The organism is Tissierella creatinophila DSM 6911 (genome assembly GCF_001940565.1).
Taxonomy (GTDB): domain Bacteria; phylum Bacillota; class Clostridia; order Tissierellales; family Tissierellaceae; genus Tissierella_A; species Tissierella_A creatinophila.
Genome location: NZ_LTDM01000064.1, coordinates 1 through 57671, shown reverse-complemented (window position 1 = coordinate 57671; position 57671 = coordinate 1). Strand labels below are relative to the sequence as shown.

59 protein-coding genes and 1 pseudogene (1 of these 60 running past the window's edge) are annotated in these 57671 nt (G+C 28.4%); 4 read left to right on the top strand and 56 right to left on the bottom strand.

Annotation, left to right across the window (positions count from 1 at the left end; all coding sequences use genetic code 11):
• The 3 genes from recG to TICRE_RS11510 all read right to left on the bottom strand — a co-directional run.
• A protein-coding gene (recG, locus tag TICRE_RS11520) for an ATP-dependent DNA helicase RecG (protein ID WP_233120207.1) crosses the window boundary here: on the bottom strand, positions 1-1998 show its 5' portion. It extends 42 nt beyond the left edge of the window; only the first 1998 of its 2040 coding nucleotides appear in the window; its start codon is at positions 1996-1998; its stop codon lies off the left edge, out of view.
• Between the two features lie 63 nt (positions 1999-2061).
• A complete protein-coding gene (locus TICRE_RS11515; protein ID WP_075728215.1) occupies positions 2062-3717 on the bottom strand; it encodes a DAK2 domain-containing protein in 1656 nt (551 codons plus the stop codon).
• A gap of 18 nt (positions 3718-3735) precedes the next feature.
• The gene (locus tag TICRE_RS11510; protein ID WP_075728213.1) at positions 3736-4092 is read right to left on the bottom strand and encodes an Asp23/Gls24 family envelope stress response protein; all 357 of its coding nucleotides are present in this window, start codon (positions 4090-4092) and stop codon (positions 3736-3738) included.
• A gap of 299 nt (positions 4093-4391) precedes the next feature.
• Between TICRE_RS11510 and rpmB the strand changes: the two genes are divergently transcribed.
• Positions 4392-4583 carry a 50S ribosomal protein L28 gene (gene rpmB, locus TICRE_RS11505; RefSeq protein ID WP_075728211.1) on the top strand — a complete coding sequence of 64 codons (192 nt, stop codon included), beginning with the start codon at positions 4392-4394 and terminating at the stop codon, positions 4581-4583.
• A 37-nt stretch (positions 4584-4620) separates the two neighbouring features.
• Here the strand turns inward: rpmB and TICRE_RS13320 are convergent, their stop codons facing one another.
• From TICRE_RS13320 to TICRE_RS11425, 17 genes are all read right to left on the bottom strand, one after another.
• Entirely contained in the window at positions 4621-4788 is a 168-nt protein-coding gene (locus tag TICRE_RS13320; RefSeq protein WP_158016539.1) for a hypothetical protein, read from the bottom strand.
• 64 nt (positions 4789-4852) lie between these two features.
• The gene (locus TICRE_RS11500) at positions 4853-5488 is read right to left on the bottom strand and encodes a thiamine diphosphokinase (RefSeq protein ID WP_075728209.1); all 636 of its coding nucleotides are present in this window, start codon (positions 5486-5488) and stop codon (positions 4853-4855) included.
• Between the two features lie 60 nt (positions 5489-5548).
• Positions 5549-6205: a ribulose-phosphate 3-epimerase gene (rpe, locus tag TICRE_RS11495; RefSeq protein ID WP_075728207.1), complete on the bottom strand. Its 657-nt coding sequence runs from the start codon at positions 6203-6205 to the stop codon at positions 5549-5551.
• 1 nt (position 6206) lies between these two features.
• Positions 6207-7082, bottom strand: a complete 876-nt coding sequence (rsgA, locus tag TICRE_RS11490) for a ribosome small subunit-dependent GTPase A (RefSeq protein ID WP_075728205.1) — start codon at positions 7080-7082, stop codon at positions 6207-6209.
• A gap of 9 nt (positions 7083-7091) precedes the next feature.
• Entirely contained in the window at positions 7092-9125 is a 2034-nt protein-coding gene (gene pknB / locus TICRE_RS11485; RefSeq protein ID WP_233120205.1) for a Stk1 family PASTA domain-containing Ser/Thr kinase, read from the bottom strand.
• The gene (locus tag TICRE_RS11480; protein ID WP_075728203.1) at positions 9115-9843 is read right to left on the bottom strand and encodes a Stp1/IreP family PP2C-type Ser/Thr phosphatase; all 729 of its coding nucleotides are present in this window, start codon (positions 9841-9843) and stop codon (positions 9115-9117) included. The genes pknB and TICRE_RS11480 overlap by 11 nt, the downstream gene beginning before the upstream one ends.
• A gap of 27 nt (positions 9844-9870) precedes the next feature.
• The gene (rlmN, locus tag TICRE_RS11475) at positions 9871-10911 is read right to left on the bottom strand and encodes a 23S rRNA (adenine(2503)-C(2))-methyltransferase RlmN (protein WP_269844004.1); all 1041 of its coding nucleotides are present in this window, start codon (positions 10909-10911) and stop codon (positions 9871-9873) included.
• A gap of 47 nt (positions 10912-10958) precedes the next feature.
• Positions 10959-12302, bottom strand: coding sequence for a 16S rRNA (cytosine(967)-C(5))-methyltransferase RsmB (rsmB, locus tag TICRE_RS11470; protein ID WP_075728201.1), 1344 nt, complete (start codon positions 12300-12302; stop codon positions 10959-10961).
• 49 nt (positions 12303-12351) lie between these two features.
• On the bottom strand, positions 12352-13047 hold the full coding sequence (locus TICRE_RS11465; RefSeq protein ID WP_075728199.1) for a zinc metallopeptidase: 696 nt from the start codon (positions 13045-13047) through the stop codon (positions 12352-12354).
• A 19-nt stretch (positions 13048-13066) separates the two neighbouring features.
• Positions 13067-14005, bottom strand: a complete 939-nt coding sequence (fmt, locus tag TICRE_RS11460; protein ID WP_075728197.1) for a methionyl-tRNA formyltransferase — start codon at positions 14003-14005, stop codon at positions 13067-13069.
• Complete coding sequence (gene def / locus TICRE_RS11455; protein WP_075728195.1) at positions 13998-14474, bottom strand: peptide deformylase; 477 nt, start codon at positions 14472-14474, stop codon at positions 13998-14000. The genes fmt and def overlap by 8 nt, the downstream gene beginning before the upstream one ends.
• A 20-nt stretch (positions 14475-14494) precedes the next feature.
• The gene (gene priA / locus TICRE_RS11450) at positions 14495-16960 is read right to left on the bottom strand and encodes a primosomal protein N' (RefSeq protein ID WP_075728193.1); all 2466 of its coding nucleotides are present in this window, start codon (positions 16958-16960) and stop codon (positions 14495-14497) included.
• A 39-nt stretch (positions 16961-16999) separates the two neighbouring features.
• Positions 17000-18205, bottom strand: a complete 1206-nt coding sequence (gene coaBC, locus TICRE_RS11445) for a bifunctional phosphopantothenoylcysteine decarboxylase/phosphopantothenate--cysteine ligase CoaBC (protein WP_075728191.1) — start codon at positions 18203-18205, stop codon at positions 17000-17002.
• 8 nt (positions 18206-18213) lie between these two features.
• Positions 18214-18423 (bottom strand): DNA-directed RNA polymerase subunit omega, encoded by a 210-nt coding sequence (gene rpoZ / locus TICRE_RS11440; protein WP_075728189.1) that lies wholly within the window; start codon positions 18421-18423, stop codon positions 18214-18216.
• Positions 18424-19038 carry a guanylate kinase gene (gene gmk / locus TICRE_RS11435; protein ID WP_075728187.1) on the bottom strand — a complete coding sequence of 205 codons (615 nt, stop codon included), beginning with the start codon at positions 19036-19038 and terminating at the stop codon, positions 18424-18426.
• A gap of 30 nt (positions 19039-19068) precedes the next feature.
• On the bottom strand, positions 19069-19320 hold the full coding sequence (locus TICRE_RS11430; protein ID WP_075728185.1) for a DUF370 domain-containing protein: 252 nt from the start codon (positions 19318-19320) through the stop codon (positions 19069-19071).
• A 14-nt stretch (positions 19321-19334) separates the two neighbouring features.
• Positions 19335-20210, bottom strand: a complete 876-nt coding sequence (locus TICRE_RS11425; RefSeq protein ID WP_233120206.1) for a YicC/YloC family endoribonuclease — start codon at positions 20208-20210, stop codon at positions 19335-19337.
• Positions 20211-20422: 212 nt separating this feature from the next.
• On the opposite strand from TICRE_RS11425, the gene TICRE_RS11420 reads away from it, so the two are divergent.
• Entirely contained in the window at positions 20423-22201 is a 1779-nt protein-coding gene (locus TICRE_RS11420; RefSeq protein WP_075728181.1) for an Rqc2 family fibronectin-binding protein, read from the top strand.
• A gap of 10 nt (positions 22202-22211) precedes the next feature.
• Here TICRE_RS11420 and pyrR read toward each other — a convergent pair whose 3' ends face one another.
• The 17 genes from pyrR to TICRE_RS11335 all read right to left on the bottom strand — a co-directional run bounded on the left by pyrR (position 22212) and on the right by TICRE_RS11335 (position 36770).
• The gene (gene pyrR, locus TICRE_RS11415; RefSeq protein WP_075728179.1) at positions 22212-22739 is read right to left on the bottom strand and encodes a bifunctional pyr operon transcriptional regulator/uracil phosphoribosyltransferase PyrR; all 528 of its coding nucleotides are present in this window, start codon (positions 22737-22739) and stop codon (positions 22212-22214) included.
• A gap of 12 nt (positions 22740-22751) precedes the next feature.
• A complete protein-coding gene (locus tag TICRE_RS11410; protein WP_075728177.1) occupies positions 22752-23654 on the bottom strand; it encodes an RluA family pseudouridine synthase in 903 nt (300 codons plus the stop codon).
• Between the two features lie 8 nt (positions 23655-23662).
• The gene (lspA, locus tag TICRE_RS11405; RefSeq protein WP_075728175.1) at positions 23663-24118 is read right to left on the bottom strand and encodes a signal peptidase II; all 456 of its coding nucleotides are present in this window, start codon (positions 24116-24118) and stop codon (positions 23663-23665) included.
• A 100-nt stretch (positions 24119-24218) separates the two neighbouring features.
• The gene (locus tag TICRE_RS11400; protein ID WP_075728173.1) at positions 24219-24848 is read right to left on the bottom strand and encodes a TraR/DksA C4-type zinc finger protein; all 630 of its coding nucleotides are present in this window, start codon (positions 24846-24848) and stop codon (positions 24219-24221) included.
• A gap of 84 nt (positions 24849-24932) precedes the next feature.
• The gene (locus tag TICRE_RS11395; RefSeq protein ID WP_075728171.1) at positions 24933-25505 is read right to left on the bottom strand and encodes a DivIVA domain-containing protein; all 573 of its coding nucleotides are present in this window, start codon (positions 25503-25505) and stop codon (positions 24933-24935) included.
• Between the two features lie 15 nt (positions 25506-25520).
• Positions 25521-26306: a YlmH family RNA-binding protein gene (locus TICRE_RS11390; RefSeq protein WP_084191953.1), complete on the bottom strand. Its 786-nt coding sequence runs from the start codon at positions 26304-26306 to the stop codon at positions 25521-25523.
• Positions 26307-26308: 2 nt separating this feature from the next.
• Positions 26309-26578 (bottom strand): YggT family protein, encoded by a 270-nt coding sequence (locus TICRE_RS11385; protein ID WP_075728169.1) that lies wholly within the window; start codon positions 26576-26578, stop codon positions 26309-26311.
• 13 nt (positions 26579-26591) lie between these two features.
• Positions 26592-27020 carry a cell division protein SepF gene (locus TICRE_RS11380; protein ID WP_075728167.1) on the bottom strand — a complete coding sequence of 143 codons (429 nt, stop codon included), beginning with the start codon at positions 27018-27020 and terminating at the stop codon, positions 26592-26594.
• Between the two features lie 11 nt (positions 27021-27031).
• Positions 27032-27724, bottom strand: a complete 693-nt coding sequence (locus TICRE_RS11375; RefSeq protein ID WP_143583175.1) for a YggS family pyridoxal phosphate-dependent enzyme — start codon at positions 27722-27724, stop codon at positions 27032-27034.
• A gap of 15 nt (positions 27725-27739) precedes the next feature.
• A complete protein-coding gene (locus tag TICRE_RS11370) occupies positions 27740-29032 on the bottom strand; it encodes an HlyD family efflux transporter periplasmic adaptor subunit (RefSeq protein WP_075728165.1) in 1293 nt (430 codons plus the stop codon).
• Between the two features lie 12 nt (positions 29033-29044).
• The gene (locus TICRE_RS11365; RefSeq protein WP_084191952.1) at positions 29045-29422 is read right to left on the bottom strand and encodes a hypothetical protein; all 378 of its coding nucleotides are present in this window, start codon (positions 29420-29422) and stop codon (positions 29045-29047) included.
• Positions 29423-29604: 182 nt separating this feature from the next.
• The gene (spoIVA, locus tag TICRE_RS11360) at positions 29605-31083 is read right to left on the bottom strand and encodes a stage IV sporulation protein A (RefSeq protein WP_075728163.1); all 1479 of its coding nucleotides are present in this window, start codon (positions 31081-31083) and stop codon (positions 29605-29607) included.
• A gap of 123 nt (positions 31084-31206) precedes the next feature.
• Entirely contained in the window at positions 31207-32214 is a 1008-nt protein-coding gene (locus TICRE_RS11355; protein ID WP_075728161.1) for an NAD(P)H-dependent glycerol-3-phosphate dehydrogenase, read from the bottom strand.
• A gap of 6 nt (positions 32215-32220) precedes the next feature.
• Positions 32221-32814, bottom strand: a complete 594-nt coding sequence (gene plsY, locus TICRE_RS11350) for a glycerol-3-phosphate 1-O-acyltransferase PlsY (RefSeq protein ID WP_075728159.1) — start codon at positions 32812-32814, stop codon at positions 32221-32223.
• A gap of 2 nt (positions 32815-32816) precedes the next feature.
• The gene (der, locus tag TICRE_RS11345) at positions 32817-34133 is read right to left on the bottom strand and encodes a ribosome biogenesis GTPase Der (protein WP_075728157.1); all 1317 of its coding nucleotides are present in this window, start codon (positions 34131-34133) and stop codon (positions 32817-32819) included.
• Complete coding sequence (locus tag TICRE_RS11340; RefSeq protein WP_075728155.1) at positions 34130-35464, bottom strand: DUF512 domain-containing protein; 1335 nt, start codon at positions 35462-35464, stop codon at positions 34130-34132. The genes der and TICRE_RS11340 overlap by 4 nt, the downstream gene beginning before the upstream one ends.
• A 76-nt stretch (positions 35465-35540) precedes the next feature.
• The gene (locus tag TICRE_RS11335; protein WP_075728153.1) at positions 35541-36770 is read right to left on the bottom strand and encodes a serine hydroxymethyltransferase; all 1230 of its coding nucleotides are present in this window, start codon (positions 36768-36770) and stop codon (positions 35541-35543) included.
• Positions 36771-36920: 150 nt separating this feature from the next.
• Here TICRE_RS11335 and TICRE_RS11330 point away from each other — a divergent pair, with 150 nt between their 5' ends.
• Positions 36921-37709, top strand: coding sequence for a threonine/serine exporter family protein (locus TICRE_RS11330; RefSeq protein ID WP_075728151.1), 789 nt, complete (start codon positions 36921-36923; stop codon positions 37707-37709).
• Positions 37710-38147: a threonine/serine exporter family protein gene (locus TICRE_RS11325; protein ID WP_084191951.1), complete on the top strand. Its 438-nt coding sequence runs from the start codon at positions 37710-37712 to the stop codon at positions 38145-38147. It abuts the gene before it with no gap.
• Here the strand turns inward: TICRE_RS11325 and TICRE_RS11320 are convergent.
• From TICRE_RS11320 to TICRE_RS11230, 19 genes and pseudogenes are all read right to left on the bottom strand, one after another.
• A pseudogene (locus tag TICRE_RS11320) lies at positions 38144-38476 on the bottom strand (SoxR reducing system RseC family protein); the annotation flags it as partial. The gene TICRE_RS11325 and the pseudogene TICRE_RS11320 overlap by 4 nt on opposite strands.
• A gap of 223 nt (positions 38477-38699) precedes the next feature.
• Positions 38700-40487, bottom strand: a complete 1788-nt coding sequence (gene aspS, locus TICRE_RS11315; protein WP_075728147.1) for an aspartate--tRNA ligase — start codon at positions 40485-40487, stop codon at positions 38700-38702.
• Between the two features lie 79 nt (positions 40488-40566).
• Positions 40567-41739, bottom strand: coding sequence for an NAD(P)-dependent malic enzyme (locus TICRE_RS11310; protein WP_075728145.1), 1173 nt, complete (start codon positions 41737-41739; stop codon positions 40567-40569).
• A 3-nt stretch (positions 41740-41742) separates the two neighbouring features.
• Positions 41743-43269: a coproporphyrinogen dehydrogenase HemZ gene (hemZ, locus tag TICRE_RS11305; RefSeq protein ID WP_158016537.1), complete on the bottom strand. Its 1527-nt coding sequence runs from the start codon at positions 43267-43269 to the stop codon at positions 41743-41745.
• 7 nt (positions 43270-43276) lie between these two features.
• A complete protein-coding gene (locus TICRE_RS11300) occupies positions 43277-43897 on the bottom strand; it encodes an MBL fold metallo-hydrolase (protein ID WP_084191948.1) in 621 nt (206 codons plus the stop codon).
• Between the two features lie 11 nt (positions 43898-43908).
• On the bottom strand, positions 43909-44358 hold the full coding sequence (gene dtd, locus TICRE_RS11295) for a D-aminoacyl-tRNA deacylase (protein ID WP_075728141.1): 450 nt from the start codon (positions 44356-44358) through the stop codon (positions 43909-43911).
• A 13-nt stretch (positions 44359-44371) separates the two neighbouring features.
• Positions 44372-46519: a RelA/SpoT family protein gene (locus tag TICRE_RS11290; protein ID WP_408645673.1), complete on the bottom strand. Its 2148-nt coding sequence runs from the start codon at positions 46517-46519 to the stop codon at positions 44372-44374.
• A 125-nt stretch (positions 46520-46644) separates the two neighbouring features.
• On the bottom strand, positions 46645-48405 hold the full coding sequence (gene recJ, locus TICRE_RS11285) for a single-stranded-DNA-specific exonuclease RecJ (protein WP_075728137.1): 1761 nt from the start codon (positions 48403-48405) through the stop codon (positions 46645-46647).
• Between the two features lie 92 nt (positions 48406-48497).
• Positions 48498-49364, bottom strand: coding sequence for a protein translocase subunit SecF (gene secF, locus TICRE_RS11280; RefSeq protein WP_075728135.1), 867 nt, complete (start codon positions 49362-49364; stop codon positions 48498-48500).
• Between the two features lie 16 nt (positions 49365-49380).
• A complete protein-coding gene (gene secD / locus TICRE_RS11275; RefSeq protein ID WP_075728133.1) occupies positions 49381-50664 on the bottom strand; it encodes a protein translocase subunit SecD in 1284 nt (427 codons plus the stop codon).
• Positions 50665-50829: 165 nt separating this feature from the next.
• Positions 50830-51201 carry a TIGR04086 family membrane protein gene (locus TICRE_RS11270; RefSeq protein ID WP_075728131.1) on the bottom strand — a complete coding sequence of 124 codons (372 nt, stop codon included), beginning with the start codon at positions 51199-51201 and terminating at the stop codon, positions 50830-50832.
• Between the two features lie 111 nt (positions 51202-51312).
• Positions 51313-51600, bottom strand: a complete 288-nt coding sequence (gene yajC, locus TICRE_RS11265) for a preprotein translocase subunit YajC (protein ID WP_075728129.1) — start codon at positions 51598-51600, stop codon at positions 51313-51315.
• Positions 51601-51658: 58 nt separating this feature from the next.
• Complete coding sequence (gene tgt, locus TICRE_RS11260) at positions 51659-52774, bottom strand: tRNA guanosine(34) transglycosylase Tgt (RefSeq protein WP_075728127.1); 1116 nt, start codon at positions 52772-52774, stop codon at positions 51659-51661.
• 19 nt (positions 52775-52793) lie between these two features.
• Positions 52794-53819, bottom strand: coding sequence for a tRNA preQ1(34) S-adenosylmethionine ribosyltransferase-isomerase QueA (gene queA, locus TICRE_RS11255; protein ID WP_075728125.1), 1026 nt, complete (start codon positions 53817-53819; stop codon positions 52794-52796).
• Positions 53820-53844: 25 nt separating this feature from the next.
• On the bottom strand, positions 53845-54855 hold the full coding sequence (gene ruvB, locus TICRE_RS11250; protein WP_075728123.1) for a Holliday junction branch migration DNA helicase RuvB: 1011 nt from the start codon (positions 54853-54855) through the stop codon (positions 53845-53847).
• A 14-nt stretch (positions 54856-54869) separates the two neighbouring features.
• Positions 54870-55457: a Holliday junction branch migration protein RuvA gene (gene ruvA, locus TICRE_RS11245; protein ID WP_075728121.1), complete on the bottom strand. Its 588-nt coding sequence runs from the start codon at positions 55455-55457 to the stop codon at positions 54870-54872.
• 16 nt (positions 55458-55473) lie between these two features.
• Complete coding sequence (gene ruvC / locus TICRE_RS11240; protein ID WP_075728119.1) at positions 55474-55968, bottom strand: crossover junction endodeoxyribonuclease RuvC; 495 nt, start codon at positions 55966-55968, stop codon at positions 55474-55476.
• Between the two features lie 76 nt (positions 55969-56044).
• Complete coding sequence (locus TICRE_RS11235) at positions 56045-56632, bottom strand: BofC C-terminal domain-containing protein (protein WP_075728117.1); 588 nt, start codon at positions 56630-56632, stop codon at positions 56045-56047.
• A 60-nt stretch (positions 56633-56692) separates the two neighbouring features.
• Complete coding sequence (locus TICRE_RS11230; protein ID WP_075728115.1) at positions 56693-57427, bottom strand: hypothetical protein; 735 nt, start codon at positions 57425-57427, stop codon at positions 56693-56695.
• Positions 57428-57671: the final 244 nt, after the last annotated feature.

Here is a 57671-nt window from a genome sequence, read left to right as displayed (position 1 = left end):
TTTTATCTCTATTTTTAACTTTTGATGCTCTAGTCTTTCTAAGTTTGGATCTATTCTCATTATTTCTAAAGCTTCCTTTTGAACTATCTTTAATATTCTTATATCAGTAAATAAGTTAGCAATTTTTAGTTCCGGTAATCCATGTTGTCTAGTTCCAAAAAATTCACCAGGACCTCTAATTTCTAAATCCTTTTCTGATATTTTAAATCCATCAGTAGAATCTTGTAATATTCTCATTCTTTCTCTAGCGATTTTATTTTTACTATAGTTTATAAGTATACAATAAGACTGATACTCTCCCCTACCTACTCTTCCTCTTAATTGATGAAGCTGCGCTAGTCCAAATCTTTCTGAATTGTATATAGTCATTATATTTGCATTTGGAACATTTACCCCAACCTCTATTACAGTTGTAGAGATCAAAATATCTAAATTTTTATTTTTAAACATTTGCATAATCTCATCTTTTTCTTTGGAATTCATTTTTCCATGTAAAAGACCAACTTTAAATTCTTTGAAAGTATTATCTTTTAATTCAGTATATATCTCTTGGGCAGAATTTAAATTTAAACTCTCAGATTCCTCTATTAGAGGACAGACTATATAAGCTTGTCTCCCTTCTAATATTTGTTTTTTTATAAATCCGTTCATTCTCTCAATCATATTTGGCCCTATTGCAAAGGTTTCAATCTCTTTCCTTCCAGGAGGAAGTTCATCTATTATGGAAATATCTAAATCCCCATATAAAATTAGTGCCAAAGTTCTGGGAATTGGAGTTGCCGTCATAACTATAATATCTGGATTGTTTCCCTTCTTATTTAATATAGCCCTTTGTTTTACCCCAAATCTATGTTGTTCATCAGTAATTGCAAGTCCAAGTCTATCAAATTCAATTCCCTCTTGAATAATAGCATGAGTCCCTATTAGAATATCTATTTCTCCATTTTTAAGTTTTTCTAATACTTTAGCCTTATTTTTAGGAGTTAAAGAACCAATGAGAAGTTCGCATTTTATCCCCCATTCATCAAATATAGGTTCTAATGATTTAAAATGCTGAGTTGCAAGTATTTCTGTAGGGGCTAGCATTGCACTTTGATATCCAGATTTAACACATTTAAACATAGCGATAGCAGCTATGATAGTTTTACCAGAACCTACATCACCTTGTATAAGTCTATTCATTTGTTTGTCACTGTCCATATCTTTTTCTATTTCTTCTATTACTCTAGTTTGGGCATTTGTTAGCTTAAATGAAAGGGAGTTTATCATTTTTTTAGTATCTTTAAACTTACAAAAAGATATACCTTTATTATCAGTTGTGCTAGAACTTTTTATCATAAATAAACCTAATTGTAAAATTAGTAATTCTTCAAATTTCAATCTGTTTTGAGCTTGTTTTAATTTTTCACTATTAATAGGATAATGAATGTTTTTTATAGAATCTTTTATACTCATTAAGTTATATTTATGCATCATGTATAGTGGTAAATTCTCTTGTAATAAATCTACATTTTCTTTTACTGCTATTGTCATAATTTTAAGTATATCATTATTTGTAAGTCCCTTAGTTAAAGAGTATAACGGTATTATTCGTCCTAGATTGCTGTTTAATTCTTTTTTTTCAAAGATAGGATTTGTAACTTGTAACTCCATTCCTATTTTATTTATTTTACCATGTATTTTAAATATATCACCTATATTAAATTTATTTTTCAAGTATTCTTGATTAAAAAATGTTAAATATCCTTGCCCACTATTGTCTTTAAATGGTACCTTTAGAATAGACATATTTTTTCTGGGTTTTAAAATTTGTCCCGATCCTAATATTTCAACTTCTAAACTAGCTTTTTCTCCTATTGGAGATTCTTTAAGAAGTGAGAATCTTGATCTATCTTCATATTCTTTTGGGAAAAACTTTAACAAATCTTCAACAGTATATATTCCTAATTTATTTAGTTTATCTGCTCTTTTAGGACCTACACCTTTAAGAAATTGTATATCTATCTTTCACACCTCCTTTTAAATAGAATAAAAACACCCTACTTTAAAAGTAGGGTAATTTTATTCTAAAGAAAAAATATAATAATAAAGAGGCTGACCACCATATATTACCTCTATATCTATGCCCTCTAGTTCTGTTTCCAAAGATGATGCTAATTCATTTGCTTCTTCTTCTTTTATATCTTCTCCATAAAAAACTGTAACTAAAGATATATCATCATTTATAATTTCTTTAATTAAATTTATAGATACTTCGTTGATGTCTTTGCCTGAAACTAAAACATCTCCTTTTGAGAGCCCTATTATATCATCTTTATTAATTCTTTTATTATCTAAATCAGTATCTCTTACAGCATAAGTTATCTGACCGGTAACTACGTTTTTAATGCTCGATATCATGTTTTCTATATTATCCTCTACATTGTCTTCTTCATTAAAAGCCAAAAGAGCAGAAATCCCCTCTGGAATAGTTTTTGTAGGAAGAACAACAATATTTCTATTACTAAGTTCTTTAGTCTGTTCGGCTGCAAGTATTATATTACCGTTATTTGGAAGTATAAATACATTTTTACCTTTTGTATTTTCTATTGCATTAAATATATCTTCCGTACTCGGATTCATAGTTTGTCCTCCTGGTACAATATAATCTACATTTAACTCATTAAAAACCTTATCTATTCCTTCACCAATAGAAATAGCGACAAAAGAGTATTCTTTTTGTTTTTGTTTTTCAGATAAATCTTTTATATCCTTTTGTGATTCCAATTCTTTTTTTAATAAAATCTCCTCATGTTGATATCTCATATTATCAATTTTTATATCGCTTAAACTACCCAGTGAAGTACCTTTTTGAATAACTAATCCTGGGTCATTAGTATGGATGTGTATTTTTATAAGGTTTTCTCCACCTACAACCATCAGTGAATCACCTAATTTAGATAAATCTTCCCTTAAGCCATTTATATCATTATATTTTGTATTTATCATAAGTTCAGTACAGTATCCATATTTAATATCATCAGTATCAATGGGTTCTCTATGAGAAATTTCTACTTTTGGAGCCTTAGATTTTTCTATAAATTCTTCTTCAAAACTTTCTATACCAGCTAATGCATTATATGCTCCTATAAGAACATACATAAAACCTTTACCACCAGCATCAACTACGCCTGCTTGTTTTAACACTTGAAGCATCTCTGGAGTTTTTTCTAAAGTAATATTACCGTGATCTATTACTCTTTTTAAAAATACTAATACATCTTCATCTTCTCTCCAAATAGACATAGCAAATTCGCCACACTCTCTAGCTACAGTAAGGATTGTTCCTTCAGTGGGTTTCATTACAGCTTTATATGCAGTATCTGAAGCTTCTTTTAAACCTTTAGCTAATAATTTTACATTTACTTCTTTATGATTTTTTAAACCATTTGCAAATCCTCTAAAAAGCTGTGATAGTATAACCCCAGAGTTCCCCCTAGCACCCATCAAAGAGCCCTGGCTTGCTCCCAAAGCTATTTTAGATGCATCATTGCCTTCTACTAAGAGTCCCTGTTTTACGGCTGATTTAATGGTTAAACTCATATTAGTTCCAGTGTCTCCATCTGGAACAGGAAAAACGTTTAAGGAGTTTACCTCCTCCTTGTTTTTTTCGAGAAGACCTGCAGCACCTTTAAGTGCCTTTTTCATCAGGGCTCCATCTATAATCTTTATTTTCAAGTATAGTACCTCCTTAAACTACTTTTGAACCCTAATTCCTTGTACATAAATATTTATGGAATCTATCTTTTGTCCAGTTAGTTTTTCTACATTAAATTTTACTCTTTCAATTATGTTTTTTGCTACAACTGAGATTTTAACACCATATTGTAATATTACATGTAAATCAATAACAAGTCTATTATCTTTTGAATATACTTTTATTCCCTTTGTTAAAGAATCCCACTTCAGTAGTTCAAATAACCCATCTGTAGCATTCTTAGAAGCCATACCTACTATACCATAGCTTTCCATTGCAGATACACCTGCAAGTGTTGCTATTACGCTTTCATCAATGCTTATTGTTCCTATATCTGTATTAGTTTTGGCTGGCATAAACAATCTCCTCCTTGTTTTTACATATACCATATTTAATATTCTACCCTAAAAATAAAAAAAATTCAACTAAATACTATTTCTCTTTTATCTTATGCCTATAATAGTTTTAATAAAACTATTATAGGCATAAGATAAAAATTTAACGTTTTTTATAACCCTTACACTAATTAAGTTAGATTATTATCACATTTTAGTTGCATTTATATAGTTTTATGTGTTAGAATATTATAGTATTTATAGCTAATAAGAATAAAACTATATGATTTTGTTTAAAGCTAGTCAAGGAGGTGTTTCAAATGGCAAGAAGCTGTGATGTATGTGGAAAAGGTAAAACATTTGGTCATAATGTTACCTTCTCAAATAAAAAGAATCTTAGAAGTTGGTCCCCTAATCTTAGAAAAGTAAGAGCCATTATAAATGGATCTGTTAAAAAAATCAATGTATGTACTAGATGTTTAAGATCAGGATATGTTGAAAGGGCACTATAGATATATTTATGAAATAAGGCTACCACTAGTGGTAGCCTTATTTCATAAATATTAGTGTTCCCATTAAAAGTAACCCTATACCTATTAATAAAAGTAAAAATCTTACAGGCATTACATTTATGACTATTAAAAAACCTATTACCCCTAGGGAAATGCCTATAATCTTTTCCATTTTAGTTTTATGGCAATATCTAAATCCCTTCATAATAACACTCCCTATTCCTTTATAATATAATATACAAAGAATAGTAATAGGTTACTAATAAAAACTAATCTTTAGATTCTATTACAAGGGCTTCACCTCTATGAATTTTTATATCACCACATTCTTCTACTATTTTATTACTTATTCCTCTAGTACTTGAAAACTCTATATAATCTTTTTTTAGAGGATATAGAAATCCCTCTAAGCTTATTATTATTCCTTCTTTACTAATAGGTATAATTGAAATAAAAAAACCTTCTTTTTTCTTTAAAGAGATACTATCACTAGTATAAAAAATCCTATTATTTGCATCTATTATTTTACCTCTCGCTCCTAAATCATATATTCTTTTAAGTAAATATATATTTGCAAGTGTATGGTCAAATCTTGTACCAGTAACTCCCATAAGTCTTATATCTTTATAGCCTTCTTGTAGTAAATAGTTGATACAAAGTTCTGTATCAGTTTCATCTTTCATTTTAGGAAACTTTCGTATTTCTACATTCTCATTCTTTAAAATTTTTAATTCTTTTTCTCCTATAGAATCCAAATCTCCTAATACGATATTTGGGAGTTTATCTATCTTTAAAAGATGATTTACTCCTCCATCTGCACATACTATATAATCATTTTCTTCTACGACCTTACTTAACAATTTATAATCTTTTATTTCTCCACTAGATATTATTAATCCCTTCATCTCTAAGCCTTTCTTTGGTTGAAAAATTTCTTAAATATATGTTAAAACAATAATATCAAATTAATTTGATATTATTGTTTTAAATTGACTAGTTCTTAGTTCTAAATTAGAATCTTTAAATATATCAGAACCAACGACTATTAAATCAGCTCCTAAATCTACTATTTCCTTTACATTATCTAACTTAACTCCACCATCTACTTCTAAAATTATATTTAAAGACTTTTCATCTATTAGTTCCCTAGTTAATTTTATTTTATTTTTAATGGCAGGAATAAAAGATTGTCCACCAAATCCTGGATTTACACTCATTATAAGTATTAGGTCTAAATCATCTATTACATACTCTAAGCTATTTAAATTAGTTGATGGATTTAAAGATACACCTGCCTTTACTCCAAAGGATTTTATAAGTTGTATAACTCTATGAAGATGAATAGTTGCTTCTCCATGAACAGTTATAATATCTGCTCCAGCATCTACAAAATCTTTTATATATCTTTCAGGTTTATCTATCATTAAATGAACATCCAGAGGAAGTGTGGTAATCTTTTTGATGCTTTTTATAATAGGCGTCCCAAAAGATATATTAGGAACATAGTTTCCATCCATAACATCCAGATGAAGATAATCTGCCCCCCCTTTTTCAAGTTTTTCTATTTCACTCTTTAATTCTGCAAAGTTTGCAGATAATAAAGAAGGCGATAATTTAGCCATATCAATACCTCCTAATATTCTTTACTTCTTCTAATAGTAAAAGATAATTATCATATCTTTTTTTATTTATAATATTTTTTTCTACAGCATCTTTTACAGAGCATCCTGGTTCTTTATTATGCAAACAACTTAGGAATTTGCAATCCTTACCATATTCATGTATTTCCTTAAAATAATCACGAACCTCAGATTCATTTTCTATAAAGTCTAAATTTAAAGAACTAAATCCTGGAGAATCTAATACAAAAGAATTGTGGTCTAATTCTAAAAGTTCAATATGTCTAGTAGTGTGCTTTCCCCTTTTATTTTTAGAACTTATATCCCCAGTGTCTAATTTAAATCCTTTATGAATTTTGTTTAATATAGATGACTTACCTACTCCTGAAGGACCAGCAAATACACTTATATTATCTTTTAAATGGTTTTTTAAACTTTCAATTCCTATATCTAATTTTGTACTAGCTATTATAACTTCGTATCCTGCACTTTCATATATTACTTTTAACTTTTCAGCTTCTTTACTATCTAAGTCTGATTTATTAAAAACTACAACTGTATGCAGACCTTCATATTCTGCCATCAACAAAAACTTATCTAATAACCAAGTATTTATATCAGGGTTTTTCACGCTCATAACTACTATAGCCTGCGTTATATTTGCTACCGGAGGCCTTAACAATTCAGTATTTCTGGGTTTTATATCTATAATATAACCCATATTATCTTCTGAACTAATCTTTATATTTACAAAATCTCCTATAAGTGGCGTAAGATTTTCAACTCTAAATACTCCTCTAGCTCTACTTTTTATAACACCTTTAGAGGTTTTAACAGAATATATTCCTCCTACACCTTTAACTATTCTTCCTTCTAACATATTTCACTCCTATTCTTTTTTTATCTTTGTCTCTTGTAATATATTATCAAAATATATTTCGAATTTAGAACCTTTTTTACCCTTAGAAACTACTTCTATTTCATTTCCATTTGCAACATGCTCTTTATAATATACTTGTTCTGTCTTACCCTCTTGTATCTTAATTATGTTTACTTCTACTTGCTCACCCTCTTCTTTAGTAGGCAGTTTTATAATAAATCTGATTTTCCCCTCCGTAAGTTCAGGTTCTGGAATAGGTTCAGGTTGTGGCTCTGGTTCTGGCTTTGGCTCTGGTTTTGGTTCTGGAGTGGGTTCTGGAATAAATTGTTTACCTTTGCTTACATACAGGTCAATTGAGGTATTTAGTTTAAGTTCTCTTCCCTCATCATAGGATTGAAAATATACTACTCCTTCTGGATAATCATTGTTATATTCTTCTTTTATATTTCCTATAGTAAGACCTAACGATAAAATCTTATTTTTAGCTTCTGTAATGTTTCTACCCACTACCCGCGGCATAATAACAGATTTTATTTCTTCACCTTTACTTATTACAAGAATTACTTTATCTCCTTTTGCTAAATAAGTATAAGCTTCTGGTCTTTGTTCCATTATAGTCTCTGTTGGAAATGTATCAGAAAACTCATACTTAGTTTCACCTAATTCAAACCCAAGTTCTTCTATTTTATCCATTGCCTCATCTAAAGTTTGATTTACAAAGCTAGGAACTCTTATAAGTTTTCCACCTTCACTTATAACAACTTCTATCGTATATCCACTTTTAACTTTAGAGTTTTTTTCTTGATTTTGTTTAACTACTTTTCCTTCCTCAAATTCATCACTTTGAATTCTATCTTTTATAACAAGTTTCAAATCTAAATCTTTAGCTTTTTTTTCGGCTTCCTCTATTGGCATACCTACAAAGTTTGGAACTATTACCTCTGAAGATTTAAAAAAGTCTTTAAATTTTAGAAACCCAAAAAACATAATACCTACTACTAAAAAAGCTAATAATATAGCTAAAATCGTAGTCTTTGTTCCAGATTTGTTTTCATCATCCTCTTCTAACTTATCATCTTTTTCTTTTACAAAATGATTATTTTCAACGATGTCTTCATCTTTTATTATAGGTATTACCATTGTAGGAGAATCTTCTATTACCTTGTTTTCATTTATAATCGGCACTTTAAGGATATCTATATTTTTTAAGTCATTTATTAAATATGACATTTTTTGATATCTATCACTTTGATTTTTTGACACGCATTTTAAAATGATAGATTCTAGTTCTTTTGAAATACTAGGATCAATTTCTCTTGGATGTATAATCTCCTCTTGTATATGTTTTAAGGCAACTGCTACAGGTGTCTCTGCATTAAACGGGAGTTTTCCAGTTATCATTTCATACATTACGATTCCTAAAGAATATATATCTGACTTCTCATCTGTATATCCTCCCCTTGCCTGTTCAGGAGAAATATAATGAACTGATCCTAGTGTATCCGAACCAATTGTTACAGTAGAAGATGTAACAGCTCTTGCAATACCAAAATCTGTTACTTTTACCCTATTGTTATCATTTATCATAATATTATGGGGTTTTATATCTCTATGTATAATAAAGTTTGAATGCGCATGCTCAATTGCTTCTGCTATTTGCAAACTATAAAATATAGTATCAGAAATATTTAGTTTGTTGTTTTCCGTTATCACTTCTTTTAAAGTTTTACCTTTTATATATTCCATTACAATATATGGAGTTTTACCATTTGAGTCTTCCATGTATCCTACATCATATACGTTCACAATATTAGGATGTGAAAGGCTAGCTGCCGCTTGAGATTCCCTCTTAAATTTTTCTGCAAATGTCTCATCATTTATATATTGCTGTTTTAAAACTTTTATAGCCACAAACCTATTTAAAACCTTACATTTAGCTTTATAGACCTCGGCCATTCCACCTTCTCCAATTTTTTCTACTATTTCATATCTATTGTTTAAAACTTTACCTATCATATATTCACCTCGTTTCTTAAAATTCAATTATTATTAGACTAATATTATCAAGTCCTCCATTTTTTTTTGCTCTCTCAATAAGTTTTTCACCTGCATCTATTATAGAAATATTATCTTTAATTATTTCAAAAATCTGATCTTCATAGACCATATTAAATAGTCCATCAGTGCACAAAAGTAATTTATCCTCCTTTTTGTAATTGCTCTCTATTATATCTATCTCAATATCAAAACTCGTACCAACAGCTCTAGTTATCATATTCTTTTGAGGATGGTTTTTAGCTTCCTCTTTTGTTATTTCATTCTTTTTTATAAGTTCATTTACTAAAGAATGATCTTCTGTTAACTGAATAATACTATCATTTCCAATTTTATATATTCTACTATCTCCTACATGTCCAATAAAAATATGATTTTTAAATATATAACAAAGACTAATAGTAGTACCCATACCATTGTATTCTGGTAATTCTAAAGACTTTTTATATATAACGCTGTTTGCCTTTTCAATAGCATTATATATTGTATTCCTTATGTTTTTTTTATTCGTAAGTTTTTCTTTATTGTTTAAAAAGATTTCCTTTATAATATTTATTGCATCTGAACTTGCAATCTCACCACCATTGTGACCACCCATTCCATCAGCCATAATAAATAGTGGAAAGTCATACTCATTAGATGAAAAAAACGAATCTTGGTTTTTTGCCCTTACAAGCCCAATATCTGTTAGTGCAATTATATTCATATATTCACCCCTATCCAAATATTTAATTTATTGACTTCTTTCAATATAATCCCTTCTCAACTGTCCACAAGATGCTGAAATATCTGTTCCTTTTTCTTTTCTAACTGTAGCTTTAATATGTCTTTTTTCTAATTTATTTTTAAACTTTTCTACACTGCTAAGCTCTGGTCTTTCTCTATTGTATTCTTTGATAGGATTTAATGGAATCAAGTTTACATGACTATTTATATCTTTTAAAAGTTTTCCTAATTCATTTATATCTTCACACCTATCATTTACTCCTTCTATAAGCGTATATTCAAATGTTACTCTTCTATTAGTAATTTCTTCATAATATTTACTTGCTTTTAATAATTTCTCAATATTATATGTTTTAGCTATAGGCATCATCTTTTCTCTTTCAGAGTCAAATGGAGAATGAAGAGATATAGAAAGTGTAATAGGTAAGTTCTCATTAGCCAAGTCATATATTTTAGGAACTATACCACAAGTTGATAATGTGATATTTCTATAGCTAGTATTATGACCTTTGGGTTCATGTATAATATTTAAAAACTTTAATGTATTTTCATAATTATCTAATGGCTCTCCACTACCCATAAGTACTATATTATCTATATTTTCATCCAAATCTTTTTCAATTAAATATATTTGGTTTAACATCTCACTTGTTGTTAAATTTCTAATTCTTCCTTCTTTAGTAGAAGCACAAAACTCACATCCCATTCTACATCCTACTTGAGTTGAGATACATATAGAATTCCCATGTGGGTAAACCATTAATACACTTTCTATTATATTGCCATCTTCTAAAAGAAAAAGATATTTCCTTGTATCATCTATATTGGAACTGAATTTTTTTAAGATATTTATCTTTCTTACTTTTCCTTTTTCTATAAGCATCTTTCTAAGTTTTTGTGGTAATATGTTTATTTCTTCTATATCTAATTCTTTATTCCTATTAAATGAAGAAAAAAGTTGCTCTCCTCTATATGCTTTTTCACCTAAACTTAACATAATATCTTTTGTTTCTTCTAAGGTTAAACTATTTAATTCTATTTCTTTCAAGCCATTACCTCTTCTCATGTTATTATATATAAAAATTAGTTATTTATCTATCTTTCTTTAATCATTTTTGCAATAAAAAATCCATCTGTTTTATGAATATGCGGAAACAACTTGATGTATCCATCATTTAATGTTGAAAATTCTTCCTTGTTTTTAATCCTATCTTGTATATCTACAAGTTTAAAATTAGGGTTTTCTTTTAAAAATATTTTAATCAAATCTATATTCTCTTTATCTAGTATTGTACAAGTACTATATACTAAAAATCCTCCAATTTTAATGTAATCTTTTACATTTTGTATTATTTTATATTGCAAATTACTTAGCGATTCTATATCTTCTTCTTTTCTATTAAGTTTAATTTCAGGCTTTCTTCTAATAAGTCCAAGACCTGAACAAGGAGCATCTAAAAGACAATAATCAAATTTACCTAAAAGACTTTCATCTCTTTTTAATGCATCATATACTTCTGTCTTTATAATGTCAATTCCTAGCCTATTTACATTTTCCTCTATAAGTTTTATCTTGTGAGGATAAATATCTCTGCTTAAAATGAACCCTTTATTATTCATCACTTGAGCTATATGAGTAGATTTTCCTCCCGGAGCACTACATACATCTAATACTCTTGAATTTTCCTTGGGATTCATTATTTGAGCAACTAGCATACTACTTTCATCTTGAATGGTAAATAGTCCTTTTTTAAATTCATCTGTTTCTGTAATTGCAAATGGATTTTTTACTATTAAACAATCCTCTGCATATTTACCATCTACAGTTTCAATTCCCTTTTGTTTTAAGCTGTTTATTAGAGCATTTTTATTTGTCTTTAATGTATTTATTCTGATATTCAATAAGGGTCTATTATTATTTGCTTCACATAGTTTTTGAGTAAAATCAATACCAAATTCATCTATCCAGATTTTCACTAAATCTTCTGGATGAGAATATTTTATTGAAATATATTTCATTTTATCATTTACATCTATAGATGTATACTTTTCTTTTTCCCTAGATATAGAGCGAAGTATACCGTTTGTAAATCCAATAGTTCCTTTATGACCATATTTCTTTGCAAGTTTTACTGATTCATTTACTGCCGCACTCTCTGGTATTTTATCCATAAAAACAATCTGATAAATTCCTATTCGTATTATTTCAAGAATATATGGATGAATCTTTTTCATCTTTACTTTAGATGCTTTAGATATAATATAATCTATATATATTAAGTTTTCTAATACTCCATATATAATTTCTCTAATTAAATTTTCATCTTTTCTTTCTTTAACATCTACTAGATATTTATTTAAACTTAAATTTGAATAGGCTTTATTTTTATTTATATCTAATAGTATCTTCATTGAAAGTTCTCTAGCATTTATGTTCATATAACACCCCTTTTTATTTTCGATAAAAAAATAAGGGGGATTTCCCCCTTTATCTTCTTCTATTTGTCATTGATACAAGTCTTAAAAGTTGAGCTACTGCTACTAGGGTTGCTGCTACATAAGTAAGCGCTGCAGCACTTAACATGCTCTTTGCAGGAGGTAATGTTTCTCTAGGTGATATACCATCTTCTAGCTCCAATAAAGCTCTCTTACTGGCATTAAACTCTACTGGCAATGTAACAAGTTGAAACACCACAACACCTAAAAAGAGCATTATTCCAATTTCAATAAAAAATGAACTTACAACAAAACCTAATAATATAAATATCCAAACAAATCTTGAAGTAAAATTTACTATTGGAGCTATATTATTTCTAAGGACTAGAGGAAAGTAACCTTCTGCGTGCTGAATAGCATGACCTACCTCATGTGCAGCTACACTCATAGATGCTACACTATTACCATTATATATTGAATTGGACAGTCTTAAAACTTTTGTTCTTGGATCATAATGATCTGATAAAGTTCCAGGAGTATGTTCAATTTTCACATCAGATAAATTATTTCTATCTAATATCATTCTAGCTACTTCAAAGCCTGTAAGATTGGTACCACTACTCATCTTTGAATACTTTTGATATGAATTTTTTACTTTTGCTTGTGCATAAAGGGCTAATAACATAGCTGGTAGGACAAGAACCATCCATGATCCACTATAATATCCTCCATAAAAACCTCCATACATATCTATCACCTCTCTAAACTTATTCTAATATTGTTCCTACTTCTATAGTATTCCCTTTTAAATAGTCTTTTACTTGCATTCTTTTCTTATTTGGAAATTGTAGTTCTTTCACGATAAGTGTAGAGTCATCACAATTTATAAATAGACCTTCATCCGAAACCTTAACTATCATCCCAGATTTCTCTTTATTAATTCGATCCGTTAATTCCGCTTTATATATCTTTAAATTTTCACCTTTATAACTGGTAAAAGCTACAGGCCAAGGAACTACACCTCTAATTAAATTTACTATATGTCTTCCTGAACTATTCCAATCTATTTTTCCTGTCATTTTATATATCATAGGTGCATAAGAAGATAAGCTATCATCTTGAGGAGTTATTTGAGCTTTACCTGTTTTTATGTCTTTAAGTGTTCTTGTTAAAAGTTCTCCACCTAGAGATGAAAGTTTATCATGAATCGAAATATAATCATCCTTTGTATCTATTGGAATACTAGCTTTACTTATCATATCCCCCGTATCAAGACCTTTTTCCATTTCCATAATAGTTATTCCTGTTTCTTTTTCACCGTCTATTATAGCCCAATTTATAGGAGCTGCTCCCCTATATTTAGGAAGTAAAGAAGCATGAACATTTATACATTTATATTTTGGAATATCTAAGATTTCCTTTTTTAATATTTGTCCAAAAGCAACTACAACTATAAAATCTGGAGCTATATCTTTTAATAAGTTTACTATCTCTGGAGTATTTATATCTTCTGGTTGATATACTTGGAGTCCCAAATCTAATGCTTTTTGTTTCACAGGTGTATATTGTATTTTTTTACCTCTACCTCTTTTTTTATCTCTTTGAGTGATTACAAGCTTAATATCATAATCATCTTTATAAAGCGCTTCCAAAGACTTCACTGCAAAATCTGGAGTACCCATAAAAACTATTTTTGTTTTACTCATCTATATCCTCTTCCTCTTGTAGATCTATATATTCTATAACCTTATCAGTAAATAAAATACCATTTAGATGATCTACTTCATGACAGATAGCCCGTGCTAAAAGTTCTGTAGCCTCTAATAATCTTTCTTCTCCATTTTCATCTAAATATTTCACTTTTACTTTTTCAGGTCTTTCTACAGTTCCAGATAAATTTGGTATTGATAAACATCCTTCAACATCTACTATAGTTCCATCAATTTCTAATATTTCCGGATTTAACATCTTTATAACGCCTTCACCTATATCTATAACTACAGCTCTTCTTAAAATTCCTACTTGAGGAGCTGCGAGACCAATACCATTTGCATCGACCATTGTTTCTACCATATCATCTAAAAGTGTTTGTATTCTATCTGTAACTTTATCTATTTTTTTAGATTTTTTTCTTAAAACTGGATCTCCATCTAATTTTATAATTCTTAACGCCATTATTTTTCCTCCTATATTATTTATAAAATATTAACTGGATTTATATCTATACTTATCTTTATATCTTTTATATTTAAATTATATTCATTATATATACATACCCTTTTTACCAGTTTCTTAAAATTACCTATTGATTCATCAGAAAGCTTTAAAATAATTTGATATCTATAATTATCTTTAATCTTTTCAATTGGAGCAGGGTTTGGACCTATAATATGATTTTTATAATCATTTTCATATATATAATATATTTCTCTTCCAATTATATTATATATCTCTTTTGATAATTTACCAACATTAAATTTATTTTTTCCATATATTAGTATATTCATAAGATTTATAAATGGAGGATATAAAAATTCTTTTCTTAGGATAATTTCAGAATTAAAAAAACCAATATAATCTTGATCTTTAGCATGCACTATACTATAGTGATCTGGATTATAGGTTTGAAGTATTACTTTACCATGTTCTTTTCCTCTACCTGATCTCCCTGATACTTGGGTAATTAGCTGAAAAGATTTTTCCGGAGCTCTATAATCTGGAAGATTTAGAGTGGTATCTGCAGCAATTATACCTACTAAAGATACATTTTCAAAATCAAGTCCTTTAGATATCATCTGGGTACCTATTAGTATATCTGTCTCTTCTTTTTTCATTGATTGTAATATATTTTCATAGCTTCCTTTTTTGGTAGTAGAATCACTATCCATTCTACTTATTTTCGCATTTGGAAAAGCTTCCTTCACCATTTCTTCTATTTGTTCTGTTCCAACTCCAAAATATTTAATATATTTGCTATTACATTCTGGACATATATGTGGAACTTCTTCTGTTTCCCCACAATAATGACATCTAAGCTTATGAATATGCTTATAATATGTCATGGAAATTTCACATGATTTACATTTAACTACATACCCACAATTTCTACAAGATATGAAGGAAGAAAACCCTCTCTTATTTAAAAATAAAATTATTTGCTTACCTTTATTTAGTGTATTTGACATCTCTTCATAAAGAGTTTGACTAAAAATAGACTTGTTGCCATCTTTTAGTTCTTCTCTCATATCAATTAATACAACCTCTGGAAGATTTAATTGATTAGCTCTTTTATTTAATTCCAGTAACTCAACTTCCCCCTTTAAAGCTTTATTATAAGTTTCTAAAGAGGGTGTAGCAGTACCAAGTATTAAAAATGCATCTTCCATTTCTATTCTTTTTCTAGCTACTTCCACTGTTTGATATTTAGGGTTTTGTGATGATTTATAAGTTGACTCATGTTCTTCATCAATAATTATTAAACCTAAGTCTTTGAAAGGGGCAAATACGGCGGACCTTGCTCCTACTACTATCTTTACTTTTCCTTCTTTAATCTTTCTCCATTCATCAAATCTTTCCCCTTGAGAAAGTTTACTGTGAAGAACAGCTACATTGCTTCCAAATCTCCCTACAAATCTATCTATAGTTTGAGGAGTTAAAGAGATTTCAGGAACCAATATAATTGTATCCTTATCTTTATATAGCATTTGTTCAACTATTTGAAGATAAACTTCAGTTTTTCCACTTCCAGTAATGCCGTGTACTAAAAATTCTCTATGAACACTATTGCTATTTACATTTTTCATTATTCTTTGAAATACTTGATTTTGTTCCAAATTTAATTTATGTTTTTTATATTTAGCAATTTCTCTTTTTACTGCTTCTCTATTAATTACCTTTTCTAATATATAAATAACATTCTTTGCTTCCAACGCTTTTATCGTACTAAGACTTGTATCAAGACTCATCATTATATCTTCCAAAGTCATTTCACCATTTCCATATAAGAGCCTCACTATTTCTAGTTGTTTAAACGCTCTCTCTCCTACTATACTTTCTATTTCACTTAAACTAAAACCTTCACAAAGTGCAGCACATTTTTGTTTTTTCTTTGTAATAGAAGTTTTTATATCGATAGTTGTTTCTATTATATTTAAATTTTCTAAATTTTTTATATGTTTGTTTATATTTAAAATATTTAAATCTTTCTTTAAGTTATCTAATAAAACTATTCCATATTTCTTTAAATATTGTATTATCTTTTCTTCTTCTATAATATTGGACTTATAATCTTTAGATATAATTTCTATAAAAGAATTAACCTGTTTATAGTCTCCAGGAGGAAGTATAGGTTGAAAAGCCTCTAAGTAAGTGGAAATATATTCCTCCTTTATCCAAATACCTAATTCTATTAAGTTTTTACTTATTATTGGTTTATCATCTAAAACATCTATTATCTTTTTGAATTTATAATTTTCTTTAATTTCATCTACTATTTCTATTATAAGTCCCTTTATTAATTTATTACCATGTCCAAAAGGAACTACTACTCTCATACCTACCTGAGTAATCTCTAGTAATTCTTCTCCTAAAATATAGGTAAATAGTTTATCGAGTTTAGATGCACTATTATCAATAATAATTCGTGCGTATTTATGCTTCATAAAAAATCTCCTTTACTTCAAAAAATAAAAGCTAGATATCTAGCTTTTATTTTTTGAAATCTTTACAGCCTTGTCTAAAATAATATTAGCAATTTCTTCTTTTCCCATAATAGGATAATCTTCTATTCTATCATTATCAATTATACTTATTATATTTGTATCAGTTTTAAAACCTGCACCTTTTTTAGTAATATCATTTGCTACTATAAAATCAAAGTTTTTCTTTTCAAGCTTACTTTTAGCATTTTTTATTAAATCATTAGTTTCTGCAGCAAAGCCTATAACTATTTGATTTTTCTTATTATTTCCATAATGCTCGGCAATATCAGGATTTCTAATAAATTCTAGTTTAAAAGTATCCTTATCTAGTTGTTTTTTCTTTATTTTTTCTTCACTATATTTTTTAGGTTTCAAGTCTGCTGGAGCTGCTGATTTAATGAGTATATCACAACTTTCAAAAAGTTTTCCCACCTCTTTAAACATTTCATCTGTAGTATTTACTGAAATAAAATCTACTCCTTTAGGAGGTTTTAAAGATGTAGGTCCTGATATTAGATGGACTTTGGCGCCCCTTTTAAGTGCCTCTTTCGCAATACTATAACCCATTTTTCCGCTAGAATGATTGGTTATATACCTCACAGGATCTATAGCTTCTATAGTTGGTCCTGCTGTTATAATTATATCTTTTCCTTCTAAATCTTTTTCTGTTAAAAAACTATCTATATATTCAACTATATCTTCAGGTTCTGCCATCTTACCCGCACCATAATCTCCACATGCAAGACGTCCCGTGCCAGGCTTTATAAATTCATATCCGAGTTGTTCTAGCTTTTTCATATTAGACTCTACTATTGGATTATTATACATACAAGTGTTCATAGCAGGGGCAAAGATTATTTTTTTATTTGAAGCCATAACTACTGTAGTAAGGAGATTATCTGCAATACCATTTGCTATTTTCCCTATTGTATTGGCAGTAGCGGGAGCTATAAGTATAATATCACCCTTTTGTGCAAGAGATATATGTTCTACATCAAATTTATCTATTTCATTAAACATACTAGTATGCACTGGATTTACACTCATAGTTTGAAATGTCAAAGGATTTACAAATTCTTGACTGGCCTTTGTCATTATAACTTCCACATTTGCTCCTCTTTTTTTCAGTTTACTAACTAAATCAACTGATTTATATACAGCTATACCTCCAGTAACTCCTAATATTATATTTTTATTTTTAAGCATTTTTACACCTACTTTATACTGTTTACTGGTGGATTTTTATAAGTTATTTTCCCTGCTAATATTTCTTCTATAGCTATACTTACAGGCTTTTTTGAATCAGTATCTATTAAAGGTTTCTCTCCTTCTATAATTTGACGAGCCCTTTTTGATGCTAACATTACTAAAGTATATCTACTATCTCCCTCTTTTAAAATTCCTTCAAATGATGGATTTAACATTTATTTTCCCCCTTGTGAAATTATCTTTTCCTTAATATCGGAATGTCTTTTTACTCTTAATTTTTCAGCGCATATAATGTTTTCAATATCTAAAACAGCATTTTCAACTTTATCGTTTACAACAAAATAATCATATTCCCCTACAAAGTTCAATTCCTCAAAGGCATTTTCAAATCTTCTTTGTATATCTTCAGGTGTTTCAGTACCTCTTTTAGTAATCCGGTCTTTTAATTCAGCCATAGTTGGTGGTAATAAAAATACAAATACAACATTCTTATAGTTTTTTTTCACCTGCATAGCACCTTGTACATCTATTTCTAAAAGAACTATTTCGCCTTTTTCAATTTCTTTTAATACAAAATCTCTCGGTGTCCCATAATAATTGTTATGGACAAATGCATGCTCTAAAAATTCGTTTTTTTCTACATTTTCACAAAATTCTTCTTCATCCATAAAAAAATAGTTTATTCCATCTTCTTCTCCAACTCTTCTTTTACGTGTAGTAGCTGAAATAGAAAATACAATATCTGAATTTCTTTCAAGAAGTGCTTTGCTTACAGTTCCTTTACCGCATCCAGAAGGACCGGATATAACTAATAAAAATCCTTGAGACATATTAATTTACCTTCTTTCTTAAGTTTTATTCTAACTTTTATCTTTATTGTTTAAACGATTTGATATAGTTTCAGGTAATATTGCAGCGAGTATTACATGATGGCTATCTAATACTATTACAGCCCTAGTTCTTCTTCCATAAGTCGCGTCTATAAGATTGCCTTTGTCTCTATTTTCTTGTATTAATCTTTTTATAGGAGCTGATTCAGGACTTACTATAGCAATCACTCTACTCTCTGCAACCATATTTCCAAAACCTATATTTATAAGTCTCGTAGTCATACTTTTCTCCTTAATTATTCTATATTTTGTACTTGTTCTCTAATTATTTCAACTTCAGACTTTAATTCTACTACATATCCTGTTATAAGTACATCACTTGATTTACTTCCAATAGTATTTATTTCTCTATTAAATTCTTGAATTAAAAAATCTAATTTCCTACCTATAGATTCATCTTCTTCTAAAATTAGTTTTAATTGTTTTATATGGCTTTTTAACCTTACTATTTCTTCATCAATACTCGCCTTGTCTGCAAAAAAAGCTACTTCATTATTTAATCTATCTTTATCTAATATAATATTATTATCTATCAATTCACTTATTCTATCATTAAGTTTTTTCTTATATTCTATTACAACTTCTGGAGATTTTTCTTCTATATTTTTTACATATTTATTTATAGTATCTAGCTTTCCTAATATATCGTTTTTTAATTCTGTTCCTTCTTTCGCTCTCATATAAGAAATATTCTCTAAAGCTATGTTTAAAGAATTATTTAATACTTTCCATATAGAATCTTCATCTATTTCTCTCTTCTTAGTTTTAACAATATCAGGTATATTTAATATATTGTTTAAGCTTATATTATCATTTAGATTTAAGTTTTTTATTAATTCTTCTAAAGCACAATAGTAAGATTTTGCAAGTTCATTATCTATTTTTATATCTATTTGACTCTCACTTAAATATTCTAAATTTATATATACATCTACTTTACCTCTAAAAAGTTTTTCTTTTATTCTTTTCTTAATTGCCTCTTCTAAATAAGAAATTTGTCTAGGTGCTTTAACACTTATATCTATATATCTATGATTTACAGATTTAATTTCTATTTTAAACTTATATAGTTCATTTTCATACTCACCTTTACCATATCCTGTCATTGACATTACCAAATCTATCACCCCTTCTCTAAAGTCTTTAATGAAATATTATATATTGTAAGATTTGTTTTATCTAGTCTTTATTACAAAATCTTAATATATATTAGTTATTTAGTCAAGTTATTATGTCTTTTATAATTTATTACTTTTCTTTATAAAATATCTGTTAAATGATATACTTAAGATTAATACTAGATTAAAATTGGGGGAATAAGAGTATGGCATTTGATGGTATAGTAACAAATACAATTATATCAGAGTTAAAAGCAGCCCTAATCGGAGGCAGAGTAGATAAAGTATATCAACCTGAAAAAGATGAAATATTAATATATATTAGAAATAAAGGAGAAAATTTTAGATTATTAATTTCTTCAGCCAGCAATAATCCTAGAATCTATCTTACAAATAGTTCAAAACAAAATCCACCAGAACCTCCAATGTTTTGTATGCTTTTAAGAAAACATTTAATTGGCGGAACTATATTAAATATTGAGCAATTTAATTTAGATAGAATAGTCTTAATAGATATTTCTTCTTTAGATGAACTAGGAGATCCAACTGAAAAGACTTTGATAGTAGAGATAATGGGAAAACATAGTAATATAATATTTCTAGAAAAAGAAACTCAAAGAATAATAGATTCTATTAAAAGAGTATCATTTGACATCAGTAGAGTAAGACAAATTCTTCCAGGTAATAATTATGTTTATCCTCCAAATCAAGATAAACATAATCCTTTAAATACTTCTAAAGAAGAATTTTTAAGTTTAATCAAGGCCACAGAACAAACTACACATATATATAAGTTCTTTTACTTTAATTACATGGGACTTAGTCCACTTATAAGTAAGGAAATCTGTTTTAATTCAAATATTGATATCAAAAGAGGAATCGGTACTTTATCTTCCCACGATATTGAAAAATTATATGAAAGTTTTTATAATATAATAAATCAAGTAAAGTTAAAAGATTTTAACCCTTTATATATAAAAGGAGCCCAAGGTGAAATAGCTGCATTTTACTCATTAGATATACATTTGTTTGGTGAAGAAAATAAAGTCTATTTACCTACAATCTCAGAAATATTAGATAAGGTATATGATTCTAAAGATACTTTTGATAGGGTATCACAAAAATCTCAATCCATAAAAAAGTCTATTCAAATTAAACTTGATAGGACTATAAATAAACTTTCAAAACAAAGTAACGAATTATTAGAAAGTAAGGATAGGGAAAAATATAAGGTATATGCAGATTTAATTTCAGCCAATATCCATAATATAAAACCTGGAGTTGAAAGTATAGATTTACCAAATTTTTATGATGAAAATATGGAATTATTAAATATACCTCTAGATAAAACAATATCATTACCCGCAAATGCACAAAGATATTATAAAAAATATTCTAAATTAAAAACGGCTGAATCACTTTTAAAAGTACAAATAAAAGAAACTAAAGATGAAATAGACTATTTAGAAAATGTATTAATTAGTATTGATCATTCCACAAACGTAGAAGAAATAGATGAGATACGAGATGAACTTATAAAAGAATCTTATATTAGAGATACTAGCAAAGATAAATTAAGAAGAAAACGAAAAAAACAAAAGGAATTCAAGCCTTATCATTATATATCTCAGGATGGTTTTGATATGTATGTAGGAAAAAACAATTTACAAAATGAATACGTAACCCTCAAACTAGCTCGCAAAGATGATTTATGGTTTCATGTTCAAGGAATGCCTGGAAGTCATGTAATTATAAAAAAGGAAAACAAAGAAATACCAACTTCTACATTAGAAGAAGCTGCAACCCTTGCCGCTTATTATAGTAAAGCTAAAAATAGCTCAAATGTGTCCATTGACTATACAGAAAAAAAACATGTAAAAAAACCTGCTAATTCTAAAACTGGAATGGTTATATATGATAATTTTAAAACCATAAATATAAACCCCTCAAAAGAAAAAATTGATAAAATAAAACCTGTAGATTGATCTACAGGTTTTATTTTATCATAACTTCATCAAAACCATCTATCTCTTTAAAATTAACATCTACTATTTCATCTTTAGATGTTGGTAAGTTTTTACCTACAAAATCTGGTCTTATAGGTATTTCTCTATGTCCTCTATCTATAAGTACCGCTAATTGTATTTTTTTAGGCCTAGCATTTTCACTGACAGCATCTAAAGCTGCCCTAACAGTCCTGCCTGTATAAATTACATCATCTATAAGGACTACTATTTTTTCATCTACTTCTCCTTCAAACGACTCATTTATAGAAGGCTCTACATTTATTTTAGAGAGATCATCTCTATACAATGTTATATCAAGTTCATATACAGGTATATTTCTTCCTTCTATTTCTTCTATCTTTTTACCTAATCTTTTAGCAAATGGAACGCCTCTAGTCTTAACCCCTACTAGTACTACATCTCTAATACCTTTGTTTTTTTCGATTATTTCATTTGCAATACGTGTTATTACTCTATTAATAGCTTTTTCATCCATTATACTTGCTTTTGTTTTCATCTTATCACCTATTTATTTTAGTTTTTTAATTACACCCTTAAATCTTTTTGGAATTTCAGTATTAAACTCCAGATATTGACCATTTCTAGGATGAATAAATCCAACGCATATAGAATGAAGAAGTTGTCCTTTTAAATTAAATTCATCTTTATGAGAATATATAGTATCTCCTACTATCGGATGTTTTATATAAGAAAAATGGACTCTAATTTGATGAGTTCTACCTGTTTCTAGTTTAGCTTTTACTAATGTATATTTCTCAAATCTCTCCAATACTTCATAGTGAGTAATAGCAGCTTTGCCATTTTTATGAACTACTGACATTTTTTTTCTATCTTTTGTATTTCTTCCAATAGGCTCATTTATTACTCCAGTATCTTCTTTTATAACACCTTTAACTAAAGCAATATATTCTCTTTTTACATCTCTATTCTTTAAACTTTCAGATAAAACTTCATGAGAAAAGTTATTTTTAGCTATAATTAGAAGCCCCGAAGTATTTTTATCTAATCTATGAATGATTCCTGGCCTTATTTCGCCACCTATACTAGAGAGCTCTTTGAAATTATATAATAATGCATTTACAAGAGTATTACTATAGTTGCCAGTTGCCGGATGAACTATCATACCTTGTGGTTTATCTATTATTGCTAAATCTTCATCTTGATATATAATATTTAACGGTATATTCTGTGGTAAGATTTCGTGTTTTGCATCACTAGGTATTTCTATTACAATATTATCTCGAATTTTTAACAAATATTTAGGTTTTTTTATACTTCCATTAACTAAGATATTTCCTTCTTTAATCAATCTTTGAATTTCAGTTCTAGATATATCATTTAATATTGTAGATAAGTAATAATCAAGTCTTTCTAATCTTTCTTCTTCTATATTTATTTCGATTTTTTTCATTTTTACCCCTATGCTTCTATTTTATCAAATAAAATTATTATAACCACTAAAATTGTACTTATAACTATAAATGTATCTGCTATATTAAATACTGGAAAATTATAATAACCTTTTAATCTAAAGCTTATAAAATCTACTACATATCCTAGTCTTATTCTATCTATTAAGTTTCCAGCTGCCCCAGCTATTAATATAGAAAAAGAAATTCTAGTAAATATACTTAAATTATTATAATTTTTTATCATATAAAATGATAAAAATATAATAATAGCCAATGTTATTATTATAAAAAACAGTCTCTTATGCTCTAAAATACCAAAAGCCGCTCCCCTATTTTCCACATAATTTAATTGTAAGAAATTCTCTAATACTACATATGGCCTACGGTTTTTTAGATATCTTATAGCTCCATACTTACTTATTTGATCTGCAAAAACTATAAATGCTATTAAGAAAAACTCCATTTAATTCCTCCTACATTTTAAATATATATATTTCATTTTATATCATTAATTCAAAAACATCAATATAATAGAGTAAACTTCTCTGATTAATCAGAGAAGTTTACTCTAAAGTATCCTCATAATCCTCTTGGGATATCTTTTCTATCTCTTCTATCATTTCATCCTCATTATATTTTTTTTCATCAACAATTCCAATATTATCTCCAGTGGAAAAAGATGGATCTTTTGGAACAACGTTATCTTGAAGTACATCTTGATAGATATCTTCTCTATCATATCCTATGTCTTCATTATCGCTTTGAGGACTTAAGTCAAAACTATTGTAATTTAAAGATTCATAAATCTTTTCATCATCAATACCTTCATTTTTCTCATTTTCATTTGCACATTTTAAGCAAGTTTTAGCATAGGGAATAAGCTCTAATCTTTCTTCTTTTATACTCTTATTGCAATTATCACAAATTCCATAATTACCATTTTTTATATCTTCTAAAGAATTATCTATTTTTTCTATTGTGCTTTTAATTTGTTCTATATATCCTTTTTCTTGTTCTAGCATATAAACTTCTGTCCCTATATCTCCTGGATGATTATCGTATGAAGACAATTCACTATCTAGTAAATCCATAGTTTCATCTATTTCTTTTTCTCTATTTCTTAAAGATTTTAATTGTTCTTCTTTTTCTTCTAAAAGTTTCTTTTTAAAATATTGCAGTTTTTTATTATCCATGTTTTACTCTCCTTAAATGTAATATTATTATATTAATATACCCAATTATAATAATATACTCATAAAACAATTAAAAAAGGGACTTTAAGCCCCCAAATTATCTAACTTTTTATTTTCATGTAAATATTGTAATTCTTCTTCACTAACTTCTTCATCAATATTTTTATCTATATCTTCTTTTGTAGATTTATTTACAATAGATTTTTCTTCAATTTCTCTATGAAAGTTATTTAAAGTTATAAGTTGAGCCTCGATAAAAGATTGATATCTAGTTTTAAAAGAAAACATTTCTTTTCGTAGATATTCATATTCTGCTTTTACATCTCTTACTTTTTCTTTTGCAAGTTCAATTATCTTGTCTCCATTTATTTCTGCTTCATCTGTTATATTTTGAGATTTTGCTCTAGCTGCACTTATAACTTCTTCAGCTGTAGTTTGAGCAACTATTAAAGTATTTTTCAAAGTCTCTTCTAAAGTATTATAATGACGTATTTGATCAGAAAATAAGTTTACCTTATCTTTTAATTCTATATTCTCTTTATAAACCTTTTCATAATCTTCAATCACTTCATCTAAAAATAAATCTACAGCTTTTGCATCATAACCTCTAAGAGTTTTTTTGAATTCTTTATTTTGAATGTCCAAAGGTGTAAGCAAATATAACCACTCCTTTTATAATATAATTCTTATTATACATATAAACCTATCACTTTTACTTCTACCTCTTACTTCATGTAATATAAATCTTCCAAATCCTTTTACAGATATCATGTCTCCTTCTTCTATTTCTTTGGAGGATTTTTCTATAACTTCAAAGTTTACCTTTATACTTCCCGAGTTTATAATATTCATACTTTCTTTTCTAGATAAATTAAAAGTTGAACTAATTACAGAATCAAGTCTAAGAGAAGTTATAAATTTAATCAACTCTTTATATGAAACCTTAGGGTCTTTTATATTTTTTAGATTATGTATAGATATCTCTACGTTTCTATTTTTAACCTTTTCTAAATTATATATTAAAAAATCACTAATTTCTGTTTTTACTATTACAATACTTGAGTGATCATAAACTAAAATATCTCCTATTTTTTCTCTCTTTAAACCTAAATTTAGAATTGAACCTAAATAATCTTTATGATCTATATCTCTTAAATTTCCTGTTATCTCTAAAGAAGATAAAGGGATTTTTATATCTTCTTTAGAGATATAATTAGGATAAATAACTATTATCTTTCTCTCTGAATGTTCATATCCACCATCTACAAGATATTCTAAATCTACAAATCTATTTAAAACGGATTTAGCTAAATAAATCTCATAAGGGTCTAGAAAATCTGTTGTTTTAATCATGTGTTTGTTTAAGACTATTTGTATCTGATCTAATATTTTTCTAATTTTAATTTTCTTTTCATTATCCTTGATGTGATTTGTATACTCTTCTTTATCTATATACATTTCTAGGAAAACAATATCCTTCCTACTATACTATAAAAAAGTCTTAATAAAAGTATAGCAAGTAATGGTGAAAAATCAAAAAATCCAGTATTTATGTTTAATTTAGCTATCAAATTTCTAGCTGGAGATAATATTGGTTCTGTCAAATTAAATATAAATTCTCCTATAGAACTATTTACTCTAAGGTTTATAAAGGATAACAAAATCCTAATTACAATTAAAAATTCTATTAGTTTTATCAGTATTTCTAATGCTTTATAAAAAACAATCATATATCGCTCCTATTTACCAGGGAAATATCCCTTTACTTTTTAACTCTTCTTTTAATCCATCTATTTCTACATTATTTGGTGCTAATATAAATATATCTTTTGTAACCTTTTGAATTTTACCTTCCATAGCATAGAGTGCTCCATTTACAAAATCAAAAATTTGTCTTTTTAAATTTGTATCTAATTGTTCAAAATTAATCACTACTACTTTTCTTGATTTTAAGTTTTCTACTATTTCCGGTGCCTCTTCATAATTTATTGGTTCGTGAACTACAATTTTCATATTACTATTAGTATGGATATTCACGACTTTATTATTAATCTTTTTTGTTTTTGTAGAAACAGGTATTTCAAAATCTTCTTCCCCATGAAAGTCTTCTTCCTCTTCATCATAATCATCAAGCCCTATAAAATATTTGAATTTATTCATCATATTCCCCATCAAAATCCCTCCTAATAATTTCTTTTGCCAAATATTCCAGTTCCTATCCTTACCATATTAGACCCTTCTTCTATGGCTATCCTATAATCATTTGTCATACCCATAGATAGATATTCTAAATCTACATTTTCATAATTTTTATCGTTTATGTTTTGTTTTAAATTGTACATTTTTCTAAATATATCCCTCAATAACTTTTCATCATTTGTAAATGGTGCTATAGTCATAAGACCTTTTATATTGATATTTTGAAAGTTTAAAACTTCCTCTATAAAAGGAATAACTTCTTTTACACTAAGTCCAAATTTACTTTCCTCTTCTGCTACATTTACCTGGATTAAAGCATCTACTATTATATCCTTTTGTTTTGCTTGCTTGTCCATCTCTTTAGCTAAAGAAATTCTATCAAGAGAATGTACAAGGCTTACCTTATCAATTATATATTTTACTTTATTGGTTTGTAGATGTCCAATCATATGATAATTTGCATTTTTTTTAAAAACATTCATCTTTTCCATCAATTCTTGTACTCTATTTTCGCCAATGTCTCTAACACCTAATTCTATAGCCTTTTGAATACTTTCTATATCTATTGTTTTAGTAACTGCTATAATATTTACACTATCTTTATTTCTACCTTGCATTGACAAAATATTTTCTATATCTTCTTTTATAAACTTCAAATTATCATTTATATAAATCATTATCCCCCCTTCATATCAATCTAAGATTTGATTTTCTTTAAACCTATGAGGGTTTAAAAGTATTTCATCATAGATAGATATAGTTCGTACATTATCTTTTTTGGTGTCTATACTTATTAAAGTATCTTTATCTCCTTTATCTATATAAGTATATTCCCCTCTAGTAGCTATAGTTTTTATAGGTCTAAATTTTACTATTCCACTAAAATCTTTTATATAAACCCCCTTTTCGCCATCTTGTTCAAATATTGTACTATTAGGAATTTTAAGTCCTTCTATTTTTTCTTGAACCAATTTGACTTTAGGAAATCTAGCATTGTAAAAATCATGTAAATATTTATTAAACTTTAATATTATAACAGACTTATTAGAACTATTATTTATAGAAATTACTTTTCCTTCAATTTCTAATTCTTTACCCTTTATGGGGTATTTTACATATAGAATATCACCTATAGTATAATCATTTATATCTTTTCTATTTTCAATCTTGATAGCTAAATACCACTGAAAGTTATCTATAATCTTAAAACCTTTAAATTCTTTAGGAGTTTTAATTTCCCCATTATCATCAATTTCCTCTTCAGGTATAGTAAATGTATCATAGGTATAATTTTCAAACCCTTGAGGCTTAAAAATATTTTCATATCCATCAATTTTATATGATATTATCCCAGCAAACTTAGTAGTATAAGAACTATCCTTTTGATTTATTGAGTTTTTAAGTTCTTCTTTTTTTTCACTCAAACTTTCAATACTTTGACCTAAAAGATTGTTTTGAGGTGATAGATCTTTTATTTGTTTGTTTGTTAATATAATTTCTTTTTTTATGTTTTCTATTTCCTTGTAATTTTCAATATAAATATTTTGTTGCAATCTTTCAATCAATATAGTGTAGTTTTCAATTAACTTTTTTTTATCATTTTTAAAAACTTCATCTTTATTTGATTTTTTTAGAGTTGAAATTGCATTTTCTACTTGTTTTAGCTCATTTCTTAAAGTTTTTAAATCATTTAATAAAGTAGCATTCCCAACTCTCGTTCCTATAGGTACTCTTTTCCCTTCTAAAACAGACAAATCTATATCTTCAGTTTCTGATATTTTAAAAACTTTTTCATTTTTAATAAGTGCCCCTTGAAGATTTATTTCTTTTAAAAATGTATCTTCCAAAGGTGATATAGTCTTTGTTTTTTTATTAAATAAAGAAAATAACAAAACTATTAATAGTATGATACTTAATCCAATTATCATAAATCTATGTCTTTTTTCTCTTTTTTGTCTATTTATATTTCTTTGTTCATAAGACAACTTTGTCCACCTCTAATAGTTAAGAAATTTCCCATATTTACTTATTACTTTAAATTTTAATATAGCATCTATTTTTAGTTTTTTGACCTTATTATCAAAAGTAATCATATGAATAGCTTTGTTCGCCTTGTTTCCACCAATAATAGTACCATTTATTTTTTCTCTTTTTAAAGTAATAATTTTAATTTCATCTCCAGATTTAACTTTTTTACCCTTTACCATAAATTCATTTATGTCTATTTCTTCAAGATCATCTTTAGTTAAATATTTATTTTCAATAATTATTATATTTTTGTTCATATATATTTTTTCTTTTATAATTATTAATATATATCCAAATAAGCTCATAAAAAACAGAAGAATAGCTAAATCACGTAAAAATAATAACACTTGTTTTCCTCCTAATGCGTATACTTGTTTTTTATTATATCACATTATTTCTTTATTTTAAACTATTTTACGTTGTTTGTTTAATATACTTTCGTTTATTATTACTTATTATCATTTATGATAACATTAGTTATGATCAATAAACATAAAAACAAACCCTTTTAAAAGGGTTTGTTTTTATGTTATATTATTATAAAAATTAGGCCACCGCTACCATCGTTTAATATCTTTTCAAGCGCACGTCTCAACTTTTGTCTAGCATCTTCTGGCATAGTGGTAAGCTTTCCATTTAACTGTTCACTTACCAAATCATATAATGATTTCCCAAATATTTTTGATTGCCAAATTTCTGTAGGATTTTCTTCGAATTCTGATAAAAAATAGTTTACTAGTTCTTCTGATTGCTTTTCACTTCCTATAAGAGGTGCGACCTCTGTAGTTATATCGGCCCTTAGAACGTGTAAAGATGGTGCATTGGCTTTTATTTTAACTCCAAACCTATTGCCTTGTCTATAAACTTCAGGCTCTTCTAATTCTAATTCTTCAAGGCTAGGGCTTACAAGTCCATATCCTATTTCTCTAGCTTCTGTTAATGCTTTTTCTATTTTATCATATTCTTTTTTTGTATTAGCTAAACTTGTTATTAAACTTAGAATTTGATAGTCACCATCTATATTATATCCTGTAATCTCATTTAATATTTCATAAAACAAGTTTTCTTCAGTTATTAGTTCGATATGAATTATGCCTTCACCTAAGTTTATTTCAGGCATAACTATCTTTTTTACCATCTCTAAGTCTCTTAGAGACTTAAGAGATTCATCTACCTGATTTAACTTTTGTAAATCTTCAATAGCTGGTTTAAGAGAATTCATGATGGTAGTACGTATCCAATGAGATTTTGGTAATCCTTCAACCCAACCTGGTAGGTTTATATTTATTTCTTTTATTGGAAATTCAAAAAGTAACTTCTCAAATACAAGCTCTACATCATTGACTTGCATATTTAAACAATCCATTAAAATCACTGACACTCCATACTTAGCTTCTAGACTTTCCTTTAGAGCTATTGTAGTATCTAAATTTGGATGTTTAGAATTTAATATAATTACAAATGGTTTTTCTAGTTCTTTTAATTCATTTATTACTCTTTCTTCTGCTTTTATATAATTGGATCTATCAATGTCTGTTACAGATCCATCTGTTGTTACTACAAATCCTACAGTAGAGTGATCTTTTATAACTTTTTTAGTTCCAATCTCTGCTGCTTCTTGAAAAGGTATTTCATTTTCAAACCAAGGCGTAGTTACCATTCTTGGTGAGGATTCTTCTTCGTGACCTAAGGCCCCTTTTACTAGATATCCTACGCAATCCACCATTCTAATTTTAAACTTAACATTATCTTTAATTGTAAGCTCTACCGCTTCATTAGGTATAAATTTGGGTTCTGTAGTCATAATAGTTTTTCCAGCCCCACTTAGTGGAAGTTCATCTTTAGTTCTCTCTTTTTTATGATAATCTTCCATATTAGGTAATACTAGTAACTCCATAAACCTTTTTATAAATGTTGATTTACCTGTTCTTACAGGCCCTACTATACCTGCGTAGATATCACCATCAGTTCTTTGTGCTATATCTTGGTATATATCAAAACCTTTCATATGTTTCCCCCCTTGTATTGTATACAAATACTTAACATTATATATATACGTAAGGAGTCTTGGAAATATTACAAGCTAATCAAAAAATCTATAAAATTTATTAGATTTTTTAATTAGCTTATTTTAAAATGATAAGTTCTCCATTTCGTGCTTTTTATCTCTTCCCATTAAATTGAGTACAGATGTCTTTACATTACTATTTTCATAGATAACCTTATAAAGTTCTCTTGTTATAGGTAGATCTATATTATATTTCTCTGATAATTTATATGCGGATTTTATTGTCTTTATGCCTTCTACAACCATTCCTATTTCTTTTATAGCTTCATCAGTTGTTTTGCCTTCTCCGATTAATATACCTGCCCTACGGTTTCTACTGTGCATACTAGTACATGTAACTATTAAGTCTCCTATGCCAGATAGTCCCCAGAAAGTATCTAAAGATGCTCCCATCTCTTTTCCAAGTCTTGCCATCTCAGATATCCCTCTGGTCATTAAAGCGGCTTTTGTGTTATCTCCATATCTAAGTCCATCAGAAATGCCAGCTCCTAATGCAATTATATTTTTTAAAGCTCCCCCTAACTCTACACCTATTAAATCTGGATTTGTATAGACCCTAAAATTAGAAGTCATAAATACATCCTGTATATACTCTGCAGTAGAGATATTAGTTGAAGATGAAACAACTGTAGTTGGGATATCAAGTGCAACTTCTTCCGCATGAGATGGGCCAGAGAGACATACAAATCTATTCTCTGGTAAAAACTCCTCAACTATTTCTGAAACTCTAAGAAGTGTATCATTCTCTATGCCTTTTGCTACATTTACAATTATTTGTTCACTTCTTACATAACCTTTGATCTTATTTAATATATCTCTTACTCCATGAGTGGGAACAGCTAATAATATTATATCTTTTTCAAATATTGTATTTTCTAAATTATTAACTATATTTAGATTTTTAGGTAATAATATATTTGGAAGATATCTATTGTTCTTTCTTAAGCTAAGCATTTCTTGAAACTGTTCTTCATTTCTTACCCACAACTCTACATTTTTCCCTTTATTTGCAAGTAATATACTAAGTGCAGTTCCCCAACTTCCTCCTCCTAAGACACTTATTTTTTCCACTGAACATCACCTACCTATTTTTATCTTATTTTCTTTTCCCTTTATTAATCTTTTAATGTTTTCCTTATGTCTTATAACTCCAAATAAAGCAAGCATTAGAGAAAGAATAAAATATTCCATCTTAAATTCTCTTATAAATATTGAATATACTATTGGCATCATAACTAGGAAAGCTATAGAACCAAGAGATACATACTTAGTAATAGATATAATTATAATAGTTATAACTAAAGGTATAAATATCATAACACCAAATAATACAAGTAGCACACCAATAGATGTTGCAACACCTTTACCTCCTTTAAAACCAATAAAAACTGGCCAGTCATGCCCTATTACTACAAATAATCCAGCTACCACTCCTCCAATATCTCCTAATATAAACTTTCCTATATAAACTGCTAATACGCCTTTTAAGATATCTAGTAAAAATGTAAATATTCCAAATTTAACTCCCATAACTCTTAGTGCATTTGTTGATCCTACATTTCCACTTCCAAAGTCTCTAATATCTATCTTTTTGAAGGTTTTTCCAACTATATAGGCAGAAGAAAAACATCCCATAAGATAAGATATGATAATTAAAAAAATATAACTCATAATTACTTACCTTTTTGTCTAAATTCTAGTTTTATTGGCGTTCCAGAAAATCCAAAATGTGTTCTGATTTGATTTTCCAAATATCTTTCATATGAAAAATGCATCAGCTCTTTATCATTAATAAAAATAATAAATGTTGGAGGTCTTACTGAAGCCTGGGTGCCGTAATAAATTTTACATCTTCTACCCTTTTCAGATGGTGGTTGATTCATAAGCACTGCTTGATTTATTATATCATTTAATACACCTGTACTTATACGAAGACTATAATTGTTATTTACAATATTTAAAAGATCCATTAGTTTTGGAACTCTTTGACCTGTAAGAGCTGATATAAAAACTATTGGTGCATAAGTCATAAAGCCTAAAGTCTCTCTAATACTCTTTTCAAACTCTCTATATGTTAAATTTTCCTTTTCTACTAAATCCCATTTGTTTATTGCAATTATCATAGCTTTTCCATTATCATGAGCATAACCTGCAATCTTTGTATCTTGCTCTGTAACTCCTTCTAAAGCATCTATAACTAAAATACATATATCAGCTCTATCTATGGCAGTTAGTGTTCTAATTACAGAATATCTTTCAATATTTTCATCTATACTTCTCTTCCTTCTAAGACCTGCAGTATCTATAAATACATATTCATTTTCTTCATACTTAAAATAACTATCTATAGCATCTCTAGTAGTTCCTGGTATATTTGTAACTATTACCCTTTCTTCTCCTAAGATATTATTTATAAGGGATGATTTACCTACATTTGGCTTACCAATAAGAGTGACTTTTATTAAATCATCTTCTTCTGAATCCATTATTTCTTTTGGAAAATATTTTACTACTTCATCTAATAAATCTCCTATACCAAGACCCTGTTCACTTGAAATTATCATAGGTTCACCAAATCCTAATTCATAAAACTCATATACGTCTGATCCGTTCTTAGGATTATCTATTTTATTTACAGCCAGTATAACCTCATTTCCTGATTTCCTAAGTATATTAGCTATTTCTCTATCAGTACTTGTAAGACCTTCTATACCATCTACCACAAATAAAATTACATCAGCTGTTTCTATTGCTACTTGTGCTTGTTTTTGAATATTACTCATTATAGTATCTTCTTTTTCTGGCTCAAGTCCCCCAGTATCTATTACAGTAAAATGATTTCCAAGCCATTCTCCTTCTGAATAGATTCTATCACGAGTAACCCCAGGTTGATCTTCTGTTATTGCTATCTTTTTTCCTACTATTCGATTAAATAGAGTAGATTTTCCTACATTTGGTCTACCTATTATACATAATATGCCTTTATTCATTTTTTCACCTCTCCTCTAAATAAGTCTATAAATTGTTTTCCAGAAACTTTTGAAATCATTACAGGAACCCCAATTTTTTTTTCTAAATCTTTTAATGTTATATTATCTAAAAATATATCTTCACCTGATTTCATCATAGATTTGGGAATTATAATCTTATCTGTAATTATTCCCTTTAAACCTTGTATTAAATCACCACCTGTAATAAGTCCTGAAACTGTAATTTTTTCTCCAAAAAAGTTATTCTTTATTGGAACTACTTTTATTTCTAACCCTTTAAACTTTTTTTCTATTCTTTCTGCTATATCTTTCATAAAGTCGTAAGCCAATGTTCCTGTAGCTATAGTAAAAGTCTTATCTATGTTATGTCCATCAGGGGTATTTTTTAATTCCTCTTCTACTTCATATTGAAATAGTTTCATAAGCCCCACACCATTTTCAAGTTGGGGAAAACCTTCATATTCTTCATAAGAAGGCAACTCTTTATGAGAAAGAGCAAAAAATTCATCTGAAGGAAATACAAACTGTGTTCCAAGTTCTACTAAAAATTTATTTTGTATCTCAGAAAAATATTTTAGTAAATTAGAAGACATATTAGCATCAAAAGACTTTACTTTTTCTAAATTCTCTCTATATTTAGTAATACCTATAGGTACTACTGCTACAGATGATACTGAAGGATAAAGCTTGGAAAGATCTCTTAAGGTTCTATCGAGTTCTTCACCATCATTGACTTCTGGAACTAAAACTATTTGACAGTTTACCTCTAAATTGGCTTTATGAAATCTTTTTAAAATAGAATAAACCTTCCCAGCATTTTTATTCTTTAGCATTTTTACTCTAAGATCAGGATTAGTTGTATGCACCGATACATTTATAGGACTAAGTCTATATTCTATTATCCTATCTATTTCATCATCTGTCATATTTGTCAAAGTAATAAAGTTCCCCTGTAAAAAAGAGAGTCTAGAATCGTCATCTTTAAAGTAAAGAGTTTCTCTCATATTTGGAGGCAATTGGTCTACAAAACAAAATATACATTTATTTTTACAAGACTTTGCTTTATCTATAAGAGGATTGGTAAATATTATTCCTAAATCTTCATCAAAATCCTTTTCTATTTCAAATTCCCATATTTCTTCAGCTCTTTGAATTTGTAATAAAATATAATCATCGGAAACCAGATATTTGTAGTCAATAATATCCTTTATTTCTTTTCCATTTATAGAAAGAATTATGTCACCCTTTTCTATTCCTAATTCAGCTGCTATGCTTCCTATATCTACTTCTTCTATAATATTTTTTGTTTCTTTTATATTTCCCAGTTCCATTCATTTCACCTTTTCGATTGTATAAAAGTTTAGATTTAAATATTTGACCTACAGACTATACTGTAGGCCGTTTGAATTAATATAATGGAAATCTATCGCAAAGTTTTTTCACCATACTCTTTATATCATTCCTAGAATTTTCTTCATCTAAACTTAAGTTTATTATTTCAGCAATTTCTTTCATTTCTTCCTCTTTCATTCCACGAGTTGTAATAGCAGGTGTTCCTAATCTAATACCACTAGTTACAAAGGGGCTTTCTGGATCATAGGGAATAGTGTTTTTGTTGGTAGCAACTCCTACTTCTTCTAGAAGAGCCTCGGCTTTCTTACCCGTTAACCCTTTATTTCTTACATCTAAAAGAATAAGATGGTTATCAGTTCCTCCAGAAACTATTCTAAATCCTTTTTCCTCTAGAGAAGTAGCTAAAACTTTAGCATTTTTTAAAACTTGTTCTTGATATTCTTTAAAACTATCTTCTAAAGCTTCCCCAAATGCTACTGCTTTGGACCCTATAACATGCATAAGTGGTCCACCTTGAATTCCCGGGAAAATTGCTTTGTCAATTATCTTTGCATATTTTTCTTTACAAAGAATAGCTCCCCCTCTTGGTCCTCTTAAGGTTTTATGTGTTGTAGTAGTTACAAAATCTGCATAGGGAACGGGATTTGGATGAAGTCCAACTGCAACAAGACCTGCTACATGAGCCATATCTACCATCAAATAGGCTCCTACTTCTTTAGCTATCTTTCCAAATTTTTCAAAATCTATTATTCTAGAATAAGCGCTAGCTCCCGCCACTATCATCTTTGGTTTCTCTTTTAGTGCTATTTCTCTTACCTTTTCATAATCTATGAGTTCTGTTTCTTTATCTACTCCATAAGCTACAAAATTATAATATACCCCTGAAATATTTACAGGACTTCCATGGGTTAAATGTCCACCTTGAGAAAGATTCATTCCAAGCACCTTGTCTCCTGGCTTTAACACTGCAAAATAAACGCCTAAATTTGCATTTGATCCAGAATGTGGTTGTACATTTGCATGCTCAGCTCCAAATAGTTTCTTTAGTCTATCTATAGCTAAGTTTTCCACTTTATCTACTACTTCACAGCCTCCATAATATCTCTTTCCTGGATAACCTTCTGCATATTTATTGGTAAGTTGACTGCCCATAGCTTCTATAACTTGTTTAGATACAAAGTTTTCTGATGCAATTAATTCTATATGTTCATTTTGCCTTTCAATTTCTTCATTAATAAAGCTCATCATAGTTTTATCTTTTTCATTTAAGTTTTTAAAATCCATAGATTTCCTCCCATATTGTTTATAAAGTTAAATCTAAAATACATTATTGATTATTTCCCTAAAATACTATAATATGTGTTTATAGCATTTGATATAATTATACATATATTATAACACAATTACAAACATTATAAAGTTTAGAGGTGAAATATGAATCATTTTATTATAAAGAATCGGAAAGATGTGCAAAAATTAAGTACTTTAGCTATCTTTGCAGGTAAAACTATGCTAAGTAATGGAGCTGAAACTTATCGAGTAGAAGATACTATAAATAGAATATGTAGTTCTAAGGAAAATATAAAGGAAGTTGATTCATTTGTCACTCAATCTGGGTTTTTTTTAACTTTAGAATATGAGGGAGAAATTTTCACTTATCTTAAAAGAGTAAAAGATGTAGGTATAAATTTAAATAAGATAAATTTAGTAAATGATTTTTCAAGACAATTTGTAAATCAAGATATTTCATTAGAAAAAGGAATGAAAACTTTAGATGAAATAAATAATATCCCAGGTTATCCAAAGTATTTAAAGATTCTTGGAGGCAGTTATGTTTCAGGATTTTTTAGTCTTATGTATGGTGGATCACCTCAAGACTTTCTTCCAAGCTTTATAGCAAGTTTTATTTCCCTTATAATATTAGATAAACTTTCTAAATTTAATCTTACATTTTTTATAGATAGATTTATAGGTGCATTCCTCTCTTCTTTACTGGCAATCTTTGCAGTAAAATTGGGGATTGGGGTGAATTTAGATAAAATAATTATAGGCTCTATTATGTATTTAGTTCCCGGTGTTTCCATTACAAACTCCATTAGAGATACAATGTCTGGAGATTCACTCTCAGGTTTATCTAAAGGTATAGAAGCTATTCTTTCAGCACTGGCAATAGCATTTGGAGTGGGTATAGTTCTTAATTTAAAATCAAAGGGGTGGATATAGTTGTCCGTTTTACTTCAATTTATGTATTCTTTTTTTGCCACAATAGGTTTTGCTATATATTTTGGAGCTCCTGTAAACTCTATTATTCCTTCAGGGATTTCAGGAGGTGCTTCTTGGTCTTTATATTATATTATGTTTTCAATTCTAAATGATAAAATATTGGCAACTTTTATGGGAGCGTTTTTAGTTGGAACTCTTGGTGAAGCTTTAGCAATCAAATATAAAAAACCAGCAACAGTTTTTATAACTCCCGGTATTGTACCGTTAGTTCCTGGTGCTGGAATGTATTACACAATGAGCTACTTAGTTGGTAGAAACTTTAATAAAGCTATAAATGCAGGCACTGAAGTTTTTTTTATGGCTGCTGCTATAGCAATGGGAATTATAGTTTCTACTATATTTACAAGAACTATCAGAAGGTTTAAAAGACAAAATTAAAGGATTCTTGTAGCTTTAATAGCCTCATCATCTCTCTTTTCAACCCTTTTATCCATAAATTTAAGAATTAAAAGAGAAATCATTACAGATACTATTCCCGATAAAAAACTAAGTATTTCTCTGCTATCTATATTTACATTTCTAAATAAAAAGTTTCCAATAAAAATTCCTCCTATTAAAAATATAAATGGAATCATATATAAAATAAAAGTATATTTTAATAAACTTGAAATTTCAGCTTTAACTTCAACAAAATCTCCAACCTTAGCATCTAAATCATTAGGTATCACTACAATATGTGGAACTACTTCGCAGCTACTACTGCATTCTTTACATTTGCTACCTCATCCCGAAGCCCTTCTGACTTCTAATTCCATCTTACCTTTTTCTACTTTTCTAACAAAGCCAATTTGTTCCATCCCAGCACCTCCTATATAAATGTTACTATTTTTATCTTAATCTATAAATCATTATATCATAAAAAAATCCATTTTTCTATTTACATTATAAAACACAAAAAAACCTTTATATAAAGGTTTTTTTGTGTTTTATCTATTCGTCTTGTTTTTTATCTACTTTTATATGAACTTCTTTTAATTGAAATTCAGAAACATCTGTAGGCGCATCAGTTAGCACACAAGTTGCGGATTGAGTTTTAGGAAATGCTATGACATCTCTTATATTAGAACTATTTGTAAGAGTCATTATAAGTCTATCAAATCCATAAGCTATTCCACCATGTGGGGGAGCGCCATATTTAAAAGCATCTAGTAAAAATCCAAACTTATCCTCAGCTTCCTCTTGACTAAAGCCTAGTGCTTTAAACATCTTGTTTTGAAGATCCATATTATTTATTCTAATACTCCCCCCTCCCATTTCATCACCATTTATTACTATATCATAAGCCTTCGCCCTTACCTTTTCAGGCTCAGTTTCAAGAAGTTCAATATCTTCTTCCATAGGAGATGTAAATGGATGATGTTTTGCTACATATCTTTTTTCTTCTTCATCATATTCAAATAAAGGAAACTCAGTTATCCAAACTAAATTTAAATCATCTTTATCTATTAGATCTAATCTCTTTGCTATTTCATTTCTTAAATTACCAAGACTATCAAATACGACTGAGGTTTTATCTGCCACAAAAATAAGTAAATCTCCTGCTTTTCCATTCATTTTTTCTAAAATACTATTTAATTCTTCTTCTTGTAAAAATTTAGCTATGGGAGAAGTAATTCCATCATTAGTGATTTTCATCCATGCTAATCCTTTAGCACCATAAATTTTAGCATATTCTTCTAATGAAGAAATATCCTTTCTAGTAAATTTATCGCTACAACCTTTAATATTTATTCCTCTAACACTTCCACCTTTTTCTATAGTGGAGCTAAATACTTTAAATTCACTTTTATTTACAAATTCAGATATATCTATAAGTTTAAAGTCAAATCTTAAATCGGGTTTATCTACTCCATAGTTTTCCATAGCTTCTTTATATGTCATTCTTTTTATAGGAAGAGATATTTCTATATTTTTTAATTCTTTAAATAGTTTAAATAAAAACTTTTCATTTATATTTATTATCTCTTCTACATCTACAAAAGACATCTCAACATCTATTTGTGTAAATTCAGGCTGTCTATTAAACCTTAGATCCTCATCCCTAAAGCATTTTACTATTTGAAAATATCTATCTAAACCTGATACCATTAAAAGTTGTTTCATAAGTTGGGGTGATTGAGGAAGCGCGTAGAATTTACCTTCATTAACCCTACTTGGAACTAAATAGTCTCTTGCTCCTTCTGGTGTTGGTTTAGTAAGCATTGGAGTTTCAATTTCTAAAAAATCATTATCATAAAAAAAGTCTCTCACTACTTTTGCTGCCCTAGATCTCATCTTAAGTTTTTCTTGCATAGAAGGTTTTCTAAGATCAAGATATCTATATTTTAATCTCATGTTTTCTGATACCTTATCATCATCTTTTATATATATAGGTGGTGTTTCGGATTCATCTAACACTTTAAAGCTGCTTGCTAAAACTTCTATATCTCCAGTAGGTATTTCCTTATTTATAGACTCTCTTTTTCTAACTTTTCCCTGTACTGCTAAAACATATTCAGATTTTATCTTTTTTGCCTCTTCAAATATCTCTTTTGAAAGGGTATCATTAAATACGATTTGGGTAATTCCAGTTGTATCTCTAAGATCTATAAATACTAAAGATCCAAGATCTCTTTCTCTTTGAACCCATCCCATTAGTACTACTTCTTTTCCTTCATCTGTATCTCTTAAATTACCACACATATCAGTTCTTCTTAAACTACCCATGCCTTTTCCCATGACTTTCCTCCTAAATTGTTATACCCCTCATTACTGAACTACAGAAAAGAGAGGTATTTATCATAAATTTAAAAACTTTTTATATTCTAGATAAATTTGATTTAATAGCTTCTTGCCTAACAGCCTCTGCCACTTTTTTAGATACTTCTTTATTTAAAGCATCAGGTATTATAAATTCCGGAGAAAGATCCTTCTCCCCTACCATATTAGCAATAGCATAAGCTGCTGCTATATTCATTTTGTTATTTATATCTCGCGCTCTAGCATCTAATGTTCCTCTAAATATCCCAGGAAATGCCAATACATTGTTGATTTGATTAGGATAATCAGATCTTCCCGTTCCTATTATCTTGGCTCCTGCTTCTTTTGCATCTTCTGGAAAGATTTCAGGAGTAGGGTTTGCCATAGCAAAAATTATAGATTCCTTATTCATAGACCTAACCATCTCTTTAGATACTACTCCTCCTATAGATACACCTATAAATACATCTGCACCTATCATAGCATCTTTTAGGCTACCCCTTAGATTTTCTTTATTTGTTAAGCTAGCTAATTCTTCTTTTACCCAGTTGTTTGTAGTAGAACCTTTATATATAATTCCATTACTATCACACATTATAACATTTTTAACGCCAAGACATAAAAGCATTCTAACAATAGCCCCACCTGCTGCCCCACTACCATTAACTACAATTTTTACATCTTCTAATTTTTTACCTACAACTTTTAATGCATTTATAAGTCCTGCACTTACTACTACTGCTGTTCCATGCTGATCATCATGAAATACCGGTATATTTAATTCCTCTTTTAGCCTCTTTTCAATTAAAAAACATCTAGGCGCTGAAATATCTTCTAAGTTTATACCACCAAAGGTAGGAGAAATCCTCTTTATCGTTTCTACTATTTCATCTACATCTCCAGTATTTAAACAAATTGGTACGGCATCTACATCACCAAATTCTTTAAATAATATAGCCTTTCCTTCCATTACAGGCATACTAGCTTCAGGACCAATATTGCCAAGACCTAAAACCGCACTTCCATCAGTTACTACTGCTATTAGGTTTCCTTTAGAGGTATATTTATACACATCATCTTTATTGTCATAGATTCTTTTGCAAGGTTCAGCTACACCAGGGGTATATGCAATGCTTAAATCATCTCTTGTATCTATTTTTACCTTTGAAGCAACTTCAATTTTCCCTTTGTTCTTTTCGTGCATCTCTAAACTTAGTTCAGAATAATTCATGTTTTAAATATCCTTTCTTTTAAGTGGTTTTTGATTATCTTCATCTTTAATAAGATTGAAATTTATATCCTTCTTTTTTTGAATAACTTCAGATATTCTATCTATATAATCGTGCAAACTTTTAAAATTGGGAATTCTTTTTATTTTATCTTCACTTGGATAATAAATCTTTGTTACAGCACCTAGTCCAAAACCAATTATAGTTTCTTTCTCTTCCATCATGGAAATATTATATATACACTCTTTAGAAGGTTTTGTATATCCTATATTTTCTAAATTTCCAAGTATTTGTTTTTGCCTATACATATAATAAGGAAGGTATCCTTCTTCACTTGCATATAAAAATGTTCTATCAAGCATCTTTTCTACTGTTGTTTTTTTATCTATATCCGTGGTTTCTCTATTATATAGCTTTGACCCTTTTTTTAGAGATAAAGTATGTACAGTTAAATTATCTGGATTTAAATCTTTTATCTCTTTTAGTGTGTTTTCCAGTTCTAGCATTCCTTCACCAGGAAGGCCCAATATAATATCCATATTTATTATATCAAAATCTAAACTTTTAGCAAGATTATAAGATTCTCTTATAGATTCTATATCATGATTTCTTCCTATACATTTTAAAGTTTTAGGGTTAAATGTTTGAGGGTTTATACTTATTCTGTTTACCCCATAATATTTTAACATTCGAAGTTTTTCTATATCTATTGTATCAGGTCTACCTGCTTCTACGGTAAACTCTTTTACATTTCCCGGAAATATATCTTTTATTTCTTTAATTATTCTTTTTAACTGAGAAATTTCAAGCGAAGTAGGAGTTCCTCCACCTATATAAATAGTGTTTAATGTTTTATATTTAAATATATCTTTGCTTGATTTTAGTTCTAGTATCAAACAATCTATATATCTTTCTACTATTTCATTATTATTTTTTATTTTAAAACTTGGAAAAGAACAATAAGAACATTTGCTAGGACAAAATGGAATATTTATATATAAACTAAATTTTTCTTTATCTATGGGATATATATGTTTTCTTTGGGATAATGCAATATTTAATATTAATTGTGCCTTTGAGTTCATAAATTTATATTCATTTTTTAAAATTTCTAAAATCTCTTTATTAGGAATATCTGTATCTATAAGCTTATGAACTACTTTTACTGGCCTTATACCAGTAAGTATTCCCCAAGGAAGTGTCTTATTTAAATATTTAGATAAAACATTATATACTCCTTTTTTTACAGAAAGCTTTTCAAGGTTTTTCTTGTCATAAAAGGGGATATTGATAGATCCTATATCATCTTCTAGCTTTTCTACTATCTTCCCATTATAGTAAAAAATTGTAAGAGAAGTAGATTTATCTTCATTTTGGAGTAATTTACTTACTAGTAAATATTCGTATTTATTAATAAGTTCCTTATATTCTATAAATTTAATATCTGTTTTTATAAAAAATGTTCTTACAAGTTCAAATAAATCATGATTGTAATCGTGTCCTTCTATATATATATTTATAATTTTTATCACCTTGTTTTCAATTTAGATAGGGATTAAACAATTTTTCTTCTCCTATAGTTGTAGCTTCACCGTGACCTGGCCATACTTTTATATCATCACCTAAATTTAAAATTTTTTCTTTTATACAATCTATGAGTACCTTAGGATTACCTCCATACAAGTCTGATCTCCCTATTGAACCTTTAAAAAGTGTATCTCCAGAAAATAAATTATCTTCTATTTTAAAGCATACTCCCCCTTGGGTATGTCCAGGAGTATGAATAACAGTTACTTCTAAATTACCAAGAAAAAACTTATCTCCATCTTTTAAAAAAATAGAAGGTTCTATTTCAATTGAATCCATAGCCATTTGACTAGATAGGTTTTTATCAGCATCTTTTAATATTTCTATTTCATCAACATGTGCCATAATGGGAACATCTAAGCTGGTTTTAAGACTTTTAACTCCTCCTATATGATCTGCATGCCCATGAGTTAAAGCTATATATTCTACACTTAAATAGTTTCTATTTATAAATTTTAATAGATCATCTGCATTTCCGCCAGGATCAATAACCATAGCTTTATTTGTACTCTCATCAACTACTATATAACAATTAGCAGCGTATACTCCTGCTGGTATTTTAAATATCTTCAAATCCTTACCTCCTAAAAACATTTTTTACTATCTAATAATATGGTAACCGGGCCATCATTTAGTAGTTCCACTTTCATATCTGCTCCAAATAACCCCCCTTTAGTTTCGATACCCTTAATTTTACACTTTTCAATAAATTGTTTATAAAACGCTTCTCCCATATCTGAAGGTGCTGATGCAGAAAAACTAGGACGCTTGCCTTTTCTAACATCACCATAAAGAGTGAATTGAGATACTACTAATAGTTCGCCTTTTATATCTAAAAGAGATAGATTCATCTTTTTATCTTCATCTTGAAATATTCTAAGACCTAAGACCTTCTCTACTAAATATTCCAAATCTATTTCCTCATCCTCTTTCCCAATTCCCAAAAAAACTAATAGACCAACTTTTATCTTACTAACTCTTTTGCCATCTACAGTTACAGAAGCTTCTTTAACTCTTTGTACCACCGCTCTCACTTTATACATCCCCTTAAGCAATAATTCTATATGCATCTATAATATTTCTAATTCTTTTAATTTCTCTTAGAATATACTCCAATTGTTTTATATCATTTATTTCGATACTCATATTTATAAGAACGGTCTTATCTTTGGCTGTTCTTGCATTTATAGATAATAAGCTTATATCTAATTCACTTATCTTCATAGCTACATCTGCTAAAAGTCCAGATCTATCTGTTCCCTTTATTTGAATATCTGCAGGATAAGAAGAAACTTTTTGTGAATCCCAATGAACTTCAATAAATCTATTAGCTTCTACATCTTGTTCAATATTTGGACAATCTGCTCTATGAACTGAAACTCCTCTGCCCTTGGTTACAAAGCCTATTATCTTATCCCCTGGTACAGGATTACAACATTTTGATATTCTTATCTTAATATTATCTATACCTTCTATAGAAATTCCATTATCAGATTTTTTAGTTTTCTTTTGTACAGGTTTTTTTAATTTTTCATCTAGTTTAAATCCTACTGTCTTTTCATATAGCTCCTTTAATTTTGTTATCACATGATTGTATTTTATATTTCCATAACCTATGGAAGCATATAAATCATCAATAGAGTTCATACTAAATTTTTCAGCAGCAATTTTTAACCATTCTTCTCTCATTATTTCATTTACTTTATAATTTTGTCTTTTTAATTCTTTTTCTAAAAGTTCTTTACCCTTTGTAATATTAGTGCTTCGATCTTTTAATTTAAAAAACTGCCTAATCTTTGTTTTAGCTTGAGTACTCTTTACAATTTTAATCCAATCCCTACTCGGTCCATTACTATTTGAAGATGTTATAACAGATACTATATTACCATTATTTAATTTATAGTTTAATGGTACAATTCTTCCATCTATCTTTGCACCTACACAACTATTTCCTACATCTGTATGAACCCTGTATGCAAAATCTATAGGAGTGGAACCTTCAGGTAGATTTATTATATCTCCTCTCGGAGTAAACACAAATACTTCATCTGTAAAAAAGTCTATTTTTAAAGTTTCCATAAAATCTTTAGGATCTTTTAAATCGTTTTGCCATTCCATAAGTTGTCTTAGCCAAGTAAGTTTGTTGTCAAAGTTTTCTGTTTTAGAAACTCCTTCTTTGTATTTCCAATGAGCTGCAATACCATACTCTGCTGTTCTATGCATTTCATAAGTTCTAATCTGAACTTCAAATATCTCACCTTTTTCTCCAATAACTGTGGTATGAAGAGATTGATACATATTTGGTTTGGGCATTGCAATATAATCTTTAAATCTTCTAGGTAATGGTTTCCATAAAGTATGCACTATTCCAAGTACACCATAACAATCTTTTATATTATCTACTAAGATTCTAATAGCTGTTAAATCAAATATTTGTTCAAAGTCTTTTCCTTGTATAGCCATTTTCTTATATATACTATAAAAGTTTTTAGGTCTTCCGTTTATTTGAGCCTTGATATCCATTTCTCTAAGATTTATATCTAAAGTTTTAATTATTTTATTTATATACGCTTCTCTTTCTCTTCTTTTTATAGAAACTTTTTCTACTAGTTCATAGTATTTTTCAGGTTCTAAATATCTAAGAGATAAATCTTCCAATTCCCATTTTATTTTAGAAATTCCTAGTCTATGTGCAATGGGTGCATAAATTTCTAGGGTTTCTAATGCCTTTTCTTTCTTTTTTTCACCTGTCATATATTCAAGAGTTCTCATATTGTGTAGTCTATCTGCAAGCTTTACTATTATAACCCTTATATCTTTTGCCATTGCAAGTACCATTTTTCTTAAGTTCTCAGCTTGACTTTCCTGTTTTGTCTTATATTCTAATTTTTTCAATTTAGTAACTCCATCTACTAAATCTGCAATCTCAAAGCCAAATTCTTTTCCCATTTCTTCATAACTTATTGATGTATCTTCAATAACATCATGTAAAAGACCCGCTACTATAGTAGGCGTATCCATATTTAATTTGGCTAAAATCAGAGCAACATTTACAGGATGAGTGAAAAATTTTTCCCCTGAATTACGAAGCTGACCACTATGAGCAGCATCGCCAAAGTTATAGGCTTTTACAATTAAGCTAAGATCGGCTTGTGGATTATATTGTTCAATTTGATAAATTAATTTTTCTAACATATCACTATCACTCATCTTATTTCACCTCCAATAATTATTATTTATCTGATAGATTATGATTTTCTAACTCCTAGAATAAGTAAAGATTTTGCTATCCTTAAATCACCTGATGCAAGTTTTATTTATTAAATTCTATAACTTTCAATAGTAATTTGGATAGTTGTTTTCCCATTATAATGGTTATAAGAAGGATAATATATTATATCTAAAGAAATATTATTCTCTTCTCCTCTATATAACTTTTCTAATTCTTCATTTCCATATTTAGAAATAATACTCTCTTCAAAGTTTAAAGTATTATTAAATATAAGAGCATCTATGTAAGTGCTTTTATTATCATACAAATTAAATTTTAATACATTTTTCTTTTCACCGTATTTATAAAGTTTTTTTATACTTAGATTTTTTTCTCCAAATAGAGGTTTAGAATTGCCTTTGCCAAATGGCTCTAATAAATTTAAATCTTCCATTACAGAGTCATTTAAAAAGGATATTGGAAGCACTAAATCAATATATATCTTTTTATAAAAATCTTCCTCTTTAAGAGATGTTATATTATTTAATTTAGTTCTTAAATTTTCTATATTATCTCTATGAAGCGAAAGACCTGCTGCCATAGGATGTCCTCCAAATCCTTTTAGTAATTCTTTACACTCATTTAATTCTTCAAATAAATTATACACATCAATTGATCTTCCAGACCCTTTAACCCCATCTACACTCTTTGTAAGAACTATAGTAGGTTTATTATACATCTCTTTAATTCTACCAGCTACTATCCCTGCAACACTTTCATGAATATCAGGAACAAAAACTAATAAGACCTTATCCTTTTTTAATTTTGTTTCTTCTATTTGTTGTTTTACACCTTCAATTCCTATATTTGTAATGGCTTTTCTCTCTTCATTTAATGCACGCAAATTTTCTGCTATTTCATAAGCTGTAATTTCATCTTTACAAAGCAATAAGTCTAATGCCAGTAAAGCGGTCTCTAACCTTCCAGAAGCATTTATGGTAGGTCCTATTATAAAGCCTAGGTGATATGTACTTATTTTATTTTTAATGCCTGAAACTTCAATTAGAGCCTTTAGTCCAATATTTTTAGTGTTATTTATTAAATTCAAACCATGTTTTACAATGATTCTATTTTCATCAATCAAATCTACTACATCGCATACAGTAGCTATACCTACATATTCCAAAAGAGAATACAATTCATTTTTATTTATTTCATACAAATCATAAACATATTCTATAAGTTTATAGGCAACCCCTGCACCACAAAGCTTTTTGAATGGATACTCACATTTTAAGTTCTTGGGATTGATAACGGCATCAGCATCTGGAACCATATAAATTTTTTCATTATTTTGTATTTTATAGGAAAGATCATGATGATCTGTTATTATCATTTTTATTCCAAGCTGTTTTGAAAGATTTACTGCATCAAAGGCGGATATACCATTATCACAAGTTATTATGAGATCTATATTCTCTTCTTTGGCTGTTTTTACAATGCTTTCATTTATTCCATACCCATCTTTTATCCTATCAGGCACTACATAGTCGATATTTGCTCCCAATTTTAAAAAGCTAGTATATAAGATATATGTACTCATAACGCCATCAACATCATAATCTCCAACTATTCTAATCCTTTTATTTTGAGATATATACATCTTGATTAATTTCCCAGCCTTTTCTATATCATTCATAATAATAGGAGAATGAAGATGATTTAAATCACCATTTAAAAAATTTTCAATAGAATCCTTCAAAAAGATTTCTCGGTTTACTAATATTTTAGAGACAATTTGACTAATTCCATTTTTTTTTGCTATTTCATTATAATCTATATTTTTATTTCTTACAAACCATTTTTCCAAATTATCACTCCATATAAATATCTATAATATTTAAATTTTATCACTTTAGAGATATTAATTCTACTTATTTCTTTAGATAAAACAAAAACTGCTTATTTAGCAGTTCTTGTTTTTAATGATTTTATATCATACCATAAGCTTGGAGCTATGAAAATTGAAGAATATGTTCCAGATATCATTCCTAATATTAAAGGTAGTGCTAAAACTTTTATATCTTCAACTCCCATAATGTAGAGAACTATAACGGCAATAAGCGTTGTTATAGTAGTATTAATAGTTCTTCTAAGTGTAGTATTGACACTGTTATTTATAATCTCTTCTAATTTTTGTCTCGAATTAAATCTCATATTTTCTCTTATTTTATCAAAAATTACAATAGTATCATTTATAGAATATCCAACTATAGTAAGTATAGCTGCTATAAAAGAAGAATTCACTGGAAGATTAAAAATTGCATAGATTGATATAGTAACAAGTACGTCATGTATTAATGCAACTATAGCAGACACTCCAAGGGTAAATTCAAATCTAAATGTAATATATACTAACATAAGCACACTTGCAATAATAGTAGATAGTATTGCTTTGTTTCTAGTTTCTTTTCCTATAGAGGGTCCTACTATTTTTGCATTTATATTTTTACTCTCTATATCATGTTTATCTTTGAACTCATCTCCAATAGCTATCATATCTTTATTAGAAATGTTTAAAGTACTTTTTATAATAATATCTTTTTTATCTTTTCCGCTATAAATAACAGACATATTTTTATCTAGTTTATTTGTTATTTGTTTTACTTCTTCAGCTGGAATAAATTTATTTGCATTTACAGTAATTATAGTTCCTCCTGTAAAGTCAATACCATAGTTTAAACCTCTAAAAGCCATAGTTCCAAGACCTATAATTATTACAACTAAGGATATAAACAAATATATTCTCCTATTTTTAATTACATTCATCTTTCCACTCCCCTTCTTATGCACCGAACATTTTTATATTTTTACCATCTGATAAAGACGCAACCAATTTTAATAAGGACCTAGAGAGTATAACTGCAGTCAAAACAGATACAACTATTCCTATAATAAGTGTAATTCCAAACCCTTTAATAGGGCCTGTACCAAAATAATATAAAACTGCACCAGCTATTAAAGTTGTAACATTGGAATCTATTACAGCAGAAAGGGCTCTTTTAAATCCTGCATCTACAGAAACTCTTAAACTCTTCCCTAATAATAACTCTTCTCTTATTCTTTCAAATATTAATACATTAGCATCTACTGCCATACCTATAGAAAGTATTAGACCAAGTATTCCAGGAAGTGTAAGTTTTACTCCAAGTATAATCATTGTATAAATAGTTATAAGAGTATATACTATCAAGCTTAAAGATGCAATAAGTCCAGGGATTTTATACACTAGAGTCATAAATGCAAAAATTATTAAAAGTGCTATTCCTCCAGCTTTTATACTTGTTTCATATGCTTCAAGTCCTAGGCTTGGACCGATAACTGAAGTGGTTTCTTCTTTAAGTTCTACTGGAAGAGAACCAGCTCTTATTAAAGTTGCTAAATTAGTTGCACTTTCTAAATCAAAATTTCCAGTTATTACCGCTTTTCCATCACTAATTGGCTTGCCACCTTCGTTTATATTAGAGACGGCAGGTGAAGATATGATTTCCCCATCTAGAACTATGTAGATTATTCTATCTTCAATTTTATCTTCTAATATAAGTTTGCCAGTAGCATCTGCAAAACTTTTAGTCCCTTCTTTGTCAAGTTCCAAAGAAACTACAGGCACTTCTTTTCCAATTGAATTCTCTTGAAAAGCTACATCTGCATTTACAACATTCTTACCGCTTATAACTACATTTTTATTAGGATCTACGAATTGTAATTGGGCAGTCTTCCCAATTAAATCAATAGCTTCTTGGGGATCTTCTACTCCTGCAAGTTCTAATCTTATCCTTTTATCTCCTTCTATAACTATAGTAGGATCTGCTATACCAAGACCATCTACTCTTTGACTTAATATTGCTTTAGTTTGTTCCATCAGTTTCCTTAGTTCTTCACCTTTAGCATCAGTTTTAGCCTCCAAAACTACATATACTCCACCTGCTAATTCAAGTCCTAAATCTACTTCATCCTTAGCTTTACCAATTTTAAAATCTCCTATTTGTATGCCTTCTAAAGCCACGAATACACCAGTAGCAACAATAGCTAGAATTAAAATAAGTATAATAATATTTTTACTTTTCATGCCTTTCCTCCAATACGTTCCTATTTTTCATTCTTTAAGTAAATTTGAGAGAGTTTATAAATAAAATAAAAAGTAGTGGATACCCACCACTCCTTATTTTTATTTATATTTTATCTAATCTATTATAACATATAGATTTTTTAATTTAAAGTTTTATTTTGTCTTTTATGATAAGTTGATTCCTATTATTCCGCCTATAGTTCCTATTAGGCTTGTAAGTAATAGTTTCCCTAGAGAAAAAGTTAGCGTTATATTGCTTTTGAAAAGAAATATATTTAGTAAGATGATAACTACGTAGTAAACAAAACCGAGTAAAAAACCATTAAGCCACCCATTTTCTTTTACCTTTAATGCTAAGTAGAGACTAGGGATAAAAATGCTAATTACCATTATAATGTTATTTATCAACACCATCTTGGTTTCTCTTAAAGTTGTAAATTGAAATATTAGTGAAGATACCAATATCATAAAGATAGTAATACAAAACGATAAAAATAATGCTTTAGCTAAAAATTTTACATTTAATTTATTTTTCAATTAATACACCTCCTATCTTACTTTAATTTATTTAAGATAAGAGGCATTTATTACAAAAACTTCCTTAATAAGGAAGTTTTTAAATAATTAGAATTGATTTTTGTAAAAGTATTAGTCTTGTTTTATTTCACGAGATTTTATAACGCTACCTATAGACCATCTAGTAACATCCAATCTAGTTTTAGTAGAACCTACTTCTAAAGTTATTTTATCTTCTTTAGCAAGTAATATCTTTCCATAAATTCCTCCTATGGTTATTACTTCGTCTCCTACTTTTAAACTATCTCTCATTGATTTTATTTCTTTTTCTTTTTTCTTTTGTGGTCTTATAGCAAATAAATAAAAAACAACTAAAAAACCAATAGGGATTATTAGCCCTTGCATTTGTTGTGGTGTCATATTTTTCCCCTCCTCTTAATACTATTATACAATATTTTTTTTAAAAAACATCAACTTTTTAATTATATCCATATTTTTTATAAAATTCTTCTCTATATTCCATGAGTCTATCCTCTTTTATAGCAGTTCTAATATTTTCCATAAGCTTAATTAAAAAATACAGATTGTGAATAGTTGCAAGTCTAGCCCCCAATATTTCATCTACATTAAATAAATGTCTTATATAAGCTCTAGAATAGTTTTTACAAGAATAACAATCGCATTCTGGATCTAATTTTCCAAAATCTTTTGCATATTTTGCATTTCTTATAACTAATCTTCCATTACTTGTCATTACTGTACCATTTCTAGCTATCCTAGTAGGCATTACACAGTCTGCCATATCTATTCCCCTAATAACTGATTCAAAGAGATAATCAGGAGTTCCAACACCCATATTATATCTCGGCTTATCTTTGGGTAGTAGGGGAGTTGTAAAGTCTAGGATTTCACACATCATCTCTTTTGGTTCCCCTACACTTACTCCTCCTATTGCATATCCAGGAAAATCCATAGCAACTAGATCTTTAGCACTTTTCTCTCTTAGATCTTTATACATCCCACCTTGCACTATTCCAAATAAACTTTGTTTATCAGTGTTTTTATGTGCTTCTTTACATCTTTGTGCCCATCTAGTTGTTCTTTCCATAGACTCTTTAGCATATTCATAGGTACTTGGATAAGGCGTACATTCATCAAAACACATCATTATATCTGAACCTAAAGCATTTTGAATTTCTATAGATTTTTCAGGACTTATAAATTGCTTTGACCCATCTATATGTGATCTAAATTCTACTCCTTCTTCTTTAATTTTTCTTAAATCTCCAAGACTAAATACTTGAAATCCTCCACTATCTGTTAAAATAGGTCCATCCCAATTCATGAATTTATGAAGACCGCCCGCTTCTTTTACAAGTTCATGACCTGGTTTTAAATATAAGTGATAAGTATTAGCTAATATAATCTGTGCTCCTAAGTCCTTAACTTCTTCTGGGGTCATAGTTTTTACTGTTGCTCTTGTACCTACTGGCATAAATATTGGAGTTTCTATTTCACCATGAGGTGTAGTTATTTTCCCAAGTCTTGCTTTTGAATCTTTTGATTCTTTTATTAAGTCAAATTTAATTGCCATATTTAAAAATTACCTCCTACTATTTAATTATCATAGCATCTCCAAAGCTAAAAAATCTATATTTTTCATCTATAGCAATATCATAAGTTTTGAGTATCATATCTCTAGATGTAAACGCACTTATAAGCATAAGGAGCGTGGATTCAGGGAGATGAAAATTAGTAATAAGGCTATCTACTAATTTAAATTTATATCCTGGATAAATAAATATATCTGTCCATCCAGAACCTGCCTCTATGAGTCCATTTTCATTACCCAAAGTTTCAAGCGTTCTAACAGAAGTAGTTCCAACTGCTATTATTTTTTTCCCATTTTGTTTTGTCTTATTTATAAGCTCGGCTGTTTCTTTAGATAATGTAAAAAATTCCGAATGCATATGATGTTTTAATATATCATCTACCTTTACTGGTCTAAATGTACCAAGTCCAACATGAAGAGTTATAAATCCTATATTTATACCTTTTTTACTAATTTTCTCTAAGAGTTCATTAGTAAAATGAAGCCCTGCAGTAGGAGCTGCTGCAGATCCTAAATGTTTAGAATATACCGTTTGATATCTTTCCTTGTCTGAAAGTTTTTCTTTGATATAAGGAGGAAGTGGCATTTCTCCTAAACTATCTAATACTTCTTCAAATATTCCATCGTAATGAAATTTAACCTGTCTTATTCCTTCTTCATCAATTCCTATTACTTCTCCTTTTAAAAGCCCATTGCCAAACTCAACTATTGACCCTATTTTAGCTTTCTTTCCTGGCTTTACTAGAGATTGCCATATATCTTCTTCGTTTCTTTTTAAAAGTAAAAATTCAATTCTTTCTTCTTTATTTTGTCTATTTCCAAATAATCTTGCTGGTAATACTCTTGTATTATTTAATATAAGAGTGTCTCCCTCATTTAAATAATCTATTACATCTTTAAATTTTTTATGTTCTACCTCTCCAGACTCTTTATCAAGAACTAAAAGTCTTGATGTAGTTCTATCTTTAAGTGGTACTTGTGCTATTAGTTCTTCTGGTAAATTGTAAAAAAAATCTTTAGTCTCCATTTGTTCCTCTCTTATTCTTTTAATTTTATTCTTCTATATAGGGAATATTGAAATGATCATAAGCTTTTTTAGTCGCAACTCTTCCCCTAGGCGTCCTATTTATGAACCCAATCTGAAGTAAATATGGTTCATATACATCTTCTATAGTAGCTCTTTCTTCTCCCGTAGCAGCAGCTAAAGTATCTACTCCAACAGGTCTGCCACTAAAATTTTCTATAAGAGTTAAAAGTATTTTCCTATCTACGGCATCAAGCCCTAGTTCATCTACTTCTAATATCTTTAATCCTTTTTCAGCTACTCCAAGTGTTATAATTCCATCTTCTATAACTTCTGCATAGTCTCTTACTCTTTTTAATAATCTATTTGCAATCCTAGGTGTTCCCCTAGATCTCTTAGCTATTTCTATAGCTCCATCTTCTTCTATCTCTATATTTAAAATAGAAGCTGACCTTATTATTATTTCTTTTAAATCTTTTGTCTCATATAATTCTAAATTTAGCATTACTCCAAACCTATCCCTTAAAGGTGATGTTAAAAGTCCAGCTTTGGTAGTTGCACCAATCAAAGTAAATTTTGATAAGTCAAGCCTTACACTTCTTGCAGAAGGACCTTTACCTATTATAATATCTAATGCAAAGTCTTCCATTGCAGGGTAGAGGATTTCTTCTACAGTTCTATTTATTCTATGTATTTCATCTATAAATAAAACATCATCATCCCCTAAATTTGTAAGAATACTCGCTAAGTCTCCCGCACGTTCTATAGCTGGTCCTGATGTGACCCTAATGTTTACACCCATCTCGTTTGCTATTATATTTGCAAGAGTTGTTTTCCCAAGTCCTGGAGGTCCATATAAGAGCACGTGGTCTAGTGACTCGGATCTTCCTTTAGCTGCTTTTACAAATATATTTAGTTTTTGTTTAGCTTTATCCTGTCCTATATATTCACTTATCCATTTAGGTCTTAAAGATAATTCACTTTCTATATCATCTGTTGTTATGCCTCCGGATACTATTCTGTTTGTTTGATCTTTCATGGATAATTACTCCTTTAATTTTTAGAAAGTTTCTTTAATGCGTTTCTAATGATCTCTTCTACTTCCATATTTTCAACATCTAAATTTCTTATACTTCTTTCCACTTCAAACCTAGAATATCCTAAAGATATAAGTGCTTCTATAGCTTCATCATGGCCATTATTGATGCTATTTATATTTTCAATCTCAAGTTCTATATTTATATCTATTCTATCTTTAAGTTCTAATACTATTCTCTCAGCAGTCTTTTTTCCTATTCCTGGGGCTTTACATAGTGTAAATATATCTTTATTCATAATTGCAAGCTTCAATTGATTTGGATTCAAAGCTGATAATATTCCTATTCCTATCTTAGGACCTATTTTAGAAACTCTTAAAAGTAAGTTAAACATCTCCATTTCTTCTTCTGTTATAAATCCAAATAAAAAAAGACCATCTTCTCTTACATTTAATTGAGTATAGATCATTTGATTCTTTTTACCTATTTCTAAATTTCTTAAAGAATTAGATGAACTAAATACTTTATATCCAATATTATTATTTTGAATTATTGTAAAATCCTCTTTTATATCTACTATATCTCCTATTATAAACTCTATCATTTTATCCCTATCCTTTTTATTTCATTCTAAACTCTTCTTTAAACTTTAAAGAACTCGCATGACAAATAGCTACAGCTAAAGCATCTGCAACATCATCTGGTTTAGGTATTTCTTTTAAATTCAATAGTACTTTAACCATCTCTTGAACTTGGTGTTTCTCAGCTCTACCATAACCTACAGTGGCCTGTTTTATTTGTAACGGAGTATATTCATAGATATTTAATCCTTTATTTATAGCAGCTAAGATTTCAACCCCCCGAGCTTGTCCAACCTTTATAGCTGTTTTAACATTTTTATTAAAAAACAATTCTTCTATAGCCAAATCTTCTGGTTTATACTGATCTATTATATCTAATAACTCAGTATATATAATCTTTATCCGATCTGGAAATAAAGCTTTTGAATCTGTAGTTATAGCTCCATACTCTAAGGGTATAAAAGTGCTACCTTTATATTCTATTACACTATAACCTACTATTGCAAGCCCTGGATCAATCCCAAGTATAATCATTTTATTCCTCTTTTCATTTTTCTATATGTATTATATCATATATATGTAAAAAAACTAAGTTAGTTTACTAACTTAGTTAAGAAATAAAGTTTTCTAAAACATCTGAGAGTTCTTCTTCACTATCTATCCTTATGCCTTTTTCTATCTTTTCTTGATCCAATTCCATAAGCATCTCGACAGGATAATCTTCGAATATTTTATCAAGAACTCTTTCTCCTTGTGGACCAATTTTAAATATAGCTATCTTTCCATCTTCTTCACCAATAATAAAATGTTTATCGCACATAAAATCTTTCTCTCCCCAAAGTACTATTTTATTACTTGAAAAGGAAATAATTCTTAAAAAAGAAGACTCTTTCATCAGATGATTATCATATTCTTCTTTTGTCATATTGATGATAGTTGTACTTGGAGTTTTATTATTTATGATTAAATCTCCACATTCTTTATAAAGTACTCTTTCTTCAACAATTGTATTAGGTGTTATTTTTTCTTCTTCTTTAATTATTGCGATGTCTTTATCAGTTTTTTTTGCTTTATTGGTCTCTGAGCTAATTAGTTTTTGATTCGGCTTTTGCATTACCAATTGATATCCTAATGAAAAACTAAGTAAAAATAGTCCAGCTGAAATAGTAAATATTATTATAAATTTGTTTTTTTTCATAAAATCCCTCCAGATTACTATCTAAAGGGATATTATTTCCATATATATATATTATTATACTTATTTGTATCTGCTAATAAGTCTATCATTTAATCCATTCCAATATGCATGATTGTATAATTTATTTGCATTTATTGTTATTATCTTTACTACTTCTTTATAAACCACCTTTAATTCTTCTAAAGTAAGTATGCTTTCTTCATCTCTAAAATAAGGAGGCTTAGATTGATATTCTATTGACAATTGTTTGTCCAAGTATTTGTTTAAACTTAAAACCTTAGGCTTTAATATATTTTCCGTATAGCTTGTTATAGTTCCTTTTAAAATGTTTTGAGTTTTTTCTTCTTGAAGCAAACTTTCATATATATCTAGTTTAAAATTATTTACTTCACTTATGGAAGTATCAAAGTTAAATAAATATCTCATATTATATAGATTTGAGATTGAAAAATATTTTAGAGTTATATTTTCTAAAATATTTACATGTTTTTTATTTAAGTACCCAGCTTTATAAGCTTCTAAATATATAAGTAGTTCTAACTTATTTATATCTTCGTGAATAAGCTCACCTAAGTTATATGCTATTAAATGATTACCTCTCCTATCATTTAAAGCCTTTCTAATATTTTTTCTAAGTCTTCTTATAGAAATATATTTAGGAAAAATATTATTTATATTATTTTCTAGTTCATATAGGTTTAGGAGGATATGCATACAATTTATGTCATTGTTAAACAAAAACTTATATTTCAATTCTTCATATATATCGTAGACTTTTGAATCTGACAATGCCATAAATTCTCCTCCTTCATTATGATTATTACCAAATTTTTCTTTACTTAAACATTAGAAAGTTTTTAGTAATCTTATTTTTATGTATTTTATGACAGCAAATACTATTATACTACAAATTTCTACATAATTATACTATAAAATATATATTAAATTTTATAGTAAATTAATATATATCAGTAAAGAAAGAAAAATATATTGGCTATCCAATATATTTTTCTTTTTATTTAATCTTCTCCTATTATAC

What these genes read in the sequence shown, in the direction of transcription:
- TICRE_RS11500 (WP_075728209.1), bottom strand. Translation starts at nt 5,488, where the DNA reads ATGAAGGGATTAATAATATCTAGTGGAGAAATAAAAGATTATAAATTG.
- rpe (WP_075728207.1), bottom strand. Translation starts at nt 6,205, where the DNA reads ATGGCTAAATTATCGCCTTCTTTATTATCTGCAAACTTTGCAGAATTA.
- TICRE_RS11330 (WP_075728151.1), top strand. Translation starts at nt 36,921, where the DNA reads ATGAATCATTTTATTATAAAGAATCGGAAAGATGTGCAAAAATTAAGT.
- rsgA (WP_075728205.1), bottom strand. Translation starts at nt 7,082, where the DNA reads ATGTTAGAAGGAAGAATAGTTAAAGGTGTAGGAGGAATATATTCTGTT.
- TICRE_RS11400 (WP_075728173.1), bottom strand. Translation starts at nt 24,848, where the DNA reads ATGGATAATAAAAAACTGCAATATTTTAAAAAGAAACTTTTAGAAGAA.
- TICRE_RS11510 (WP_075728213.1), bottom strand. Translation starts at nt 4,092, where the DNA reads ATGCCAGCCAAAACTAATACAGATATAGGAACAATAAGCATTGATGAA.
- plsY (WP_075728159.1), bottom strand. Translation starts at nt 32,814, where the DNA reads ATGAGTTATATTTTTTTAATTATCATATCTTATCTTATGGGATGTTTT.
- ruvB (WP_075728123.1), bottom strand. Translation starts at nt 54,855, where the DNA reads ATGAAAGATCAAACAAACAGAATAGTATCCGGAGGCATAACAACAGAT.
- TICRE_RS11340 (WP_075728155.1), bottom strand. Translation starts at nt 35,464, where the DNA reads ATGGAACTGGGAAATATAAAAGAAACAAAAAATATTATAGAAGAAGTA.
- TICRE_RS11335 (WP_075728153.1), bottom strand. Translation starts at nt 36,770, where the DNA reads ATGGATTTTAAAAACTTAAATGAAAAAGATAAAACTATGATGAGCTTT.
- secD (WP_075728133.1), bottom strand. Translation starts at nt 50,664, where the DNA reads ATGAAAAGTAAAAATATTATTATACTTATTTTAATTCTAGCTATTGTT.
- coaBC (WP_075728191.1), bottom strand. Translation starts at nt 18,205, where the DNA reads ATGCTTAAAAATAAAAATATAATATTAGGAGTTACTGGAGGTATAGCT.
- priA (WP_075728193.1), bottom strand. Translation starts at nt 16,960, where the DNA reads ATGAAGCATAAATACGCACGAATTATTATTGATAATAGTGCATCTAAA.
- TICRE_RS11410 (WP_075728177.1), bottom strand. Translation starts at nt 23,654, where the DNA reads ATGAAAAAAATCGAAATAAATATAGAAGAAGAAAGATTAGAAAGACTT.
- queA (WP_075728125.1), bottom strand. Translation starts at nt 53,819, where the DNA reads ATGGAGACTAAAGATTTTTTTTACAATTTACCAGAAGAACTAATAGCA.
- pyrR (WP_075728179.1), bottom strand. Translation starts at nt 22,739, where the DNA reads ATGAAAACAAAAGCAAGTATAATGGATGAAAAAGCTATTAATAGAGTA.
- TICRE_RS11420 (WP_075728181.1), top strand. Translation starts at nt 20,423, where the DNA reads ATGGCATTTGATGGTATAGTAACAAATACAATTATATCAGAGTTAAAA.
- TICRE_RS11235 (WP_075728117.1), bottom strand. Translation starts at nt 56,632, where the DNA reads ATGAAAAAAAACAAATTTATAATAATATTTACTATTTCAGCTGGACTA.
- rpmB (WP_075728211.1), top strand. Translation starts at nt 4,392, where the DNA reads ATGGCAAGAAGCTGTGATGTATGTGGAAAAGGTAAAACATTTGGTCAT.
- lspA (WP_075728175.1), bottom strand. Translation starts at nt 24,118, where the DNA reads ATGGAGTTTTTCTTAATAGCATTTATAGTTTTTGCAGATCAAATAAGT.
- fmt (WP_075728197.1), bottom strand. Translation starts at nt 14,005, where the DNA reads ATGAGTAAAACAAAAATAGTTTTTATGGGTACTCCAGATTTTGCAGTG.
- spoIVA (WP_075728163.1), bottom strand. Translation starts at nt 31,083, where the DNA reads ATGAAAGGTTTTGATATATACCAAGATATAGCACAAAGAACTGATGGT.
- TICRE_RS11425 (WP_233120206.1), bottom strand. Translation starts at nt 20,210, where the DNA reads ATGTCAATGACAGGATATGGTAAAGGTGAGTATGAAAATGAACTATAT.
- rsmB (WP_075728201.1), bottom strand. Translation starts at nt 12,302, where the DNA reads ATGAACATAAATGCTAGAGAACTTTCAATGAAGATACTATTAGATATA.
- gmk (WP_075728187.1), bottom strand. Translation starts at nt 19,038, where the DNA reads ATGTCTCAAGGATTTTTATTAGTTATATCCGGTCCTTCTGGATGCGGT.
- der (WP_075728157.1), bottom strand. Translation starts at nt 34,133, where the DNA reads ATGAATAAAGGCATATTATGTATAATAGGTAGACCAAATGTAGGAAAA.
- TICRE_RS11380 (WP_075728167.1), bottom strand. Translation starts at nt 27,020, where the DNA reads ATGGGGAATATGATGAATAAATTCAAATATTTTATAGGGCTTGATGAT.
- TICRE_RS11310 (WP_075728145.1), bottom strand. Translation starts at nt 41,739, where the DNA reads ATGAATTATTCTGAACTAAGTTTAGAGATGCACGAAAAGAACAAAGGG.
- def (WP_075728195.1), bottom strand. Translation starts at nt 14,474, where the DNA reads ATGGCGTTAAGAATTATAAAATTAGATGGAGATCCAGTTTTAAGAAAA.
- aspS (WP_075728147.1), bottom strand. Translation starts at nt 40,487, where the DNA reads ATGGGAAAAGGCATGGGTAGTTTAAGAAGAACTGATATGTGTGGTAAT.
- TICRE_RS11385 (WP_075728169.1), bottom strand. Translation starts at nt 26,578, where the DNA reads ATGATTGTTTTTTATAAAGCATTAGAAATACTGATAAAACTAATAGAA.
- TICRE_RS11230 (WP_075728115.1), bottom strand. Translation starts at nt 57,427, where the DNA reads ATGGCATTGTCAGATTCAAAAGTCTACGATATATATGAAGAATTGAAA.
- TICRE_RS11430 (WP_075728185.1), bottom strand. Translation starts at nt 19,320, where the DNA reads ATGACTACGAGACTTATAAATATAGGTTTTGGAAATATGGTTGCAGAG.
- ruvC (WP_075728119.1), bottom strand. Translation starts at nt 55,968, where the DNA reads ATGATTATACTTGGGATTGATCCAGGGCTTGCAATAGTAGGTTATAGT.
- TICRE_RS11480 (WP_075728203.1), bottom strand. Translation starts at nt 9,843, where the DNA reads ATGAATATAATTGCACTAACAGATATTGGGCTTGTAAGGGCAAAAAAC.
- TICRE_RS13320 (WP_158016539.1), bottom strand. Translation starts at nt 4,788, where the DNA reads ATGAAGGGATTTAGATATTGCCATAAAACTAAAATGGAAAAGATTATA.
- TICRE_RS11390 (WP_084191953.1), bottom strand. Translation starts at nt 26,306, where the DNA reads ATGTATATAGATAAAGAAGAGTATACAAATCACATCAAGGATAATGAA.
- ruvA (WP_075728121.1), bottom strand. Translation starts at nt 55,457, where the DNA reads ATGATAGAGTTTATAATAGGAGATATAGTAGATATAAAAGAGGATTTT.
- yajC (WP_075728129.1), bottom strand. Translation starts at nt 51,600, where the DNA reads ATGACACCACAACAAATGCAAGGGCTAATAATCCCTATTGGTTTTTTA.
- TICRE_RS11465 (WP_075728199.1), bottom strand. Translation starts at nt 13,047, where the DNA reads ATGTATGGAGGTTTTTATGGAGGATATTATAGTGGATCATGGATGGTT.
- TICRE_RS11290 (WP_408645673.1), bottom strand. Translation starts at nt 46,519, where the DNA reads ATGTTAGAAAAATTAATTTATCAAATTGAACAATATAATCCACAAGCC.
- TICRE_RS11375 (WP_143583175.1), bottom strand. Translation starts at nt 27,724, where the DNA reads ATGATTTATATAAATGATAATTTGAAGTTTATAAAAGAAGATATAGAA.
- secF (WP_075728135.1), bottom strand. Translation starts at nt 49,364, where the DNA reads ATGAATGTAATTAAAAATAGGAGAATATATTTGTTTATATCCTTAGTT.
- rpoZ (WP_075728189.1), bottom strand. Translation starts at nt 18,423, where the DNA reads ATGTTAAATCCATCATTTGAAGGAATTTTAAAAGAGGGAGATAGTAGA.
- tgt (WP_075728127.1), bottom strand. Translation starts at nt 52,774, where the DNA reads ATGGCAATTAAATTTGACTTAATAAAAGAATCAAAAGATTCAAAAGCA.